Genomic DNA, 48,835 nt, shown 5'->3' on the forward strand with positions numbered 1-48,835 from the left:
CTTGATAAATTCATCTGTAATCTGGGTTTGGATCGCAGAAGCTCCTTTATCGGTGATCTTAGGAGCGATCGCATTGATTTTCTCATTCACCGTGTATTCGATTTTTGGCTTTCTGATCTCTCCACTCGTAAAACTTAACAAGTCTTCTGAGAAATCCTTCGGTAAGTAGATTCCTGCATAATATTTCCCAGAACGAACCCCTTGTTCCAGTTCTGCTTTTGAGTCAACGAATTGCCATCCGAGTTGTTTATTGTCATGAAGTGATTTGATCACTTCTTTCCCAATTGCGACTTCTTTCCCTCGAAATTCTGCCGGTTGATCTGCACTATAAACCGCGATAGGCAATTCACCGGTATTTCCGTAAGGATCCCATAACGCTTTGATGTTGAACCACGCATATAATGAAGGGATAATCATAATTGCAATGATCAAAAGTGTAGCAATTGGATTTTTAAAAATTCTTTTCCAGTCAAGTAGATATAATTTTAATGTGTTTTTGATTGACCGCATAAATATCCCCTTCTTCTTTTTTCAGCTGCATTACTTTACCATGTAAATCATGTAATTTTCAATTCCCTTTTTTCAAAAAGCTCGATAATTTAGACATAATAGTCAAACTGTCCGATTGTCTGACCATAGAATTGAAGAAATAGTTAAATTTTACATGTACCACTTTACCATTAAATAAAGCAGAAAGAAATTTTCATGCTAAAAATCAGAAGAAGAAAACGCATCCAGAAAAAGTTTGCTCCTTTTACCAACCCAGCTCTAATCATAAGTTAATACGATTTTACCTGCAGAGGGGTGTCCTTCAAGTTGATGGTGCGCCCAGATTAAATGATCAAGAGTTGCAGCTAATTCTTCTGCTACAAAAATTTGGTAATTTCCTGTTTTATACGCGGCAATTAAATGAGTCAAAGCTTCTTGATTTGAGTATTCTTTTCTAGGAACAAAAGTCTCATAAAACCCATTTTTTTTCTGACGAGATGCAAGGGAAGGCAATTCGTTCAACGCAACATAATGACCTTCTTCTTTCATAATTTTGATAGCCATGTCTCCCGCGATGCTTCCTTTCGTCGCATCGATCACAATATCTGCTTGATTACTGAATACTTCTCCAGGATTTTCTTGATCATAAGAAGAAAAATGAGTAACGCCTAAACTTCGGACTAATTCTTCATTTGTCTTTGATGCACTAGCTAACGTCCGAATCCCTTTTTGATGAAGTAATTGGATCAAACTAGTTCCTACGCCTCCTGAAGCTCCGGTCACCATTACCGTGTCAGTTGGTTGGATCGTTAGCAGATGATTAATCACATTGTAAGCAGTGATCCCCGTCGTTACCATTGCAGCCGCTTCTACCCAACTCATTTCATCTGGTATTTTAGCCACTTTACTTGCTGGTAAGACGATTTCTTCGCCGTAAGCACCTGACACAGGATGAACGACTACACGGTCCCCCACAGCAAATGAATCGACGTCACTTGCTACTTCCGTCACGATTCCAGCACCATCATTCCCTAATACGTAAGGGAATGTTAAGGTTCGGACTTCCTTCATCTTTCCTGAACGCAAAGCGACATCATAAGGATTGATACTAAACGCTTTCAATTCCACACGAAGATGATTGGGCGTGACCTCCCTTGGTGTGTCTACTATTTCTTGAAACACCTTTTCAGCTGGCCCATAACCACTAATAGCAAACCTACGCATCTCTACCCCCTCCTTTTCTTCTAGTTTACGTGTAACACCACTATTTGACAAAAAAACTGTTTTAATCGCATCGGTGGTCTTTCTCTTTCATAGAGAACAAGAGAAGGACTAAACATTTTTAGAAACAAAATAATTGTTTTATTTCTCACACTATGTTAAAGTATCTACACTAAACCGTAATTTTTACGATTTGAAAAATTAAAGAGATTATTGGAGGAAAATATGGCAAAAAAATCAAAAATTGCAAAAGCTAGAAAACAACAAGAAATGATTGCCCGCTATGCTGATTTACGACAAGAGTTAAAAGCGAATAAAGATTATGAAGCCTTACGTCAATTACCTTTAGATGCACGCCCTGAGCGTTTGAAAAACCGTGACTTGATCGATGGACGTCCTCGCGGATATATGCGAAAATTCGGCATGTCTCGTGTGAAATTTCGCGAACTAGCTCATCAAGGACTGATCCCTGGTGTCAAAAAAGCTAGTTGGTAATTATTAGTATTAGACAGACGAAAGATATTCTGGCAAAATAGCAGTCACTCTCTGAATAAGATAAACTAATCAAACACATATAAAAAAAGCCGTAAGGACTAAAGATAGGAAAACTATTTTTGGTCCTTACGGCTTTTTTATAAGTTGAACAATGCTGACTCAACTTTTTTCTTATCATTATCCAGCATTTTTTATTAAGAGTCAGAAACAACCGTATAGCGATTGACATCATTAACGCTCAGATCCAACGATTTCTCTTATAACCTTTGTTGATTGACATTCAAGATAATTAGCTTGTTCCTTTTATATGTAAAGGCATAATGTGCTTATTTAGCGACAGGGGTCAATGCTTCGATACCTACACTGATTTTAAGTGCATGATCGACTTCTGACATAATTCCTCGATCTAAATGACAAACTTTTTCTTTTAATCTTGATTTATCAATTGTTCTGATCTGTTCAAGTAAAATGACAGAGTCACGTTCGATTCCAGTACCAGTTGCTTTTATTCCAATATGCGTAGGCAATTTAGGTTTGGCCATTTTGGCAGTAATGGCCGCCACAATAATCGTTGGACTAAAATGATTCCCTAAATTATTTTGAATAACTAAGACAGGTCGTGTCCCGCCTTGTTCTGAACCCACGACTGGAGAAAGGTCAGCAAAATAAATGTCTCCTCTTTTTACCATAGGATTCTCCTTACTCTTCATATTCTCTAGGAATGCGCGTTCCTAGTACACAGGCTACCTCATAGTGGATCGTACCTAATTGATCCGCTACTGCTTGCATCGATATCTCTTTTTCCTGATTTTTACCAATCAAAGTAACCTTTGTTCCCAGTGGAACTTCCTGAGGTAAACGGATCATAATTTGATCCATACACACACGTCCGACAATTTCACATAAATTTCCATCCACTAGGACGGAAAAGCCTTGCATGTTTCGTAACCAGCCATCCGCATAGCCAATCGGGATCGTCCCGATCCACTCTGGTTGATCGGTAATATAGGTTTCCCCGTAGCCGATGCCTTCACCTTTAGCCAAACGTTTCACTTGGATCAACTCGGAAACTAACTCTAGTGCGGGTTCCAATGGATACGGTTCTGGCAGTGCATGCCCTGAAGGATTTAACCCATACATTGCTACACCAAAACGAATCATGTTACCAATTTTTTCATCATGCCATAAAGCAGTAGCACTATTACTTACATGAACATACTTAGGTAAAGCAGGCAATGCATCGATTGTCTCTATAAAACGTTGATGTTGCTGTTGCCAATACGTTTCATCCGCTTGATCAGCCGTTGAGAAATGGGTGAAAATCCCTTCCCATTCCAATACAGCACTTTCTTGAATAAATGAAACTGCCTCTACGACTTCTTCAGGTGTCAAAAAACCAATCCGTCCCATGCCGGTATCAACTTTCAAATGAAGTGCTAACGCATGTTTCAGCTTTCTTTCTTGCAGATATTCAACAGCCTGTTCTAACCATTCTTTGTTTCCTACAGTGATCGATAAATCATGGACAACCGCTAAAGTCAATGCGTCAATGGGAATCATATTCAACACTAAAATAGGTTCTGTGAATCCCGCTTCCCGCAATTCAATCCCTTCGTCTAGATTAGACACACAAAATCCAGTAGCACCTCCAGCCAGTGCAGCTTCTGCTGTCTGGACTGCTCCGTGCCCGTAACCATTTGCTTTGACTACAGCAAATAGCTCTTTTCCTTTTGGTAATCTAGCTAATTCTTTTTTGACATTTTCAGTAATAGCTTTTGTATGTATAATGACTCTTGTAGGTCGGTGCCAAGCGACAACCATGATTTTTCCTTCTTTCTAATCTTCTAAAATAATTTGTGCAAACGCTAATTCATCCGTATGCGTGATACTAACAAAACAAGTACCTGAATGAGGTGATTTTGTGACTACAGGTTGTCCTGCATCATTTTTTAAAATTTCAATTTCTTGAAACGTCACCTTACCAATACCAGTTCCCCACGCTTTTGAAAAAGCTTCTTTGCAAGCGTAACGCCCTCCGAGAAATTCTACTTGTCGGTGAAAAGGCAGGATTTGAAATTGCTCGATTTCATTTGGCGTCAACACTCGGTCGATAAAATTTTGTTTTTCTTTGATGATCTTTGCAATCCTTGGTAACTCAACTGCATCAATCCCAATTCCTTTAATCATAGACTCTACTCTTTTCAAAAATTTTAGAACACTCTCATTCTACCAAATTCTCGGTATTTTACCACCAATATGTCCATAAATAACTAAAAAGAAAGCTCCTCTTAAAAAAGAGAAGCTTATCATTTATTATTAATCGTTATTTGTACGGATCACAAATCCACGTTTTTTATCGTTTTGACGCTTACCGCCATCTTTTTGATGGTTATTATTTTTACTGTAGCCACCTTTTGATTTGTTGCCACGGTAGTTGTTATTATCGCGTCGATTACGGTTATTTCCGCCGCCACGTTTGCCATTTTTATTATAGCCTTTTTTCTGCATTGGCAATGGACGTTCTGGAGTGATTTTAACTGGTATTGCATCAGAAGGATCCTTCGCAGTCGTTTTTAGTAACAAAGCTACTAAATCTTGTGCAGAATACTCTTCAAGCAATTTATCTGCTGTTTGCAAATACTTGTCTAAGCCGTTTTCTTCAAGCTTAGCTTCAATTTGTTCCACTGCAGCACCTAGTTGTCCCTTGAATGCTTCTTTTTCAGTTGGCGGACGTAGAGTAGCCATCCGTTTTTTCGTTAAGTTCTCAATAACATGTAGGTAGCTCATTTCGTTTGGCGTAACGAATGTCACTGACATCCCGCCTTTACCCGCACGACCTGTACGTCCGATACGGTGAACATAACTTTCTGGATCTTGTGGAATGTCATAGTTGTAGACGTGAGTCACGCCTGAAATATCCAAACCACGTGCAGCTACATCCGTAGCAACTAAAATATCTAAATGACCATTTTTAAATGAACGTAAAACACTCATTCGTTTTTGTTGTGAAAGGTCCCCATGGATTCCTTCTGCACGATAACCGCGAGCTTCTAATCCACGTGCCAATTCATCAACACGTCGTTTTGTACGACCAAAAACAATCGTAAGTTCTGGTGTTTGGACATCGAACAAACGTGTCATGATATCGAATTTTTCGTATTCTTTTGCTCGAACATAATATTGATCGATTAAGTCAGCTGTCATTTCTTTCGCTTTGATCTTCACGTGTGTTGGTGATTTCATGAATTTCACGCCGATATTTTTGATTGCAGGTGGCATTGTTGCTGAGAATAATAATGTTTGGCGTTCTTCAGGTACTTTTGAAATAATACTTTCAATATCTTCCAAAAAGCCCATGTTCAACATTTCATCTGCTTCATCTAGAACTAATGTTTCCACTGTTCCTAATTTCAATGTGTGGCGGTTGATGTGATCCAGCATACGTCCAGGTGTTCCTACGACAATATGTGGACGATCTTTCAATCCACGGATTTGGCGACCGATATCAGCGCCTCCGTAAACAGCTTGTACACGTACTCTTTTATCACGACCAAGACGATAAAGCTCTTCTTGTGTTTGGATCGCTAATTCACGTGTCGGTGCAATGACTAACCCTTGCAATTCGTGGCGATTAGTGTCGATTTTTTCTAACATCGGCAAACCAAAAGCAGCCGTCTTACCAGTCCCTGTTTGTGCTTGTCCAATCACATCTTTTCCAGACAATGCTAAAGGGATTGTTTCTGACTGGATCGGTGTTGCTTCTTCAAAACCAGCACGCTCTACTGATTTCAATAATTCTGGTGATAATTCTAATTCTTTAAATTTCAAATGAATCCTCCTATATGGTTGTTAACTGAGGATGTAGCTTAATTTTTGCTACCCCGTCGATTGTTCGGTCAAAGTGTTTGGTTCTTTTTGACAGTGGCCACGTACGTTTTTACTCATTCTTAGCCCCTGTGGCACCACCGAAAAATCACTTTGCGAAGTTTAGGCATTAGAAAAGCCAAACGGGTCGCGTTCAGCTTTATCATTGTTATGACATCTGGCTCTAGCAATTTACATAAACGAAAGAACCAGTCCAATTTCTCTTCATCTTTCGGCAATAGGTTATTCTAGCATAATTTCTTATTTTCTGCAAGTTTGCAGTTTATTATTTCATTCCTTGCAATTGTTTAACGACATCAATCAATCCCATTCCATTGCTTCCTTTTAAAACGATGCTATCTTCCGGACGTATTTCTTCTTTCACTGTTGCAATGAGTTGTTCTTTATCTGTTTCAAAATATTGTACGTATAAATCTGGATACTTTTCGTTCAACTTTTCATATAATGCTTTCATTTGGGGCCCATATAAATAGACTCCCGCAAAATCAGCTGGATCAAGATGTTCAGCCATACTTGCGTGCATCTTCAAAGCATCTGGTCCTAATTCCAGCATGTCCGCAAGTACAGCAAGTCTTCTCCCTTTTGTTGGTAAGTTGGCAAAAGTATCTAAGACCAATCCCATTGCTGTAGGATTCGCATTATAGACATCACTTAGAATCCCCGCACCATTTCCAGCACTTAGCCACTCCGTACGATTTTGCGTCACTGTGACACTTGCTAAACCTAGACGGATGGCTTCCGTTGGCAGACCAAAAAATTGCCCAACAGCATAAGCAATCAACGCATTGGTGACATTATAACTTCCAGGAAGAGGAATCATGAACGATTCATCATTGACGATAAAATGTGTGGCTGTTTTCTCTTCACTCGTTACCTCCGCCTGTAGCTGCCCTGTATTTAATCCAAACGTTTCAATTTTTTGAGTCAAACTTTCAGTCAAAGGTTTCAATAATGGTTCTTCTTCTGGGATAATCAACAGCCCATCTTCTCTCAAACCATCAACAATTTCCATTTTTGCTTGCGCGATTCCTGCTCGTGAGCCAAGGTTTTCAATATGTGCTTCACCAATCATCGTAATAGCCGCTACTTTAGGTCGGGCAATCAAAGAAAGCTCAGTGATCTCTCTGGCATGATCCATCCCCATTTCTAAAACGATTTTTTCGGTATCCATCGGCATGTGCAAAATCGTATAAGGCAAGCCAATATTATTGTTGTAATTTCCTTGTGTTTTATAGGTTTTGTACTTTTGAGCTAAAACTGAAGCAGTCAAATCTTTTGTCGTTGTTTTCCCATTACTTCCCGTAATTGCCACCACTTCAGCCCCAACTTTCGCTAGGTAGTACTTCGCCAGATCTTGCATTGCTTTTAGTGGATCATCCACAAGAATCACTCGAATCCCACTAGGTGCTTTGGACGCTTCCAGACTCCAAAAAGTAGCAACCGCTCCATTATCCATGGCTTGTTGAATAAATTCGTGTCCATCTCTTGCTCCTTTTAGCGGCACGAACAACCCACCTTTTTCAATCTTGCGACTATCGAACTCCACACCTGTGATTTCCGTTAAATCATTCATTACGCTTCCTACAGCTTGAGCGATTTCTTGTACTGTTAGTTTCATAAAAAACCCGCCTTTTCGCATTTAGAAGCCGGAACAAATGTGAATGACATTCGCTCCAGCTTCTATTTTTAATTGTCTATTCGTTTGCTTCAAAAAAACCTTGTCGTTGATTAAAACGATTGATTCCTAATTGAATCAATTCTTCGATCAAATCGCCATACTTCAAGCCCATGTTTTCCCACAATAATGGATACATGCTAAATTGCGTGAATCCAGGCATTGTATTTAACTCATTTAGGAATAGTTCATTTTTATTCGTCAAGAAGAAATCACAACGGCTCAAGCCACTCCCACCTAGCATTGTATACGCAATTTTTGCATATTCCTGCGCTTTTTGATAGACCTCTTCCGGTACTTCAGCTGGGATTTGCATTTCAATCTTATTGTTGATGTATTTCGCATCATAATCATAGAATGCAACATCTTTGACTACTTCACCAGGTAACGTGGTACGCACGTCTTCATTCCCTAAAACAGCTACTTCAATTTCACGTGCTTCGATCCCTTGCTCAACGATCGCACGAGAATCATATTGATAAGCTAATGCAAGCGCATTTTGCAGTTCTTCACGGTTCTCCGCTTTAGAGATCCCTACACTTGAACCCATATTTGCTGGTTTGACAAACATTGGGTAAAGCAAAGACCCTTCACATTGACCAAAGATTTTTTTAGGATTTTCTTTCCATTGATTTTTCAAAACAGGGACATAAGGAACTTGTGGCACCCCTGCCGCTTGCAAAATGTATTTGGTCATGATCTTATCCATTGCACAAGCACTTGTTAAAACGCCAGCGCCGACATATGGCAAGTTCAATGTTTCCAAAAATCCTTGAATCGTTCCATCTTCACCATTAGGTCCGTGTAAGACAGGGAAAACAATCGTTCCTTCTTCTTTGATTTCTCCAGGATTGATCACTCTTCCCGTAAAGCCATCTGTCACTTTTCCGCTTGGGTCCCATGTTAAATGTAAGTCTTCTTTGCTCGTTGGTTTCTCTGTTAACAAAGGGCCCTTCACCCATTGACCTTCTTTGCTGATAAATATCAGTTGAACTTGATAGTACGTATAATAAATAGCATTTAAGACTGAAAACGCTGAAAGAACTGAAACATCATGTTCTGCACTGCGTCCACCATATAGTAAAGTAATCTTCAAAAGATTGTCCTCCCGTATCCAATATCTTTCACTTTTACTTCATATTTTAGCACAAAATCAAAAGAATCAAACAGCTTATTTTTCAAAAAGTCGATAAACTTATTTGTTAAATCAAGAAAAAAGGCACGGCATCGCTGCCTGCGCCTCTTTTCCGATTGTTGTTTTTCATCTATTCCATCTTTCGTTCATCAGGGACAATCCCTTGATTTAACAACCATTTATGGAAGAACCATTCTCCTATGCCAATTAATAAAGCAGGAATCAAAACTTTCATCCAGATGTTCGTCATATCATTCATAAAATAAAGATATACCCACAAAATGACTGCGGAAGAACCGGCATCTGCGATCGTCGCCGCAATATTCCCCACCTTTCGCAGAATGAGTAAATCACCTAATACATAAATCATCACAACGATAATGACCCCAACAATTGTCGAATCCATGAAGCTAACTCCGTATAATCCTGTTAATACGATCCATAAAATCGCCCAAATCATGATTGCTTTTACAATTAATGCTTTTACATGTTTCATTTTCCACTCTCTCCCCTCAGATTAGAAAAAAATTAGATAATAAAATATCTTTAATTATTTTATCATTTTAAAGACAATACAAGCAAAGATATCGTACTAATTGAGGGGAAAACAAACCTATTGTCGCTACTCATTGTTTGAAGATAACTTGACTTGTTCAAGCGCTTGAATTAATGCCTGTCTAAAGTTTTGATGATCTTGAGTGGTAAAAGGTTTAGGTCCTCTAGTTCGAAGACCTGCTTTGCGCAACCTTCCACTTTGGTAACGTTGTTCTAACAAAGAGTCAATCGTTGTTGCACTAAATTCTTTACCCGTTTGATGAAACACTCGTACCCTCTTTGGTAAAACTAAAGAAGCTAACCCATAATCTTGTGTGATTAGAATATCTCCTTTGCGAATCAAGCCCACAATGCGGTAATCTGCGCTATCTGCGCCTTGATCAACGTACACAAATTGAACATACGCTGGATATTCTTTATGGGTGTAATGAGCCACGCTCGTCACGATCATGACTTCCACTTGATACAAACCAGCAATTTCAATTACATCTTCCTTAACCGGCGAACCATCTCCGTCAATCATTATTCGCATGATGCCGCACCTCTCGTTTCCATAATAGATAAACACCCAGCACACCAAGGAGTAACCAGCTGATGTTCCCCCACTTAGCGTATTCCATTAATTGCACACTGATCGTAGGAACTCTTAACTTGTCAGTCAACTGCAACAGCACTGCAACGGGTAGCTCTAGCCAACGGGTAAGAACTAATAATAGCCCCATCAAGAGAAATTGATGGACCACACTCCCTTTGTTTTGTGTCGTAAATTTAATGATGACTCGTTGATCCATGGGAATATCCGTATCAGTGTCATAACACACACGATTTAACCAACCGCTGATCACAGCATGACAAAAACTTAAGAAAAACAATCCAATCACAAACGCAGTCGGGATCAATAAAATCAATAAAGAGAGAGATAGCCCGATCAACTGGACGATCACTGGAGGATAGGGGAAACTACGTAAGATACGATTACCAATCAGCTTAGCGACGACCATTCCAGCTATATAAGGTAGATACATATAAGTGGCTAAATGATCAAATCCATACAAAACTCCTACATAAAATGTACTAAACAAAAAGAGAAAGTTCCCCACCATTCCACTCAAAAAATTCATGAGATTGAGCCAACTTGGAAACTGCCAATTTTTTTTGCCTCGCCCTAAATAAAAAGCGGCTAAAACAAATAAAAAGAGAAAAACATAAATTGTAAGATCAAACAGTTCTGGCTCAACGAGCAAGCGTGCATTTCGAAGCAAAAACAATAAGACAAAAAACACAATAAACAGCACAAATTCTTTCGTGACAAAAATCGTTGTTTTCATCTCTTTAAAATCCAATTCATACCTAGGATAATGGCTGATGGTGTGATAAGCCATGATATAAAACAATGTATACAGCCCTAACGTCACAACGATTTGGGTCGTACCTGACAACTCGATCGAGCGAAAAAGCAAAACCAATAATAGTAGCGCAAAGATATATTTTTTGCCTGTCATATTCGTAAAACCCTGTCGCTTTTCATGGTAATTAACAGTCACATTTGCTGGAAGTAGCCAAGCTGCACTAAATCCCAATAAAATACTAGACAAATAAAACAAGGGGAAATAGAGCACACCAAAGATCCCTAATAACGAACCCGCCCCTCCCATCAAAAGAGCAATCATCAGTAATGTATAACTATCTAGACCTAAACGAATACTGCGGATCAAAAACAATCCCGTCATACGGAAAGTATAAAATAAGGTAAACGGTAAAATCGAAGCCCAGTTAGCCCCATCGCTCAAATTCAGAAATAAAAGATAAGGAATAAATATAACCGTATTAGCTAAAATAAAAGGTGTTGATTGCGTAAAATTACGACCAAATTGTTTGATTTTCTCGAACATAAAAAAACTCCTTAGCGAGTAATTACAAAACTTATTTTTCATTCATTCTAGCATTAATCATAAGTAGAAACCAATTTTAGCCGATACTCTCAACTAAGAATTTCGACTTATAACGAGCGATAACCTATTGCGACACGTCTTCTTGTCAGTAATAGTAACACTCAAGCCAAAACAAACCACGAAAGATTGCCCATAAAAAATAGGACATTACCCAGAATCTCTTCTGACTAATGTCCTATCTTACTGGTACTTGAGTTTTTGTGAACTCAAGCAGACAAGCCCTTCTCCACAAAAGTCTTGCCCGACACCCTTGCATTCCGGCAAGTGATCACATCATGATCTTGTGTCTCCAAAATCAATTAGGCGCATCTGTAAACCAGAGGCCTTCTCGACCCGTCGCATGTCGTTACTTTAACACATATCCCAAAGTTATGCGAGTCTTTTTTTCATTTGATAATCGACCATTTGAAATCCTTGACCAATATCCGAGATCAGTTCACCAGCCATTTCAAAACCTTGATGAAGGTAAACGGCGATGGCTTGAGCATTGCCTTGATTGACACGTAGAAAAATCTCTTTGATTCCTTGTTCTCTAGCGATAGTTTCGTACCACTGAAAAAGAGCCGACGTCAATCCCTTCCCTCTGAATTGATTCATTAAGTATAACTTACTCAAATATATTTTGGATGCTATTACCTCATAGGCGGTATATCCGACCGTTTGCCCTTGCTCTTTTAAGAGAAAATACTGCACACCTTCCGCCACTTCTTTTTCAATCTGTTGTTTTGATTGATAGGTAGCCAACATATAGTCCACTTGTGCTTGCCCAATGATCGGAACAAATGCTTCTGGCCAAACTTCCTTGATCACTGATACCAACTCGTCAATTTCAGTTGAGGTTACCTTGACTTTTTCTAACATTCTTTTTCTTTCCTCTCTTACTGCTAAAAATTTCCTTGTGCTTTCTGGAACAGATACAACATAATCAAACTATACGCACCGACAGACCAAGGTTTCAATAATAGGACAATTTGGATATATTCCTTAAAAGATATTTTAGTTAACCCTGCGACCAGACAAACCAAGTCATCAGGCGCAAAAGGAATCAACATGGTCAAACACAGTACTTTTTTGATATCCTTCGTTTTCTGTGTCAGTAATTGGTCGAATTTTTGGTACTTTTTGGGCGATAAAATAAGTTGTACAAAACTAACGCCATAATAACGAACCAATAAAAAACCAATGGCTTCACCGATAATCAATCCAATACAGCTATAAAGTAATCCCCAGCCATTCCCAAACATCAACAAGCCTGCCACTGAAGAAATTCCTCCAGGTAGTATTGGGATGATCACTTGAATAATCTGCAGGAGAATAAAAATCACTACTGCATACTCCCCAAATTGTTGGATGAAGCGTTGCAAAGAAGTGGTTGATCGAAAGATCCCATGTTGATAAGCATAAATGATTAACACCAAAAAGAACAATAAGCCAATAATCGGGATTATTCGGATATATTTATGTAAATGATTGTGATCGTTCATTTTCAGTCTCTCCACCTTTTAGCGCTACTTTTCATTAAGAATCGTTGCAAAAGTAAACGTTTCACTTGATAAATAAGTCGAAGAATCGAAAATAGCTTCTCCTATTTTCATGATTCTTCGACTTATCCTATTGGTTTCTTTGTTTTATTTATGATCCAAAAAACTAGCAACTTTCGTCGTAATCAAATCGATCGCTACGTGATTTTCGCCACCTTCTGGCACGATGATATCGGCGTAACGCTTAGTTGGTTCAATGAATTGATGATACATCGGTTTAACCACGGTCAAATATTGTTCGATCACGGAATCCAACGTTCTGCCACGTTCTTCCATATCTCGTTTGATTCTGCGGATGATACGGATATCATCGTCTGTATCTACATATACTTTGATATCCATCAAGTCACGTAGATTTTCATCTTCTAGAATCAAAATGCCTTCTAATATAATTACTTCTTTAGGCTCTTGGATGATTGTTGCTTGACTTCTTGTATGTGCAACATAATCATAAACTGGTTTTTCAATGGCGTTATAGTTCAGTAGTTCTTTCACGTGCTGAATCAGCAGATCATTATCAAAGGCAAAGGGATGATCATAATTCGTATTCAATCGTTCTTCAAAGCTCAAATGGCTTTGATCTTTATAATAAGAATCTTGTTCAAGCATCATGATGGAATGGTCTGGGAAATTATTGAAAATGGCACGACTTACGCTTGTTTTACCGCTTCCTGATCCACCCGTCACACCAATGATAATTGGCTTGCTTTTTGTCATTGACTAAAACCTCTTTCATATCCGTTTTTACATTCTTATCTATTATAGCGAAAATACACGAAAATGCTATATTTTTCTGAAAATTAATGCTTCTCGATTTCCAAAAGAGGATAAAGTTCTGCTAACGAATCAATCCGATAAGTCGGTACGATTTCTGGAATTTCCGGCAACCGATTTTTGTTAAACCAAATCGTATCAATTCCTGCCAAGTTCCCTCCTTTAATATCTGAGGTCAATGAATCGCCAATAATAACTGTTTTTTCTTTTTCAAATTGAGGAATCTGTGAAAAGACATGATCAAAAAATTCTTTCATTGGTTTTTGGGCGCCCACATCTTCTGAAACAAAAATTTTTTTGAAATAGCCCAACATTTTCGCATCAGTCAAACGTTGATATTGCGTTTTCGATACCCCGTTTGTCACAATATAAAGATCCGCTTGTGAAGATAACGTCTGAAGCAGTTCATGACTTCCCTCAATCAAATCATGCCCCTGATTCAAGTAATGTCTGTATCTTTTCTCCATAGCTAAACTATCAACTGTTTTACCAAATTGTTGAAATAGTAGTCCAAAACGACTCCCGGTAACCTCTTCTCTCGTCATATTCCCTTTTTCAAATTCACGCCATAAGTGATGATTTAATGCCTTATAACTTGTTTTCACTTCTGGTGTCAATTCAATTCCTTGCTCTGCAAATAATTCATTTAATGCTTTTGCTTCTGTCATCTGAAAATCAAGTAACGTATCGTCTACATCGAATAATAAAGTATGATAATTCATTTTTTTCTCTCCTATTTAAAATATATTTTCAATTGCTTTAATTCGGTTAATGTCAGTGAACGATAGGCACCTTCAGCAAGTTGGTCATCTAACTGCAAAGGTCCCATCATTAGTCGCTTTAGCTTTGTCACTTTTTTACCACGTGCAAGGAACATCTTTTTTACCTGATGAAATTTTCCTTCTTGTATCGTTACTCGTACTCGACTGCTGTTTTTGGATGTTTCCATGATTGTTAATTGTGCAGGTAAACAACGATAGCCACCCTCAAAAACAATTCCTGCTTGAAAAGCTTCGATATCTGAAGCTGTCACTTGTTCATTGATCTGCGCCTCATAAGTTTTGAAGACTTTTTTATCAGGCAGCAACATTTCATATCCCAACTGACCATTTGATGTCAGTAATAGTAGTCCTGTGGTATCACGATCCAAGCGTCCGACAGGATAGAGCGGCTTCGCTCGATCCGCTGAAGCAATCAAGTCTAACACGGTCATTTTTGTTTGGTCTTTAACTGCAGTCACAGCACCACTCGGTTTATTCAATAAGTAATAGACTTCGTTTGTCGTTAAACGCTTACCTGAGACTTCGATCTCATGAATCAAACTATCCACATTTCGGTTTTGGCAAAATTCGACACAACCATCAATTTTCACTTGTTTTGATGCAAATAAACGCTTCATCTCTTTTCGAGTCGTTTGTAAAGTTTCTTCAATTAATTTATCTAAACGCATGGTGCTTTCCTTTCTTAGCCTAACAAGCATTATAACCCGAAAGAGAGTAGATGCAAATAAGAAAGCCATTGTTATTCCTTGACTTAAATTCAGATTCGCGCTACGGTTAAAGAGTAAAGTGAATTGGATTTCTCATACACAGCGTAATGACCTGGTGGAGAAAAGTTGAATCCTGACTTTCTAAAGGTAGATGCGCGCATCTACCTTTTTGCGTTTTTTAAGCGCCCTAGCCAATAATGTGCACGAGAATAGCCGTCGAAAGTTCACTTAAATAAAATCTGTTGGTCTACGTTGCCGACAGTCACATTTTAAGGAGGAATTTTGGTTATGTCAGTATCATTAGAAGTAAGTAAGAGAGAAGTACGTCCCCGTTCATTGAGAAATAAATTGCGTCATGAAGGTAAAGTTCCAGCTATTGTTTATGGGTACAATGTTGAAAGTACTCCGATTGCTATTGATGGACAAATATTCAGTAAATTATTACGTGAAAATGGCGCAAATACAGTAATCACAATGACGATTGATGGAAAAAAAGTCAACACGTTGGTTCATAAAGTCCAAACGAATACCTTTACCAACCATTTTGAACATGTGGAATTTCTATCTGTGAACATGTCAGAAGAAACTGAAGTCGAAACTGAAATCGTTCTTGTTGGCGAAGCTGCAGGTGTGAAAGCTGGTGGTGTCTTAGCACAAAACCTTTACACTGTGATCGTCTCTGCTACACCAAGCAACTTACCAGAACGTATCGAAGTTGATGTAACAAACCTAAATCTAGGCGATGCAATCACAGTAGCCGATCTACCTGAAAACAACGATTATAAAGTCGTTTCTGATGGTGAAGAACAAATTGCTGCAGTAGCAGCTCCAACTGAGGAAGCTGAAACTACTGATGAAGAAAGCGAACCAGAAGTTATTGGTTCAACGGAAGAATAACAAGTGACTTGTTCGTGTCAAAAGCGTTGGTAACCTCCGCTTTTGGCACGTTTTTTTCTCTCCTTAAAAAAAATTTATACTTTGAAAAAAAGTACACGATTTTTGTTGCATTTTTAAAAAAAGTCTATTAGAATGAACCATCGTTACAGTAAATCGTTTATCCTAAATGAAGAAATAAAACATGTCTATTCGATAAAACGAAGGAGGTTAAACAGATGTTTGAAAGTTTTGACAGTAGTCGTAACCGGTATGCCTCTGTAGGTGTTGTATCAAGTTTACCAGATGAACTGATTGATAGTATCTGGTTTATTATTGACCTAGACCTTAAGGGAGTCATCCCCTTAGATAATATGTTAGCCTTTGATTTAATCGACAATAATGGAAAAGTAACTATGCATTTTTCGCAAGCTGGTAGTGATGTTGAGATGGGAATCGATTTACCGTTTCACTATTCATCAAGTTTTCCAAGCCAAGTATATGCTTATGATGATGGTACTAGAGAAACCATTCTTTTACCCAGCGAGATAAGACAGTATTAAGGTTCACAACCATTCGTTGTCCCTTTTGATTTGTACGCCCAGGCCAAGTAGTTGATCCTTTGAATTTATTCTTTGCGTTTCATTCTTTGAATTTATTCAGCGATTCAATTCTTGGCTTGTTTTATGATGCACATCATTGAAAATATCTTTGAAAATGGATCTGCAATACATTGAAAGTTATCAAAATTATTTCATTTTTACCTAGTAATCTCAGGATAAACACTATATACTACTAACTAAATTTTATAGACAATAAGGAGTTTAAAAAATGCGCGATTTAACAAAAGGAAGTCCAGCTAAACTAATCTTAATGTTCACCGTTCCTTTACTTATTGGTAATGTCTTTCAGCAATTTTACAACATGGTCGACATGATCATCGTTGGTCAAACATTAGGGAAAAATGCGCTGGCTGCTGTTGGTGCAACCGGAAGCTTGACCTTTTTAATCCTTGGCTTCGCTCAAGGTCTTACTGCTGGATTAGCGATCATCACAGCTCAGCGTTATGGTGCAAAAGATTATCGTGGTCTTAAGAAAAGTTTTGCTGCAAGTGTTGTTATCAGTTTGGTTGTCACTATTGCATTAACCGTCCTTAGTTTAGTATTTATTCGTCCGATGCTGCAATTGATGCAAACGCCCGTTGAGATTATTGACCAAGCACAAACGTTCATTTCAATCATCTTACTAGGGATTTTCGCATCTATGAGTTTTAACTTACTTTCAAATGTTATTCGCGCGCTTGGAGATAGCCGGACACCACTTTTCTTTTTGATTATTGCAGTGGTTGTCAACGTTGTGCTTGATTTGATTTTCATCATTTCTTTTGGAATGGGTGTCGAAGGCGCAGCAATTGCAACGGTTATTGCCCAAGTTTGCTCAAGCCTACTATGTTTAGTTTATATCAAGAAAAAAATTCCTTTGTTGCAATTACGTAAAAAAGATTTTCACTTTGATAAAGAAGAGATTCGTGTTCATTTAAACGCTGCTCTTCCAATGGCTTTTCAATCATCCATCATCGCCATTGGCGCCATCGTCCTTCAAGCTGCGTTGAACAGTTTAGGAACAGATGTCGTAGCCGCTCAAGCAGCAGCCAGCAGAATTGACCAATTTGCTAACCAACCAATGATGTCCTTTGGGATTGCTATTGCAACATTTACTGCTCAAAATTATGGTGCAAAAGAATATGGTCGAATTTTAAAAGGTGTTAAGCAAACACTTATGATGAGTATTGGCTTTAGTGTTGTTGCAGGTGCGATCGTGATTTTCTTCGGTCATTCACTTATGCAGTTGTTTGTTTCACCGACAGAGACTCGTGTCTTTGAATTAGCTCAAACTTACTTCAATATCAATGGTTCCTTATATTGGATCTTAGCGATTTTATTTATCTTACGTTACACACTACAAGGACTTGGTCAAAGTAAGATTCCAACACTCGCAGGAATGATGGAATTAGTCATGCGTTCATTTGCAGCAATCATTTTAACTGGTTTACTTGGTTATACGGGTGCTGCAGCTGCTTCACCACTTGCTTGGGCAGGATCTGTCGCTGTTCTACTATACTCTTACTTGCGTTCAATGAAACAACTTAAATCTTTCGAGAATGAACAACAATACGCTATGGATGATCCTGAAATCCAGTACAATAGTATCCAATAAAAGAAAAAAAGACATTTCTCTCATCGATCAGATAAGCAGAAATGTCTTTTTTATTAGCAATTTACATGATGTTCCGTTCAAAAAACGAAGGAGTCTGGTTAGATGATTTTAGCGATCAATTATTATATATGATCATTTTTACGAGTATTTTCATCCGTATCTTCTACTCGAACGTCTCCTTTTGTATCAATATCCAACTCTTCACGACTTACTTCTTCCGTCACTTGTTTCATATCTTCATGCTCTTTTTTGTGAATACCTACCTCTTCACGTACTACTGTATGTTTATTGACATCAATTTGTTCTTCTTTAAGAGGAATTGTAATCGTTTCGTCTTCCAAAGAATCATCTGAAATATTATCGCTTGCTTCAGCATTTACTGGTTTTCTTTCGATAACGATTTCTTCACGCTTCACAGGGACTTCCACTGTTTTAGTATCATTAACAACGTGTTTATGGATATCAACTTCCCCAGTTGTCACGTCATGGGTATTGACATCTAACTGTTCTTCTTTGAGTTGAATATTTTCATTATTTGTATTTAGTGTATCCGTTGGATCGGGCATATTTTGAGTCCGATCGTTTTCAACAACTGCTTCATTTGGCGCTTTGTAATCTTTAACCGTAATCACTATTTTCCCAGCGGCAATATCCTCTTTGTATGAATACAATGGATCATCGTTAACAGAATCATCCGCTTTTTCTGTATACGAATCTTCCTCATAGGTGTTAGAAGTGAACGTATCTTTGATCCGTTCCCATAGCGAGCGTTCTTCATGCGTGCCTTCAACCTCATCCACATTCGTTTCTACATCAATTCCTGATAAACCAGAAAAACCAAAATTTTGAGCAGCATCTTTTGTCGTATAGATAATGATATCGTCTCGATCGTATCCTTCATCACGCAATTGTTCGATCACTGATAAAGCTTCTTCCCTCGTACTGTAACTACCAATAACTGTTAGATTTCTTTCATTCATGTGAATCCCTCCTGTTAATAGTATGTCTGTATTTAGTGATTCCGCTTACAGATCTATTCTATCGGATATTTTTTTTTAGAACAAATATATGGTTTACAAAGTAAAAAAGATGCCAATCCATTCAGCTAAGTCGAATGGATTGGCATCAGTTCTATCGTTTAAAATCTTATGATCAAGAGATCCGTCCACCAAAATGAGTAGGAAGCTTCCGACTAAGGGACAAAAAGAAAGTATAAACATCGGTTTATTCGTTTTTGGTAGTGGTTAGAATGTTTTGTCTTACTTCTCTCATTTTTTTTGATCGTGAAATGTAGGATTTTGTTTATCCCAGATTCTTCATTCTGTTTTATTCGAATCGATACTGTTTTCTGCTATTTCTTGTTTTTTGATTTTAAAATAGTCCACATGTGTATGGTTATATTCTAACACCGTAAATTGAAAAGAATCAATTTGGATCACTGTACCTGTCTTGATGTTTTTTTCATGGTTCGACATAAATCCAGATAGTGTGATAAAAGTAGACTCTTCAAATTCAGGGATCGTAACGTGGAAATAACGACCAAAATCATCTAACGTCAATTTTCCTGAAACAATATAGCTCCCATCTGCTTGTTTCGCTATCAATGCTTCATCCAAATCCGTTTCATCCCGAATTTCCCCCACGATTTCTTCTAAAATATCTTCAATCGTCACTAAACCACTCGTTCCTCCGTACTCATCTTTTAAAATAGCAATATGCTTTCCTTTTTTACGCATGATCGTCAATAATTTTTTGATGGGGATCGTTTCTGAAGTAACGATTGGTTCTTCCACCAACTCATCCACTGTTAATTGATCGTCTTTAAACGACTGCTTAATCAAATCTGGTAAAGTAACATAACCAAGGACGTGATCCTTTGACCCAGAAATAACTGGATAGCGGGTATGACCTCTTTGAATAGAAGCTTGAATTGCATCTTTCACTGTCTCACCAGCTTCAAAAACCTGCATAGAGGTTCGATCCACTTGGATATCTTTTGCCAACGTATCATCAAATTCAAAGACATTTTCTAAATAATAGTACTCTTCTTTCGTCAACTCTCCTTTTTCATAAGAATTCATAGCCACTAACGTCAATTCTTCTTGAGATAATGTCTCTTCTCCTTCTGAAACTAATTTCACACCTAATACTTTTCCTAAAGCCGCAGCAGAATGATTCAACACCCAAATAAAAGGAAACATTGCTTTATAAAAATAATGCAACGGACGTACAACAAATAAGACCACTTGCTCTGTATTCACGATACTATAACTTTTAGGTAAAAGTTCTCCGATCACCACATCGATATATGTCACTAAGATAAACCCTAACGCGACAGAAATCGTTCCGCTCAATGCTGAGCTAAACGGCAATCGACCGATCCAAGGCTCTAGTAACGCCGCCACTGAGCCTTCGCCAACCCAACCAATGATCAACCCAGTCAAGGTAATTCCTAATTGACTAGCCGACAAGTAGTTATCCAAATGATGCGTGACATGTAATGCTAATTTGGCATTCTTTACATTTTCTCTTTCTAATTGTTCTAAGCGTGAACGTCTGATTTTAACTAATGCAAATTCACTAGCTACAAAAAAAGAAGTCACCGCAATCATCAAAAATAATATGGCAAAATTAAGTACCATAACTTCCCACCTCTCTTCTCTCCCCTATTGTACCTCTTTTCGAAAAATAATTTAAATCAACGATCCACGATTGCATTGAGTTTCTTTAGAAAGTATCTTGACCCACAAAACTCTTTTAACTTAGCAAGCTTTGTCAAGCTTTTATCCAAAACTAAAATTTCATATAGCCGAAAAAAGAAGACTCTTTGCCTGATCGATTCCTTTACAATAGTTCTAGTAAAAAAATCAAAAGGAGATTATCTTATGCCCCTTAGTCAAGTTCTGAAAGAACACAAATTAATGAAAGTATCAGAAAATAGTATTCACTTGTGGAATCGAATGTTGAAAATTCACGGCTTAAGCCAAACCTTAGCCTATTTAACTACATTTAATTATGAAACTGAAAGTATCAAAAATATTATAAACAACCTTCATTTGCCAGCAGGAACAGATAAAGAACAGATTGAAACCTTGTTAAATGTTCTGGGCAAAACGGTGGTGGAATCAGGTTTTTCATCTGATCAGGAGTTACTAACCACAATTGACCAGTGGAACGCAATGCTTAAACTAAACGGTGCTGATGAAACCTTCGCTTTTCTAGCTACCTGTAACTATAATGATTCAATGATCAAATTTATCATAGCAAATCTTTACTTACCAGAAACGATAAATCCAGTCATTGAATCAGATAAAATCATTACGGCAGAGCGATCAACTATCACTTCAGATTTTCAATCCAACCAAGAACTACTAAATACGATTGACCAGTGGAACACGAGGTGTAAAGAACGTGGCCCAAACGAATGCTTAGCATCTTTGTCTAAATTAAACTATAAAGCCAGAAGTATTAAATTTATTATGGCTAACCTCCAGTTACCAAAAACAATGGACCGATTAGCCAACACACAAAAAATAGTTGAAGCAAACAAAATGAATATAATATCGAATTTCAATCAAAAAATAAAAATAATCGCAAAAAAAAAAAAAAACGTTACACAGCCTAAACCACATCATTAATAACCTTGAATTACCAAAGTTGGATGCTGAAATACTAAGAAAAAAAATCATTCTAAAAACTCAAAAAGTAATCGAAATTGGTGTTAAAAAACACCTTGCTAAGATGAATTTCGCATATAAAAAGACGCAAACCCAAGTTTACATAAAGCAAATGCAACAAGAACCAAATGAAATTGACATCTACCTAGGAAAATCTCACCTAAAAGATTTAAAAAGAAAAGCAATCAATAGTATTTCAAATAAACATCTAAGCGAGCCTAAAAAAGCTAAACTCTCTTTGCAACGCTAAATAGCCCAAAAACAATGGGAGAAACATTCCAAGAAATGTCTCTCCCATTGAATACTTTATTCGCTAAAGTTTAACTTTTCCGTTCTTTTAACCACGTTTTTCTTGTTACACCAATTAGTAAAGGTACTGTTTCATGCTTTACTTCACTATACTCCAAGCCAAACCAAGTTTCTGGCGTGGTCGCAATTTTTTTAATTGCAAGTTTTGCTTGCATGATTTGTCGTTCCCATTTGCTGAGAGTCGTCACATTTGAGATCACTTCATCAATCAAGATAAATTGGAAATCACCGACTTCTCTTCCCGGAGTTAACGAGTAAGTCTGCGGTTGTTTTGGTAATCTTCCTTGTTTCATCAAATCATGAATGATTTGACGAACATAGACATTGATTTCTTGTTGTACTCTGAATCCTAAGAAGAGATTCACTTGTACGACAAAATCAGTATCCATCATATCGATTTGGTATTCTTTCGTATAAGGTTCATCCGTCACTTCCACATGTACGAACCAATATACACGTGCTCTTTTTGGTCGTTTGTCCAAAATCGAGTAGACAAATTGTCTACCAACTTTTCCTTCGGCCATATCTGGTACTAAGAACACCACATTAGTTTGATAAAGTGGCAATGAGTGATCATCTCTTAATTCCGCTAATTGTGGAATGTAATCTTTTAATGCCACATCTTCCGCAGCAGACTCACGGATGATATTTCCTTGTTCCCAAATGAACATGACAGCTAAAATAATGATCGCCATCAACACCGCAACAAACCCTCCGTGGAAAAACTTCACGATACTTGAGATGAAAAAGATGATCTCGATCGCACCAAAAAAGAAAGACACAATCCAGGCGAACCATTTGGAATAGTTGCTTTGGATCAAATAGAAATAAAGAAGTACCGTCGTCATCAACATCGTGACAGTAATTGAAAGTCCATAGGCTGCTTCCATATGATGTGATGTTCGGAAAGTAACCACGATCAACGAACAAGCCAACCATAAAATCAAATTAACCGCGGGAATATACATCTGACCGATACTGTTTCCTGGATACATGATTTTCAAGCGTGGTAAGAGTTTTAACTTAATCGCCTCTGATACCAATGTAAATGATCCAGTAATCAAAGCCTGTGAAGCAATGACCGCAGCGATCGTAGCAAACCCAACGCCAATAATCAACCAACCTTTAGGTAACATTTGGAAAAATGGATTGAGATTATTGATTTGTTGCACCTCTTGATTTTGATAAATATTCAGTAACCAAGCCGCTTGTCCGAAGTAATTCAATACTAAGCAAAGTTTAACGTAAGGCCAACTTAAACGGATATTTAATTTCCCCACATGCCCCAAGTCAGAATACAATGCTTCCGCCCCTGTCGTAGCCAGAAAGATGTTTCCTAAAATAAAGAGACCTAATCGATTGTCTGGACTAAAAAGTAGGCGAATCGCGTAGTAGGGGTTCAACGCTCGGATCACCGTCCAGTCTTGGCTGAAATTTATTAAACCCATCACACCTAAAAAAGTAAACCATAAAAACATGATCGGACCAAACGCTTTTCCTACTATCTCGGTACCGAATCGTTGAACCATAAATAATACGAAAATGATGACTAATGTAATAATGACAATAATATTTTGATTGTTACCGAATCGATCAAAAAATTGTGGGATACCTCTTAACCCCTCGATTGCTGTCGTGACAGTCACCGCTGGGGTCAATACTCCATCAGCAAGTAGAGCAGCTCCACCGATCATTGCTGGTACGATCAAGTATTTACTCCCTTTCCTGACTAGTGTATATAAAGAAAAAATCCCACCCTCACCGTGGTTATCGGCATTTAACGCAATCACCACATACTTGATTGTGGTAAGTAATGTTAGTGTCCAAAAAATCAATGACACCGAACCAAGGACAAATTCAGGATTGATACCTCGTAGTCCTCCGTTATCTTCTACGATGGCCTTCATTACATATAGTGGACTCGTTCCAATATCTCCGTAAACTACGCCCATCGCAACTAATAGACCAGCCATTGAAATTTTTTTAGTGTTGTGTTTTGTTGTCAATTGTCCCCCTCTTTTCTACTTTCGTTCACTATCGTATTTTCTTCACAAATCATTGATCTTTTATTTCATGTGATTTACTTAACTAGAGACCCCTACGAAGTGTCAAATCATTATACAAGATTTCATTTAGTAATGTCGACGGATATAGTCTGCTAAAAAGGAATACACACCGAGACAAAAAAGAGCTCCTAGCAATGAAGGGATGAGGTAGAATCCTTTGATCGAGGGACCTAATTCACCAAGAACAAATTCTCCTAACCAGCTTCCTAAAAAACCGATCACTACATTTCCAGTGACACCGCCAGGTACATCCTCATTTAAGATCAATCCAGCGAACAGACCTAAAACGCCACCAACGATCAAAGTCAGAAAAAAATAAAGCATCTCGTTCCCTCCTTAAAAAATACACCTTTATTTTACGTTATTTTGAAAATTAGACCAAAGATTATGAATAGCTTTTATCCAAGTAAACTTTCCAGAGGGATTTTAGCTATAAAAAGAAGGAGTAAGACATTGTCTCACTCCTTCTTTTTCAATGTAGCAAAAACAAGTATTTTTCACTGGCGTAGGCATTTCACCCTTCAGATTACTCTTTTTGCTATTTTATCGTTTGAACGATTATTTTGTTTCTTTTTCAGAACCATCTTCTGTTAACATCGCTTTTCTAGAAAGATTTACGCGACCTTGTTTGTCAATCTCAGTTACTTTGACAAGGACTTCATCACCCAATTTGACTACATCTTCTACTTTATTGACACGGTCATTTGAAAGTTGAGAGATGTGAACCAATCCGTCTTTTCCTTTAATCAAGTTAACGAAAGCACCAAATTTTTCAATACGAACTACTTTTCCTAGATAAACCTCACCGACTTTTACTTCTTTGGTTAAGTCTTCAATGATCTTGATTGCTTTTTGGATCATTTCTTTATCAGATGAAGCAATACTTACTTTACCATCTTGATCGATATCGATTTTCACACCAGTTTCTTCAATGATACCATTGATTGTGTCGCCACCTTTACCGATCACATCTTTGATCTTCGCAGGGTCGATTTGGATCATTTCGATTTTCGGTGCATATGGGCTTAATTCTTCACGAGGTGCTGCAATCGTTGAAGTCAATTCTTCTAAGATTTCCATACGTGCTTGTTTTGCTTGGGCTAGCGCTTCTTTTAGGATTTGTTCTGTAATCCCTTGGATCTTAATATCCATTTGTAGAGCAGTTATCCCATCTTTAGTTCCAGCCACTTTAAAGTCCATATCTCCCAGATGATCTTCTAATCCTTGGATATCTGTTAAAATCGTATAGTTTTCGCCATCTGAAACAAGTCCCATTGCAATCCCTGCAACTGGTGCTTTGATTGGTACACCGGCATCCATCAATGCTAATGTCCCAGCACAGATACTTGCTTGTGAAGAAGAACCATTCGATTCTAAAACTTCTGCCACTAAACGGATTGTATAAGGGAAATCTTCTTCTGAAGGAATCACTTGTGCTAGCGCACGTTCACCTAAAGCACCATGTCCGATTTCACGACGACCAGGTGATCCCGCACGCCCTGTTGAACCAACAGAAAATTGTGGGAAGTTGTAATGGTGGATGAATCGTTTGCTAACTTCTACTCCCAGTCCATCAATAATTTGGTGTTCACCTAGTGGCGCAAGCGTACAAGCAGATAATGCTTGAGTTTGTCCTCGAGTAAACAAACCTGAACCATGCACCCGTGGCAACAAGCTTACTTCTGAAGCTAGTGGACGGATTTCGTCCAATTTACGCCCATCAGGACGGATCTTGTCGATCGTGATCAATTCACGAACTACATCTTTTTCTAAGTCCTCAGTAATTTGTTTTACTTCTTTTAGTAATTGATCTTCCTCTTCATGCCCGATAAATTTTTCGGCATAAGCTTCACGAATATCGATTTTTACTTGTTCGATATTGTCTTCACGAGCTAGTTTTTCTTCTGTCATAACAGCCGTTTTCATCGTTGCATAAGAAGCATCAAAGATTTCTTTTTTCAAATCTGCATCTACTTGTAACAAAGAAACTTCCATTTTCTCTTTGCCGACAGCTTGGACGATTTCTTCTTGGAAAGCAACTAATTCTTTGATTGCATCAAAACCAAATAGTAATGCTCCAAGCATATCTTCTTCAGAAACTTCTTTCGCACCACTTTCAACCATGTTGATTGCTTGTTTTGTACCTGCAACACTTAGTTCAATATCTGTTTGTTCCGCTTGTTCAACTGTTGGATTCAAGACATATTCGCCATTCACACGGCCGACTTCGACACCAGCAATTGGTCCATCAAATGGAATATCTGAAATTGATAATGCTAAAGAAGAACCTAGCATTGCAGCCATCGCAGGTGAACAATCTGTTTCAACACTCATCACGATGTTGGTTACTTGAACTTCGTTACGGAAGCCATCCGCAAACATTGGGCGGATCGGACGGTCGATCAAGCGAGCCGTTAAAGTTGCTTCTGTACTTGGACGACCTTCACGCTTGATAAATCCTCCAGGAATTTTACCGGCAGCATACATCTTTTCTTCATAGTTGATCGTCAACGGGAAGAAGTCAGTATCTTTTGCTTCTTTTGAAGCAACTGCCGCACTTAAAACTACAGTATCTCCATAGCGAACTAAAACTGCTCCGTTCGCTTGTTTTGCTAATTGACCGACTTCGATTTGTAAGGGACGGCCTCCCCATGTCGTTTTGAATATTTGTTTTTCTGACATAATTACTCCTTTTCTTTCTCGTGAAAGCAAGACGCTACTAAACAAATGAAAACCGCCAAACGTCGCTTATCCAGCTTTCATTTGGTTAGTAGGAGTCTATCATGCTTTTTTCGAGAATGGTTGTATTAGGTATTACAGTAAAAAAAGTGAGATTCATTTGAACCCCACTCTTTTTGTCAAAATTAACGGCGTAGACCTAAGCGTTTGATCAATTCGCGGTAACGTTGTACATCAGTCTTACGTAGGTAAGCTAACAAGTTACGACGGTGACCAACTTTTTTCATTAGGCCACGGTATGAATGATGATCTTTTTTATGCATACGTGCATGTTCATTCAAGTGGTTGATTTCTTCCGTTAATACAGCGATTTGTACTTCTGGAGAACCAGTATCCCCTTCATGGCGTGCATAGTCTTTGATGATTTCATTTTTACGTTCTTTTGAAATTGCCATTTCTTTCACCTCTTTCGATTATTCCCCTGTGACTGAGTAAAACGTTGGTGATTCGCTTAACCAAGTAACAGGCGATATGCCTTACGCATACAGCTATACTTTACCTGAATCTACGGGAGAAATCAAGTGAAGAATCATTAAGAAAATTTAGTTTTTAAACAAACTTTCTCCTACTTTTTAAATTTTATGTTAAACTATAATGCGAAAATAGACGTATAACTGTCTAAAAAGAAAGGGGTACATATTCCATGATCACAATGGATAATATCATCCGTGAAGGAAATCCTACTTTGCGGGAAGTAGCTGAAGAAGTTGCTCTCCCATTAAGCAAAGAAAATATCGACCTAGGAAAAGAGATGCTCGAATTCCTGAAAAATAGCCAAGATCCAATCAAAGCGGAAGAATTAAACTTACGTGGAGGGGTTGGTTTAGCTGCTCCTCAATTAGATATTTCTAAACGCATCATTGCTGTACACGTGCCAAGCCCTGATCCAGAAGTAACAGAACCCACGCTAAGTACGGTAATGTATAATCCAAAAATCCTTAGTCACTCAGTTCAAGATGCTTGCCTTGGCGAAGGAGAAGGCTGTTTATCTGTTGACCGAGAAGTACCTGGCTACGTAGTCCGCCACGCTAAGATCACGGTTTCTTATACAGATATGAATGGCGAGAAACATAAAATCCGCTTGAAAAATTATGAGGCAATCGTTGTCCAACACGAAATTGATCATATCAACGGCGTGATGTTCTACGACCATATCAACGAAAAGAATCCATTTGCCCTTAAAGAAGGCGTATTGGTGATTGAATAAAAATGATTGAAAGTTGTATTTCAATCTAAATGATTCGTAAGAAATTGAACTAAAAAGCAATATCTTCGGAAATCGCTACTCATTTTTTCGAAGATGTTGCTTTTTGACGTGGGGAGCCCCACTCCTTTTTTATATTACTAAGAATCAGCGATGTGTTCGTTGTCCATTAAACTGGTTTCTGTCTTTACTATGTCTATTTTCTCCCAACTTTTCTTCTTGTCGTTCAAGTTTACCTCCCGCTCTAGTTGTGCCTTCTACTATCTTTTTCTGCCCTAGATTCTCTGGAGATGGGCTTAACGTCAGATTCTTTTCCAACTCCAATAGGTCTATCTTGTTTGTTTTTGCCCAACGTTTTATTTCACCAATCATTTCCATCCATTTGTCTAACTGTTGTTCTCCGTTCTGTTGCGCATAGCATTGATTCTCTCGCTGAGCACGAAGTTGCTGAGTCAAGATTTTTAATTGATCTTTGCGTTCTCCTATTAGCTCATCTTTTTGCATTAATTGATTTTTAGTAATTTCTGTCTCTAATTCAGAATTTGATACTTTTAATTTATTGATCCCAACTTTAATTTTTTCAATTTGACCTTCTATTTTTTTTAATACATGTACTATTTCTGGAGTAGTTTTGCATTTTATATTTTCAATTATTGTTTCTGCTTCAGATCGTAACGCAAGATCTTTCTCGCATCTTTTTCTAGCCATCAAATTAAAGAGCGTGGCATTATTACTCGGCAATTGTTTTATTTTATCCTCAACTGTATTTTTATCATATAGATCAGGTTGTATCAGAACAGCCTGCGACTTGTATATTTCCACCACGAAACTTTTCCACTTCTCTAATTCTTTTTTTGCAGAATATGGGGGCCGCCAGTCAAATTCAGAAGAGTTTAATTCGATTTCTTGTAGTTTTGTTTGTATTTTAACTATTCGTTCTGCCACTGCTCTTAAAAATGCATTTATTTCTGAAACAGGTCGCTTATTCACCTCATCTTGTAATTTATCTGCTTGTGCTCTAAATTCTAGATCCTCTTGGCAAATGGTAAGGTTCTTTGTTAAGAGAGCCTTTGTACGCCCACTTCTATCGAAATCCGATCCCCAGTTTTCATCGAACCAACTGATCGTTTTTTCAACGGTGCTTTGTTCGTATAAAAAGGGGAATTCTATTATATTTCTTTTCCGCTTTTCCAACATTTCAATACTCTTTAATTCAGATAGCAACTTTATTGTACCCCTTCCAAAAACTAGTTTGTTGTTCCAGTACTTTATCTCCAAAATTTTTTGTCTTTAATTCATTGATACGCTGTTCTGCTATATTTGCATATTCAGCAAGCTTTTCTTTCGATAGATAACTAAGATCTTTCTGTACATAATTTTTCATAGACAAGCGTTGAGATTGTTCTTTTATTAGCTTAGATTGAGCATCCTCCCCTTTATTTAGGAGGCTTATTTCAGTCTGATTTTTATTTGAACATGCATTGAATGTTGCTATTCGTAAGTTAGCTTGCTTTAAATTTACGCTAATTTCATCATCCAAAAAGCGAATCACATCTTCAAACTGACAGATCCATCCTATCATGCGCTTCAACTCCTATATTTTATTTATGTCACGAATGCTTCTGTAAGAAGTAGTATCAAAAAACAAATTCAGCTACAAAACTTCCTATTGTCCCATTTTACTTAGAAAATGAAACTAGTTTCTTCCTTCTTTTTCCCAAAAAATAAAATAACTGGTACGATTCGTAAATGGATAAATCATACCAGTTATTTATTATTTAATGTTCTTATATATTCAGCCCAGGCAACTCTGCTCTTCATTAGCCTTCATAGAGAATTCCTGCTTTTATCAACTGTTGCTTAATCGTTCTCAACACGTTGGGATCTGGATAACAGATGGTATGCAAATGAATCTCATCGGTGAGTTCAGATAACAAAGAGGCATTACTTTTTTATAGCGTTTCATAAATAAATCAATTTCTTGAGCTGTTTGGATGTGAAGCATGCCTGTCAACACATCATATAAGGGATGTTCTACAATATTATTCTCTTAGCGTAACGATCTTACCTTGACCCTTTCAGATATGATGACCAATTTTGATCCGTTTGGCATACTCGCTGCATTACTCTCTTTGACTTCCTGGATTTGATTCTGCTTTTTGTGGTAAAGGATATGCTCTTGGAGATGAAGGATTCTGTCTTGTGTTTTTTACCTGTCGTACCTCTTCCATACTTCTTAATGTCTTTTTTTGTTGTTCTAATTCGTTGAATTTTCCACTAACTTCCTTAATTAATTGATCCATAAGCTTATCCTTCGAATTATCTAAGTTTTCAATCATTGATTCCTTTGACTTCCTATCTATTTCTGCTCTGCCTTCAATTTCCAGAATACGCTCATTCAATAGGAAAAGTTCTTCTAACTTTTGTTTGATTAAAGACGGAATTGGATTGACAATTCCACTTGTTTTGTTTAACTCGTTGAATTTGTTACTAATTTCCTCAATATCCTGATTCTTAATTCTTTTTAAGGATTTAATGAGTTTTTCTCTTGCGTAAGTTCTTACTTCTCCTCTTTCTAATTCTTGAATTCCTCCTTGAGATATGAAAATTCCTTCTATTTTTTGATAGATAAAAGGCATATTTGGATTTACTGTTCCACTTGTTTCTAGTGTATTATTTTGTGGATTTACTTCTTTTTGGTCTCTCTCTGCTATGTTTTCTTGGGTGTCTGCGGTGGCTTCAGTCTTTTCCCCATTACCTTGAACTGTTTTGCTAGTGAATTTATCCATTTGGTTTAACTCCTTTACTTTAGTATGTATTAAAAACATCTATTGCTAAACTTGGTTCCCACTATTTTTTTATTATGTAGAAGAATAGTGCTTGAATTATTCATATTCCGTATTATTGTAATTTATAAATAAAATAGTCGAACGCTTATTTTTTCAAAAAAATAAAATAACTGGTACGATTCATAAATGGACAAATCATACCAGTTATTCACTATTTAATGTTCTTATATATTCATCCCAGACTACTCTGCTCTTCATTAGCCTTCATAGAGAATTCCTGCTTTTATCAACTGTTGCTTAATCGTTCTCAACACATTAGTATCTGGATAACGGATGGTATGCAGATGAATCCCATCGGTCAGCTCAGATAACAACGTAGCATTACTTTTTTTATAGCGTTTCATAAACAATTCAATTTCTTGAGTTGTTTGGATATGAAGCATGCCTGTCAACTCACCATATAAGGGATGTTCTACAATGACATCTAAAACTTCGCCACCAGCTTCAACGATCAAGCGCAACTCTTCTTCTGTTTGCTCACGACCATGTTGGACAGCAATCTTGCTCACTAAGCCGTTCTGTGTTTCATTGGTTTCAAGTACGTAGCCTCTTGCCGTTGCAATAATAGTCGCACCTGATGCTCTCAACAACGCAATATCTCCGACAATAATTTGACGGCTCACTTGAAACCGTGAAGCGAATTTGCTGGCACTGACCGGTTTTTCTTCATTTGCCAGGGTATGCAGAATCTCTTTGCGCCGTGCTTCTCCATCAATCATCCACTTTCTCCCCATTCAATTCATTTTGATAATCACGAGAATGTTTCATCAGATCGATATATGTCGCTGTGATCGTTTCTTTATATTTCGTATTTTCTAACCGACTAGCGATTTTTTCTAATACTTCTTGCTCCCTTTTTTCGTCATAGACTGCTTTTTTCGATGCTTGTTTGGTTTCGCCAATTTTCGTTACCGTGTCCATACGTTTTTCTAGTAATTTGACGATTTGTTGATCAATCTGATCGATTGTTTGACGTAAGTCTTCAAGTTTTTCTGGTTGTTGATCTTCTAATATTTTTTTGATTACTCGAGCAGGATTACCTGCAATCACTACATTATCAGGAAAAGATTTAGTTACAACAGAACCCGCTCCAACTACGACATTGTTTCCTAACGTAACACCTGGCGTAATGATCACACCACCACCAAGCCAGACATTATGACCAATTTTGATTGGTTTCGCATATTCTAAGCCACTATTTCTTTTCACTGGATGAAGTGGATGGGTGGCTGTATAAAGTTGAACATTTGGAGCAAACATGCAATTGTCGCCGATTTCGATCGTACTTACATCTAAAAATGTACAGTTGTAGTTCGCATAGAAGTTTTCACCTACACGAATATTGTAACCATAATCAAAATTGATCGTTGGCTCCATGTAGATTTTTTCTCCCGTTTTTCCAAAGGTTTCTTTTAGTAATTGAGAACGTAGCTCTGCTGTTTCTGCTTGGTTGATGATCGTACTTTGGCTTCTTGCGTATTGACGATCCGCTACTAATTCCGGATCATTAGCAAAATATAATTCGCCAGCAATCATTTTTTCTTTTTCTGTTCTAATGGTCATAATTTGCTCCTTTTGATAATTTTTCAAATACTATAGCACCGTCCGTTTGCAGAAAATCATATTCTTGGTCTAACTGGATTGGCTCTTGGTTGATTACTAAGATTTGAGACTTCGTATTACGAAATTGGATTAAGTCACAAAACGGGTGTACTTGAAAACTCGTTCCGACGATGACGATCAACTCTGCTTGTTGAACAGCCGATGTTGCTCGCTCTATGACTTCATCATTAAATCCCTCCCCATACAACACGATATCTGGTCGAATTTGTCCCCCACATGTTGCATGTTGATCTGTTTGTAAATAGGTTTCCCAAGAAACGGTGTTCCCACATTTCCTACAATAGCAATGATAAAGATTTCCGTGAAAATTCACAAGTTTTGGACTTCCCGCTTTTTCATGTAATCCATCGATATTTTGGGAAACTACCCAAACTTGCTTTTTTGAGGCTAACTTTGCCATTTCTAAGTGAATAATATTTGGTCTTGCTGTTGGATGATAGATTTTTTTCACAAATGAATAAAATTTTTGTGGCTCATTGTTCATTGCTTCATGACTTAGAAGGTATTCGGGTTGTTCCAATCCATGATAGATTCCTTTTAATGATCGATAGTCGGGAATACCAGAAGGCGTTGATACCCCAGCGCCAGTTAGGAAAGTGATTTTTGAACTAGTGGCTATTGTTGCTACCGCTTCTTCAACGGTTACTTTTTTCATTTCCTTTCACCTCTCTCTTATTATACATCTATCTTTCGTTTATTGATTGATCGTACTTTTTATTCAAACGATTTCATTTTTTGAGAAACATCTCACAATATAGACTGACAAACCAATGAAAACGTGCTACAATACTGCTAGATTCTTCGGTATGATCATCACTATTGCTATCTAATAGTACGATAAACCAAGCATATAGAACAAAAGTGAGGTGAGTTGGTATGGTACCATCCATTATTTACTGGGGCGTGATTTTAGCTTGTATCGCCTGGTTAGCATTAAGTATTTATTTTTCAATTTTTTACCTTGCTCGTAAAGAAAATGGAAATCTTTGGGCATTTGCATTTTTCAATGTACTTGCTGCGATCGTTTTAGCGATTACCTTAGTTATTTTCCGAACATGGGGTTGGGGAATCACTCAATATTCAAGTCTGATTTATCTAATATTGGCTATTTATGGCGTAACGATTATTCTTCAAGCAATCTTAGGTCGTGAAAAAAAAGTAGTTAGTAAAACAGCATAATATACAGAAAGTCAGGATCGAAAATGATTGATTGGGTCAGCTATTGCTAAGCAGCTCATCTTTTCGACTGCTTTATTTTATATAATAAGTAGGAATTAGGACACTTAAATAGATTCGTGTCCTAATTTTTATTTATTTAATGAATAATTATTCTTTTACAACTCTCGCTCTTTTTGAATATCATTTTTCTTATTTTTTGTATAATTATAGAAATTTTCTATAGCTATCAATACTTCACAAGAAAACTTCTGTTATAGATTGACAAAGTGCTTTGTCTATCGTAAACTATTTTTTGTATAAATAACTGAATACGAGATACCTCAATCAATGAGGTAGAGGTCGCGAGAATCATTAACCCTGTGGAGTGAAGCAAACACCGTGAAGCAGGACTAGGGAAGATCGCCGAAATGTACTCTTCTTTGCTTGAAGTTTACGTTGGGACACAAGTTAAGAGCTTGTGGACTGTCTTAGCAGTGATGCTAAGTTGCGCTATGTTTTGTGAGAGGTTTATCACTTTTGTGAAATGTTAGCGACCCTTTTATATTCTTGAAGCGGTCGTTTTTTATTTCTCCTGATAAGCTACTGCAACGCATTTGTTTAACCGCTCGTAAAAAAATTATGCGTAAACAGTTAATTTGATAAGTACGTCTATCTGACAGTAAAATCAAGTTAGCTGAAGCGGAACTTCGCCCGTTTCATTCCTGATGAAATCGTCGAGCCGTATGTGTAAAAAGAAAAGGAGAAAGATTATGAAAAAAAGTTCAGTTACACTTACCCTATTGATGGCATTTATTTTTTCATTCTTCCCTGTAGGAAGTTTCGTGAATGCCGATGAGAAAACACCAACAGATGAGTTCCGTGTAGGTATGGAAGCGGGGTATGCCCCTTTCAACTGGTCACAGCAAACAGATGCCAACAACGCTGTACCGATCCAAGGTCAAAAAAGCTATGCTGGTGGTTATGACGTCCAAATTGCCAAAAAAGTTGCGGATGGATTAGGGAAAAAATTAGTCATCATGCAAACCAAATGGGATGGATTAGCCCCTGCGTTACAATCTGGCAAAATCGATGCGATCATTGCTGGGATGAGCCCCACAGCAGAACGTAAAAAAGAAATTGATTTTACCGATCCTTATTATGAATCACAACTTGTTGTAGTCGTCAAAAAAGATAGTAAATATGCCAATGCAAAAAGTTTGGCGGATCTATCAAATGCTAAGATTACTGCTCAATTGAATACTTTCCATTATAATGTCATCGATCAAATTCCTGATGTGCAAAAGCAACAAGCAATGGATAACTTCTCTGCGATGCGTACCGCTCTTGCTTCAGGTATGATTGATGGTTACGTCAGCGAACGACCTGAAGGGGTAACAGCAACTAGCGTCAATAAAGATTTAAAAATGTTAGAATTTACTGGTCAGAATGGTTTTCAAACAAATCCTGAAGATGTCCAAATCGCTATTGGAATGCGTAAAGGTGACCCAGATATCCAAAAAGTTAACCAAATTCTTAGCGGTATCTCTCAAAAAGAACGTACAGAAATTATGGATCAAGCAATCAAAGATCAACCCGCTTCAACAAATACAGAGGGAGAAAAAGCTGGTTTGTTCACTGATTTCAAAACGATTTGGGATCAATATGGGAATATGTTCCTTCGTGGTGCAGGACTTACGTTATTTATTGCATTGATTGGGACAGTTATTGGAACTACCTTAGGCTTGTTGATCGGTGTTTTCCGTTCTATTCCTGAGTCTGACAATGCCGTGACACGTTTCTTCCAAAAGTTAGCAAATTTACTACTATCGATTTATATTGAAATATTCCGTGGAACACCAATGATGGTTCAAGCTATGGTCGTCTTTTACGGATTAGCATTAGCCTTTGGAATCTCCCTTGATCGTACGATTGCTGCCTTATTCATCGTATCGATCAATACTGGTGCTTATATGACTGAAATCGTCCGTGGTGGTATTTTCGCTGTCGATGAAGGACAATTTGAAGCAGCGCAAGCAATTGGTATGACACATGGACAAACAATGCGAAAAGTAGTTGTTCCTCAGGTCTTACGTAACATCTTACCTGCGACCGGGAATGAATTTGTTATCAATATCAAAGATACAGCAGTCTTAAGTGTTATTGGTGTAGCTGATCTATTCTTCCAAGGGAACTCTGCTGCAGGAGCAAACTTCCAATTCTTCCAAACATTTACAATCGTAGGTATCATCTACTTGGTTATGACCTTTACGATTACCAGAATCTTGCGTGTAGTGGAGAAAAAAATCGATGGTCCTTCAGCCTATACAAAAATTGAAGAAGTTGACAACGCCAACTTGCAGGAATAAGGAGGAAGAATCATGAGTGAAGAAATCATTAAAATCAATCATTTAAGAAAAAGCTTTGGTGAAAATGAAGTATTAAAAGACATCAGCATGGATATCCATAAAGGTGAAGTTGTAACCATCATTGGTTCTTCTGGCTCTGGTAAATCAACTTTCTTACGCTGCATCAACCTTTTAGAAAAACCTACTGGTGGCGAAATTATGTATAATGGCGAAAATATTCTTGCGCCAAAATATAACTTGCCTAAATATCGAACAAATGTCGGAATGGTATTCCAATCGTTCAATCTTTTCAATAACATGAATGTCTTAGAAAACTGTATGTCTGGTCAGACGACTGTCTTAAAAAGAAACAAAGACGAAGCTCGTAAAGTCGCTCTTGAAAATCTAGAAAAAGTTGGAATGGAACGTTATATTGAAGCCAAACCTTCTCAATTATCAGGTGGTCAAAAACAACGTGTGGCAATCGCTAGAGCCCTCTCAATGGACCCAGATGTAATGTTATTTGATGAACCAACCTCAGCACTTGATCCTGAGATGGTCGGAGAAGTATTGAATACCATTCAAGACCTAGCTCACACTGGTTTAACGATGATTATCGTGACACATGAAATGGAATTTGCAAAAGATGTTTCTGATCGTGTCATCTTCATGGATAAAGGTGTTGTTGCTGAAGAAGGAACCTCTGATGATATTTTTGTTCATCCAAAAGAAGAACGTACCAAAGAGTTTTTATCACGTATCTTAAAAAAATAGAAGAAAGCCTTTATCCGAAACGACAGGTTCGTTTTGATAAAGGCTTTTCCTTTTTTGGGAAATGATTCACTATTTTCTCATATTTATCTGCAATCTATTTGAACACCATTCATTAATTCATCAGTCAATCAGTCCTCTCTTCTTAGATTGATTGGTCTGATTGCATTTGTTTGAAAATGAATTTTTGAATATTTTCTGAATTAAGTTGTAATTTTTAGAAAATTCTATTAATATAGAAATTATCAAATTTTTTAGTTAGGATGATTAAACAATGGTTGAAGAGCAACAAGAACTACAGCGTGGACTTAAGAATAGACACGTTCAATTGATTTCGATTGGTGGTGCGATCGGAACAGGTCTTTTCTTAGGAGCAGGAAAAACGATTCAATTAGCTGGTCCCTCTATTTTACTGGCTTATCTTATTACCGGGTGCGTTTGTTTCTTTATTATGCGTGCCTTAGGTGAACTTTTATTATCTAATACAAATAATCATTCATTTCTTGATTTTGTTGCAGAATATCTTGGAAAAAAAGTTGCTTTCGTAACAGGTTGGACTTATTGGTTTTGTTGGGTTGCGATCGCCATGGCGGATTTGACAGCGATCGGGATGTATGTCCGTTACTGGGTTCCAGGAGTCCCACAATGGCTTCCTGAATTGATCGCTCTGATTTTACTGCTTGGTTTAAACATGGTGGCTGTTTCACTATTTGGTGAATTAGAATTTTGGTTTGCTTTGATCAAAGTCGTTTCCATTATTGCATTTATTATCGTTGGTATTTACATGATTCTTACCCATTACAAAACAAGTGCTGGACCTGCTAGTATCACCAATCTCTGGTCACATGGCGGCTTTTTCCCAACTGGTACGAAAGGATTCATTCTTTCCTTTCAGATGGTCACATTTGCCTTTACAGGAATCGAATTAGTCGGTTTGGTTGCTGGTGAGACCAAAAACCCTGAAAAAGTCTTACCCGAAGCTATCAATAATATTCCTATTCGAATCATTCTTTTTTACCTTGGTTCTTTGTTCGTTATCATGTCTATCTATCCTTGGAATAGCTTAGATGCGAACAACAGCCCATTTGTCGAAGTGTTTTCAGAAATTGGGATCACCGTAGCCGCTTCTTTGATTAATTTAGTCGTATTGAGTGCTGCGGCTTCTGCTTGTAACAGCGCGATCTACAGTACAGGACGTATGTTACGCTCTCTTTCACAAGAAGGTAGCGCGCCTAAAAAATTCCGTCAGTTGACTTCTCACCGTGTACCAGGAAATGCGTTAGTTTTTTCAACTATTGTGATTTTTATTTCCGTTATCCTAAATTATGTGATGCCTAGTGAAGTATTTACACTCGTCAGCAGTATTGCGACTACTTGCTTTTTATTTATCTGGGGAATACTCGTTTACACTCACTTAAAATATCGTAAAAGTATGTTAGGTAAAAAAGAGCATACGTTCAAAATGCCTTTTTATCCTTATAGTAATTTTCTTGTTTTTGCCTACATGATTTTCATTTGTCTAGTTTTATTTCTTGGCAAAGACACACGTATTGCCTTACTCTTAACTCCTGTTTGGTTTATTGGGTTATTGATCATTTATCGAATGAAATACGAGAAACAATCACTTTGAAATACAGACAACAATCCATACTAAAAAAAAATAGATTGATAAAAGTATGTTAGGACTCTCTTTTTTATAAGCCGCAAAAAATCTTTAGAATATGAGATTGAGACAAAAGTGTTTCGCATCAAGAATAAGAAGGAATTTCCGAAGATGCCACTTTTGTCTCACCATTTATTCGGTTTTAGAGCTTCTAGAAGCGACTGAGGCAAGTTTTGGCTCAGCCTCCAGATTTTTTACATCTCCCCTTCAATTACTCTCTCACAGAACCACTCAGGATATAATGATTATTTCAACTCAAGATCAATACTTTATACTCATTATTTGATTAGAAAAACATTGCTAAACTACGTTATTTTTGTTACTTTAAAAAAAGTATAAATAAGTAAAGGAGAAATCTATGACAAAAAAATTGACGTTCAAAGAAAGTATGTTTATCGGTTCAATGTTATTCGGTTTATTTTTTGGTGCTGGTAATTTGATTTTTCCCGTTCACATGGGACAAGAATCTGGCTCTGCCGTTTTCTGGGCCAATCTTGGCTTCTTAGTAACTGGGATCGGACTACCTTTTTTAGGTGTAATTGCCATCGGTGTTTCAAAAACATCAGGGGTTTATGAATTAGCAGAACGGATCGGCAAAAAATATGCTTTGGTTTTTACTGTTTTGCTTTACCTCGTCATCGGACCGTTTTTCGCCTTACCAAGATTAGCAACTACCTCTTTTGAAATTGGTTTAGCTCCATTTATCCAAGCCAAGCAACAACATGTATTTTTAGTTATTTTTAGTATTTTATTTTTCTTCACTGCTTGGTGGTTATCCAGACGGCCTACTAAAATCCTTGATTATGTAGGAAAATTCCTTAATCCTGCCTTTTTGATTTTACTAGGAATCTTGTTGGTACTTGCTTTTATTCATCCATTGGGTGCAATCGATCAAGCTACTGTCCAACCTAGTTATCAAGAACATGCTTTCTTTACTGGTTTTACTCAAGGATATAATACGTTAGATGCACTTGCTGCCTTAGCATTTGGTATCCTTATTGTTACTACGATTCGCAATATGGGCGTAACAAAGCCTTCTGAGATTGCTAAGGATACGATCAAATCTGGTGCAATCAGTATCGTTTTGATGGGAATCATCTACACATTACTTGCTTATGTGGGAACAATGAGTCTCGGTGGATTTGCTTTAAGTTCAAATGGCGGGATCGCACTAGCGCAAATCGCAGATCATTATTTAGGAACTTATGGCAGTATCTTGCTCGCTCTTATTGTGATCCTTGCTTGCTTAAAAACAGGGATTGGACTAATCACTGCTTTCGCAGAAACCTTTACCGATCTGTTTCCTAAAAGAAATTACATTGTATTTGTGACACTAGCTAGTGCACTTGCTTGTTTGGTCGCTACTGTGGGATTGACAAATATCATCCAAATTTCATTACCTGTCTTGATGTTTATTTATCCTTTGGCAATGACCTTGATCTTACTCGTTCTTGTGGGTCCATTGTTTAAACAACGTCCTGCTGTTTACCGCATGACCACTTATTTTACACTAATTGCTTCAATTTTAGACGGTTTAAATGCTTGCCCAGACGGAATCAAGCAAACCAGCTTTGTCAAAACGTTGTTAGACTTCGCAACGAATTATCTGCCATTCTTTAAATTAGGAATGGGTTGGATCGTCCCAGCATTGATTGGTTTAGTAATTGGCTTGATTTGGAGTATGGTTAAAAAAGAAACACCTGTTGTAGAGTAACGGCATCTAGAACGATCCTTCTTTTAAAAGAAGGATCGGTGTGCTAACCTCACTTCTGTGAAATGAACAGAGCATATTTGAAGTGACTTTCCATTATTAGATTGCATCTAACAGTAGAAAAGTGCTTCAAATATGCTCTATTTATATATACAAGAAGGAACCTGTGTATTTTTACTTCTATTTTCGGCTCTGGATTTTTTACTAAGTCATTAGAATCAACAGATAACTGACAAAATTACTTTTTGAATGAATCCATTGGATGTATTTAACTATTTAGTCAAATGGCTAGCAGAAATATATTTTCCTAAAAAAATTACCAACTTCCAAAAACTTTCGTCACAAAAAATTCACAACTCCTGAGTAATATATAAGCATACCAACAAACAACCCTAACAACACTTTTTCATTTTTAACTCCTTATCCTGCTAGCTCCCCGGCTAGCAGGACTTTTTTATTGAACTAGAAATGGCTGAGACAAACCTGAAAAATAGTTTTGTCTCAACCATTTTGTGTTTTAGTTTATCTATCACCAACCAGCTAGCTTTTGTCATTCCTAGTAGTCTTGCCAAATTTTCAAAGTATCATTCTTGTTTTTCGTTTTATCTTATCAAAAAAACTGCCAATTCATCCAAGTAGAACTATGAAAACCTGTAAAGTAATAGAGGCATAGATAAATTACCCAAATACTACCAATTAAGACATCGATTCGTTTTCCAACTTTAGATTTTACTGATTCTCCCAAGCCAACAAACACCATCATCAGATCAATCAAAAATAAATTTAATGCGTTTGTATAATAGTTATCCAAATCTGGAAATAGGACGAACACTATATTTAAAGAAACAACGATTGCAGCTGCAGAAAGGAATAAAGAATCAAATATATTCCATCCGGCTATCTTCCAATTTTTGGTCATATAATTAATCAAACGATTCTTTGGCACCCATAACACCTCTCTATTGATTGATACATCTATCCTCATGACTTAATTATGTACTGCTCTAATATTGATTTTAAGTTTTCTCTTCGCCAACATCATATGAAAAAAAGCAAAAAGCGACGGAAAATGAAGAATCTATTCCATCGCTTTTTTTGCTTCTATTTAGATAACCGCTCTTGATCTCCTGCTGGAGAAAGACTGGTGATTTTTTCGATTTGATCAATTGGAACCATTCGTATTTGTTGTTCCTTGTTTTGTAGGCGAATCATGACTACTTCTTTTTCAACATTTTTTGTAGCTACCCAGCCTGAAATCGTTTCGTACTTATTACTTTTTCGATTGGCTCTTACTTGTAAAATCACTAAACTATGTTGAGTAGCTGCTTTTTGCAGCTCTAAAACAAACTTTCCTTGCAAACGTACATTCTCTGCTATTTTTTCAGTGTCATTTACAAAAGAATCAAAAAGCTGATACGACGTATGCGTGACTAACTTGGTCAATTTCTTCATTGGTGATACTGTTTCTTCGTTCATTGAATGCACTCCTCCTTTAGCTAAGAAAGTGTTACTTAATTAACTATATTCTACCTAAGATTTAACGAAATAACAAGAATATTATCTATACTGAGCAACAAAAAGAAAGCGTTACCTATATAGATATATCGTTATTTTATTTATCTTTTTTCCATTCTTGCATCCAATACTTGAGCCCTTCAGTCAATAATTGGTAAGTTTCATCAAAGTTATCGGTATAGTATGGATCAGGAACATTTTGTGTTTCTTTTCCAGGAACCCGACTTAAAAATAAATGGATCTTATGTTGTGCGTCGGTCGGTGCCATCCGTTGTAAATCCTCTACGTTAGATTGATCCATGCCAATGATCCAATCAAATCGTTGAAAATCTTCTTCTGTGATTTGGCGTGCAATCATTTGACTCGTATCCACGTTCTCAATTTCTAAAATTTTCTTTGTTCCTTTATGAGGTGAACGCCCCACTTCATAAGTGCTTGTCGCTGCAGAATCAATCAAAAATCGATCAGATTGTCCGTCTTCAGCTACCATTTTCTTCAACAAACCTTCTGCCATTGGTGAACGGCAAATATTTCCTAGACATACAAATAAAACTTTCGTCATGTTTGCTCTCCTTCTAATCATTTGTTTCCAGCTCTTCTTTTGCATACAACCGATAGGAATATAATTCTGTATCTTTGGCTAAGCGGAACAATTGGACAGCGATTTCTAGAGGCGTCTCTTCGTAATCATGTGTAATCCAATTGATTAGAACCCCACTACATCCATAAGAAAAAAAACGAGCATAAAACAATTTGTCCGCTTTTGATAACTGCTTTTCTTCATCCATTTGATCAAAAATCTTAATAAATGATTGCTGGATAACAGCAGTAAACTCTTTTTGTAGTATTTCTTGGTCAGATGTAACAGTGTTCGCATAAAATTCTTTTTGTGCAGCAATTGCCTTCAACATTTTTAATGCTTGCTCTTCCCAGTTGTCTAAAGAAAGAGAATGAGGATCTAAATAGCATAAACAATCTTCGTAATACACCCATCGCAACAAATCGTATTTATCTGTAAAATGGTAGTAAAATGTTTGGCGATTGATGCCTGCCTCATGGGCGATTTTCTGTACACTGATCTTTTGAAAAGACTGCTTTTGACATAAATCAATCAATACGTTTTTAATCAATTGCTTAGTATGCGGTGTATCGCCCATCTCATCATCTCCTATCTTCTTTACAAAGACTTCTAGTTCTACGATTTTCTTGAAAAAGTATTTATATGGACAGTCGATTCAAGTATCCTTTTTTATACTTGATAATCATATCCAAAATGTTCATAGGCATATGGTGTGGCGATCCTTCCACGAGGTGTCCGTTTCAAGAAACCTTTTTGGATCAAAAAAGGTTCATACATATCTTCAACAGTTTCTCTTTCTTCACCAATATTGACAGATAACGTACTCAATCCAACCGGTCCGCCACCATATAATTCAATCATCGTACGTAATAGTTTCTGATCGACATAATCCAAACCTGCCTGATCGACTTGTAACAACGTTAATGCTTGATCGGCAATGGTTTGATTGATCTTGCCATCTCCCTGTACTTGTGCAAAATCACGTACCCTTTTTAACAAGCGGTTAGCAATCCGTGGTGTTCCTCTTGAACGTCTAGCAATTTCCAGTGCACCTTCTTCAATGATCTCTGTTTGAAAAATATCAGCAGAACGAATCACGATTTCTCTTAAATCAGCTTCTTCATAATATTCCATATGAGAAATGATCCCAAATCGATCACGAAGTGGCGCTGAAAGCATACCTGCACGAGTTGTTGCGCCAATTAATGTAAAAGGTGGTAAAGGAAAATGAACAGGATGAGCAGTTGGTCCTTGTCCAACCATGATGTCCACGTAAAAATCTTCCATGGCAGAATAAAGCATCTCTTCTGCTACTCGAGGTAATCGATGAATTTCATCAATAAATAAAACATCGCCAGCTTCTAACTCATTTAAAATAGCGACTAGATCTCCAGGTCGCTCGATTGCGGGACCACTAGTTGTTCGTATATTGACTGCCATTTCATTCGCAATCACCATTGCCATTGTCGTTTTCCCTAATCCAGGCGGACCATATAACAAAACGTGATCCAATGGTTCTTCCCTGTGACGGGCAGCTTCAATATATATTTTGAGTTCCTGTTTCACTTTCTTTTGACCAATATATTGGGAAAGTAACCGTGGACGGAGGGTCTTTTCTAAACTTAATTCATTCTCGCCCGTTTCAGGGGATAATAACTGTTCATCGGTCATCGTTTTCCCTCCTTATTTTTTCATCATTAATTTTAAAGCTTGGCGTAAATATTCATCTGTTGTGAGATTTTCTACTTCTTTTAGTTGTTTCTCGACCCGTTTGACCTCTTTATCACTATATCCAAGTGCCGATAAAGCTTCCATTGCTTCTGATAATGCCGTCGCATCTTGTGCTGTACTTTCATCAAATAAATTGAAGGGCGTATCGATACTTAATTCGCCAAATTTTCCTTTTAAATCTAAAATCATTTGTTGAGCTGTTTTTTTACCCACACCAGGGAATTTGGTCAGATAAGTCACATCCCCTGTTTCAACCGCTTGAATCAATCCTGAATGATCATCACTAGCCATAATCGCTAAGGCACTTTTTGGTCCAATTCCTGAAACACTAACTAACCTTAAAAATAATTGTTTTTCTTCTAAAGAATCAAATCCGTACAGAAGATGTGCATCTTCTCGAATGACCTGATGGACGTAAAGTTTGATTTCTTTGTTTAGCTTACTACTATAACGATAGGGATTGCCTAATGCAATTTGATAACCGATCCCATTTGTTTCGATTACTAAATAATAAGGATTGATAAAGGTTACTACACCTGTAAGATATTCATACATCTGTTATCCTCTTTCTTTCACACACATATGTTCGCATATTTTCTTCCATTGTAGCATACTTTTTCTTTTGAAAAAAGAGAACAGAAGATCGAGCTACGCTTCTCCTTTTTAACATAAGTTTATCAAGGTTTTTAGGATAAACATTTTTTGCAAGAGATTTTAATTTGAACGATCAGAGTTTCAGCACTTTCCTCAAAACAAAGGATCAATATTCAGGAAACAACGCTTCAATAAAGATAAATAAGAAAAAACCTTGAAACAATCAAAAATTGTCTCAAGATTTTTTACCCAAAAATAAAGCTCTTCCTTATTCAACTTGTGATAGATATTCTCCATATCCTTGTTCTTCCATTTCTTCATATGGAATAAACTTTAAAGCCGCAGAATTGATGCAATAACGTAGTCCGCCTTTTTCAGCAGGACCATCATTGAATACATGCCCTAAATGAGAATCTGCTTGACTGCTTCGCACTTCCACTCGGTGCATACCATGAGAAAAGTCGGCCTTTTCTTTAATATCTTTTCTAGTGATTGGTTTACTGAACGCCGGCCAGCCACATCCCGCATCGTATTTTTCGGCTGAGCTAAACAATGGCTCCCCACTGACAATATCGACATAGATCCCTTTTTCATAGAAATCATCATATTTCCCACTAAATGGTCTTTCTGTTGCGTTTTCTTGCGTCACAGCATATGAAATTGGAGATAATTCCTCTTTTAAATCACGCTCATTTTTCTTGAAATCGCCCACTAAAAACGCCTCCTTTTTCTTTTAATCATAACGACAAAAGTATCAGAAGCAAACATTCTGCTCATAGTAATAATTGCTTAGACTTTACGACGTCTAGCAAACTCGACGAAACGAAATTTATCTAAACGGTGAATTGATTCTGTATACTCGAAACACCTTGTATCTTCGAGGTGAACCAGTCCTCTTACTACCACGACATAGCGATCTCCATGTAGATCCATCATCTCTTCGATTTCAGGAGTTACTTCTTCAACGGTAATTTCTTTCTGGGCGTAAGCAATCGTTAGTTGCAATTCATTTTCAAAGTATTCGTAGATCGAGCCAGCAGCTTGTGTTGCTGTTAAAGTTGGTACCACATTTTTTAATAAATAATCACGATCTAATATGACCACTTCTCCATTGATTTTCCTTTGACGAATCAAATGCCAAACCGGCGTTTTTTTCTTCCAGCCTGTTATTTCACTCAATGATTGGTCCACTTCTGTTTCTTCGATTAATTGAACGATGGTTTCACTTGGGATTCGTTGTGTTTCCTGTAATTCTTTGTAGCTTGTTAATCCTGCAATTGGAAAATCAAATCGATTGCGGTCTAAAACAATCGAACCCTTTCCTTGTTTCTTTTGGATATAACCTTCAGTCGTTAACAGGTTAAGCGCTTTTCGAATTGTTTCTCGTGAAACACCATAAATTTGAATCAGCTGATTTTCACTAGGGAGCAAAGTATGCGGAGGGTATTGTTGATCCAAAATTTTTTGCTCTAAATCTAAAAAAATTTCATTAAATTTATTCATTACATTTCCTCCACTTAATATTCAATTTCTTTTATTCGCATATAAACTATACTACAGCTTTTTTGTTATTTCAATCGCCCCCTCTTTTCACATATCCCTACACTAAGCCAAGTGTAACGATTACATTTTTTCATTTTTCGCTTGTAAAACGCTTGCAATAGCAGGAAGAAACAAGTATAGTATGGATAAGATAACTTGTGTATACAAGTTTAAAAAGAAAGGGGTTTATTCCTATGGCAAAGTACCAAGCAGATGCTGAGAAACTGTTAAAGGAAATTGGTGGAAAGGAAAATATTGCTGCAGTTAGTCATTGTGCCACTCGGATGCGCTTTGTCTTAAATGATCCAAAAAAAGCCAATGAAGAAGCAATCGAAGATATTCCTAGTGTGAAAGGGATGTTTACCAATGCTGGGCAATTCCAAGTCATTATTGGTAACGATGTTTCAACCTTTTACAACGACTTCGTTGCTGTATCAGGTGTTGAAGGCGTATCCAAGGAGCAAAGTAAAGTTGCTGCTAAACAAAATCTCCACCCTGTCCAACGAGCAATCGCTGTTTTGGCAGAAATTTTTACACCATTGATTCCAGCCATTATCGTAGGGGGACTGATTTTAGGTTTCCGGAACGTATTAGAAGGAATCCAATTTGAAAGTCTTGGTGGAACAATTGTTGAACACTCTCAATTTTGGAACGGCGTAAACGGCTTTTTATGGCTACCTGGCGAAGCAATTTTCCATTTCTTACCAGTTGGTATCACTTGGAGTATTGCGAAAAAAATGGGCACTACACAAATATTAGGAATTGTTTTAGGGATTACGTTAGTTTCACCGCAATTATTAAATGCCTATAGTGTCGCATCAACAGCTGCGGCTGATATTCCATTTTGGGATTTTGGTTTTGCTCAAGTTGATATGATTGGTTATCAGGCACAGGTCATTCCAGCGATGCTTGCTGGATTTATGTTAGCTTATCTTGAAATTTTCTTCCGTAAATATATTCCACAGTCGATTTCTATGATATTTGTTCCATTGTTCTCTCTACTCCCAACAGTCTTAGCTGCCCATGTCATCTTAGGGCCTGTGGGTTGGACAATCGGTAGTTGGATCTCAAATATTGTTAATACTGGCTTGACTTCTTCAATCAGTTGGTTATTTAGTGCCGTCTTTGGTTTCTTATATGCACCTTTAGTAATCACCGGCTTACACCATATGACGAATGCCATTGATATGCAATTGATTGCCGATTTCGGCTCTACGAATCTTTGGCCAATGATTGCTTTATCAAATATCGCACAAGGTTCGGCAGTTCTTGCGATCATCTTCTTACATCGCGGAAATAAAAAAGAAGAACAAATCTCGATTCCAGCAATGATTTCTTGTTATCTAGGGGTAACTGAACCTGCAATGTTTGGGATCAATCTAAAATATGTTTACCCATTTGTTGCCGCAATGGTTGGTTCAGGTTTAGCTGGAATGTTTGCCAACTTGATGAATGTACGTGCTAATGCAATTGGTGTTGGTGGACTACCTGGTATTCTAGCTATCCAAGCAGAAACTTGGGTTCCGTTCATCATTTCTATGATCATTGCAGTTATTGTTCCATTTGGTTTAACCGTAATCTTCAGACGTCAAGGGATCTTAAATAAAATCGATCCTGCTGTACCCGTAGAAGACACAACTGGCTTACAACTACAAACAGCTGATGGAAACAACGTTTCACCACAAAAATTTGAAGCTGCCAATGCAACAGCAGTTTCTGCTCCGACAGAAGAGTTATTCGCTGTAGCAGATGGACAAATCAAGGAAATCACCGAAGTAGCAGATCCTGTTTTTGCTCAAAAAATGATGGGTGAAGGTTATGCTGTACTACCTTCCAACGAAAAAGTTTATGCTCCAGTCGCTGGTAAAGTAACAAATATTTTTGATACACAACATGCGATTGGTCTTTTAACTAATGAAGGTCTGGAAGTTCTCGTTCATATGGGTCTAGATACTGTCGAATTGAATGGGCTACCTTTTACGATCCATGTAAAAGAAGGCGATTCAGTCACGCCAAAAACACAACTAGCCGACATGGACCTCACAGCAATTGAGCAGGCTGGGAAGAAAACGGACATCTTAGTTGTATTAACAAATAATGAAAAAGTTGCTGCCTTAACATTAGATCAAACAGGTCTCGTTCGTCATAGCGAAAAAATTGGAAAAGCGCAACTAAAATAAAAAATACTACTGTATAAAAATAACCTGAAAAAATTCTTTTAGTGAATTTTTTCAGGTTATTTTTCACTCTTTAAGCGTTGGTACTTTCATCAACACTTTAGTCAGTTTGATCGTCACTATGCTTAAAAACGACAAAAAGAAATAGCCGTCACTTTAGCAGAGTATGGCTATTTCTAAACCAAAATAAAACTTTGCCACCGTCTTTCGCGGTGCTGTCTAGAGGAGTTGTTAGCGCAACTCCTCTTTCATTTTCATTATACCAATTCCTTCAGGTATC

49 protein-coding genes, 1 pseudogene and 1 riboswitch (1 of these 51 only partly in view) are annotated in these 48,835 nt (G+C 37.4%); of the genes and pseudogenes, 13 read left to right on the plus strand and 37 right to left on the minus strand.

What is annotated here, in order from left to right; genetic code table 11:
- Positions 1-510, minus strand: partial view of a YhgE/Pip family protein gene (locus AB3H93_RS10970; protein WP_368020571.1) — the start only. It extends 2,196 nt beyond the left edge of the window; the window shows 510 of its 2,706 coding nt (coding positions 1-510); its start codon is at positions 508-510; its stop codon lies off the left edge, out of view.
- Between the two features lie 258 nt (positions 511-768).
- The gene (locus AB3H93_RS10975) at positions 769-1,713 is read right to left on the minus strand and encodes an NADP-dependent oxidoreductase (protein ID WP_368020572.1); all 945 of its coding nucleotides are present in this window, start codon (positions 1,711-1,713) and stop codon (positions 769-771) included.
- A gap of 222 nt (positions 1,714-1,935) precedes the next feature.
- Between AB3H93_RS10975 and rpsN the strand changes: the two genes are divergently transcribed.
- Entirely contained in the window at positions 1,936-2,205 is a 270-nt protein-coding gene (gene rpsN, locus AB3H93_RS10980) for a 30S ribosomal protein S14 (protein ID WP_010736862.1), read from the plus strand.
- Between the two features lie 326 nt (positions 2,206-2,531).
- Here rpsN and AB3H93_RS10985 read toward each other — a convergent pair whose 3' ends face one another.
- The 14 genes from AB3H93_RS10985 to AB3H93_RS11050 form a co-directional block, all read right to left on the minus strand.
- Complete coding sequence (locus tag AB3H93_RS10985; RefSeq protein WP_010720330.1) at positions 2,532-2,894, minus strand: type II toxin-antitoxin system PemK/MazF family toxin; 363 nt, start codon at positions 2,892-2,894, stop codon at positions 2,532-2,534.
- A 10-nt stretch (positions 2,895-2,904) separates the two neighbouring features.
- Positions 2,905-4,026 carry an alanine racemase gene (gene alr / locus AB3H93_RS10990; RefSeq protein WP_368020573.1) on the minus strand — a complete coding sequence of 374 codons (1,122 nt, stop codon included), beginning with the start codon at positions 4,024-4,026 and terminating at the stop codon, positions 2,905-2,907.
- Between the two features lie 15 nt (positions 4,027-4,041).
- Entirely contained in the window at positions 4,042-4,392 is a 351-nt protein-coding gene (gene acpS, locus AB3H93_RS10995) for a holo-ACP synthase (RefSeq protein ID WP_010720332.1), read from the minus strand.
- Positions 4,393-4,521: 129 nt separating this feature from the next.
- Complete coding sequence (locus tag AB3H93_RS11000) at positions 4,522-6,033, minus strand: DEAD/DEAH box helicase (RefSeq protein ID WP_010720333.1); 1,512 nt, start codon at positions 6,031-6,033, stop codon at positions 4,522-4,524.
- Positions 6,034-6,355: 322 nt separating this feature from the next.
- A complete protein-coding gene (murF, locus tag AB3H93_RS11005) occupies positions 6,356-7,708 on the minus strand; it encodes a UDP-N-acetylmuramoyl-tripeptide--D-alanyl-D-alanine ligase (RefSeq protein WP_094940635.1) in 1,353 nt (450 codons plus the stop codon).
- 76 nt (positions 7,709-7,784) lie between these two features.
- Complete coding sequence (locus AB3H93_RS11010) at positions 7,785-8,861, minus strand: D-alanine--D-alanine ligase (RefSeq protein WP_368020574.1); 1,077 nt, start codon at positions 8,859-8,861, stop codon at positions 7,785-7,787.
- A gap of 169 nt (positions 8,862-9,030) precedes the next feature.
- Complete coding sequence (locus AB3H93_RS11015; RefSeq protein ID WP_034698720.1) at positions 9,031-9,396, minus strand: DUF2512 family protein; 366 nt, start codon at positions 9,394-9,396, stop codon at positions 9,031-9,033.
- 126 nt (positions 9,397-9,522) lie between these two features.
- Positions 9,523-9,987 carry a YaiI/YqxD family protein gene (locus tag AB3H93_RS11020; protein WP_368020575.1) on the minus strand — a complete coding sequence of 155 codons (465 nt, stop codon included), beginning with the start codon at positions 9,985-9,987 and terminating at the stop codon, positions 9,523-9,525.
- Positions 9,971-11,347 carry a hypothetical protein gene (locus tag AB3H93_RS11025; RefSeq protein WP_034698717.1) on the minus strand — a complete coding sequence of 459 codons (1,377 nt, stop codon included), beginning with the start codon at positions 11,345-11,347 and terminating at the stop codon, positions 9,971-9,973. Before AB3H93_RS11025 ends, AB3H93_RS11020 begins: the two co-directional genes overlap by 17 nt.
- 429 nt (positions 11,348-11,776) lie before the next feature.
- Positions 11,777-12,268, minus strand: a complete 492-nt coding sequence (locus AB3H93_RS11030) for a GNAT family N-acetyltransferase (RefSeq protein ID WP_010736856.1) — start codon at positions 12,266-12,268, stop codon at positions 11,777-11,779.
- A 23-nt stretch (positions 12,269-12,291) separates the two neighbouring features.
- Positions 12,292-12,891, minus strand: coding sequence for a TVP38/TMEM64 family protein (locus AB3H93_RS11035; protein ID WP_034698710.1), 600 nt, complete (start codon positions 12,889-12,891; stop codon positions 12,292-12,294).
- 144 nt (positions 12,892-13,035) lie between these two features.
- Positions 13,036-13,665, minus strand: a complete 630-nt coding sequence (gene udk, locus AB3H93_RS11040; protein WP_010720341.1) for a uridine kinase — start codon at positions 13,663-13,665, stop codon at positions 13,036-13,038.
- Between the two features lie 83 nt (positions 13,666-13,748).
- Positions 13,749-14,444 carry a YjjG family noncanonical pyrimidine nucleotidase gene (locus AB3H93_RS11045; protein WP_010720342.1) on the minus strand — a complete coding sequence of 232 codons (696 nt, stop codon included), beginning with the start codon at positions 14,442-14,444 and terminating at the stop codon, positions 13,749-13,751.
- An 11-nt stretch (positions 14,445-14,455) separates the two neighbouring features.
- Complete coding sequence (locus AB3H93_RS11050; RefSeq protein WP_081128316.1) at positions 14,456-15,172, minus strand: 16S rRNA pseudouridine(516) synthase; 717 nt, start codon at positions 15,170-15,172, stop codon at positions 14,456-14,458.
- A gap of 327 nt (positions 15,173-15,499) precedes the next feature.
- Here AB3H93_RS11050 and AB3H93_RS11055 point away from each other — a divergent pair, with 327 nt between their 5' ends.
- The 3 genes from AB3H93_RS11055 (at position 15,500) to AB3H93_RS11065 (ending at position 18,301) form a co-directional block, all read left to right on the plus strand.
- Complete coding sequence (locus AB3H93_RS11055) at positions 15,500-16,108, plus strand: 50S ribosomal protein L25/general stress protein Ctc (RefSeq protein ID WP_010736853.1); 609 nt, start codon at positions 15,500-15,502, stop codon at positions 16,106-16,108.
- Positions 16,109-16,323: 215 nt separating this feature from the next.
- Positions 16,324-16,647, plus strand: coding sequence for a DUF960 domain-containing protein (locus AB3H93_RS11060; RefSeq protein ID WP_010720345.1), 324 nt, complete (start codon positions 16,324-16,326; stop codon positions 16,645-16,647).
- Positions 16,648-16,915: 268 nt separating this feature from the next.
- Positions 16,916-18,301 carry an MATE family efflux transporter gene (locus AB3H93_RS11065; protein WP_063626437.1) on the plus strand — a complete coding sequence of 462 codons (1,386 nt, stop codon included), beginning with the start codon at positions 16,916-16,918 and terminating at the stop codon, positions 18,299-18,301.
- A gap of 122 nt (positions 18,302-18,423) precedes the next feature.
- Here the strand turns inward: AB3H93_RS11065 and AB3H93_RS11070 are convergent, their stop codons facing one another.
- Positions 18,424-19,281 (minus strand): DUF2382 domain-containing protein, encoded by an 858-nt coding sequence (locus AB3H93_RS11070; protein ID WP_063626436.1) that lies wholly within the window; start codon positions 19,279-19,281, stop codon positions 18,424-18,426.
- 336 nt (positions 19,282-19,617) lie between these two features.
- The gene (locus AB3H93_RS11075) at positions 19,618-20,943 is read right to left on the minus strand and encodes a hemolysin family protein (protein WP_010736850.1); all 1,326 of its coding nucleotides are present in this window, start codon (positions 20,941-20,943) and stop codon (positions 19,618-19,620) included.
- A 279-nt stretch (positions 20,944-21,222) separates the two neighbouring features.
- On the opposite strand from AB3H93_RS11075, the gene AB3H93_RS11080 reads away from it, so the two are divergent.
- Together AB3H93_RS11080 and AB3H93_RS11085 are read left to right on the plus strand one after the other, a co-directional pair.
- Positions 21,223-21,939, plus strand: a complete 717-nt coding sequence (locus AB3H93_RS11080; protein ID WP_368020576.1) for a hypothetical protein — start codon at positions 21,223-21,225, stop codon at positions 21,937-21,939.
- Between the two features lie 19 nt (positions 21,940-21,958).
- Complete coding sequence (locus AB3H93_RS11085) at positions 21,959-22,228, plus strand: hypothetical protein (protein ID WP_051641764.1); 270 nt, start codon at positions 21,959-21,961, stop codon at positions 22,226-22,228.
- A 70-nt stretch (positions 22,229-22,298) separates the two neighbouring features.
- On the opposite strand, the gene AB3H93_RS11090 is transcribed toward AB3H93_RS11085, so the two are convergent.
- From AB3H93_RS11090 to rpsO, 4 genes are all read right to left on the minus strand, one after another.
- Entirely contained in the window at positions 22,299-24,293 is a 1,995-nt protein-coding gene (locus AB3H93_RS11090) for a KUP/HAK/KT family potassium transporter (RefSeq protein ID WP_034698703.1), read from the minus strand.
- A 126-nt stretch (positions 24,294-24,419) separates the two neighbouring features.
- The gene (locus AB3H93_RS11095; RefSeq protein WP_010720351.1) at positions 24,420-24,677 is read right to left on the minus strand and encodes a GlsB/YeaQ/YmgE family stress response membrane protein; all 258 of its coding nucleotides are present in this window, start codon (positions 24,675-24,677) and stop codon (positions 24,420-24,422) included.
- Between the two features lie 234 nt (positions 24,678-24,911).
- The gene (gene pnp / locus AB3H93_RS11100) at positions 24,912-27,035 is read right to left on the minus strand and encodes a polyribonucleotide nucleotidyltransferase (RefSeq protein ID WP_063626433.1); all 2,124 of its coding nucleotides are present in this window, start codon (positions 27,033-27,035) and stop codon (positions 24,912-24,914) included.
- A 182-nt stretch (positions 27,036-27,217) separates the two neighbouring features.
- Positions 27,218-27,487: a 30S ribosomal protein S15 gene (gene rpsO, locus AB3H93_RS11105; protein ID WP_010720353.1), complete on the minus strand. Its 270-nt coding sequence runs from the start codon at positions 27,485-27,487 to the stop codon at positions 27,218-27,220.
- A gap of 248 nt (positions 27,488-27,735) precedes the next feature.
- Here rpsO and def point away from each other — a divergent pair, with 248 nt between their 5' ends.
- Positions 27,736-28,299 (plus strand): peptide deformylase, encoded by a 564-nt coding sequence (gene def, locus AB3H93_RS11110; protein WP_010720354.1) that lies wholly within the window; start codon positions 27,736-27,738, stop codon positions 28,297-28,299.
- 144 nt (positions 28,300-28,443) lie between these two features.
- Here the strand turns inward: def and AB3H93_RS11115 are convergent, their stop codons facing one another.
- The 7 genes and pseudogenes from AB3H93_RS11115 to AB3H93_RS11145 all read right to left on the minus strand — a co-directional run bounded on the left by AB3H93_RS11115 (position 28,444) and on the right by AB3H93_RS11145 (position 33,423).
- Positions 28,444-29,520 (minus strand): hypothetical protein, encoded by a 1,077-nt coding sequence (locus AB3H93_RS11115; protein WP_368020577.1) that lies wholly within the window; start codon positions 29,518-29,520, stop codon positions 28,444-28,446.
- Positions 29,510-29,878 carry a hypothetical protein gene (locus tag AB3H93_RS11120; protein ID WP_257007352.1) on the minus strand — a complete coding sequence of 123 codons (369 nt, stop codon included), beginning with the start codon at positions 29,876-29,878 and terminating at the stop codon, positions 29,510-29,512. The genes AB3H93_RS11115 and AB3H93_RS11120 overlap by 11 nt, the downstream gene beginning before the upstream one ends.
- A 238-nt stretch (positions 29,879-30,116) precedes the next feature.
- Positions 30,117-30,337: pseudogene (locus tag AB3H93_RS11125) on the minus strand (3H domain-containing protein); the annotation flags it as partial.
- An 82-nt stretch (positions 30,338-30,419) separates the two neighbouring features.
- Positions 30,420-31,085 carry a hypothetical protein gene (locus tag AB3H93_RS11130; RefSeq protein WP_096708582.1) on the minus strand — a complete coding sequence of 222 codons (666 nt, stop codon included), beginning with the start codon at positions 31,083-31,085 and terminating at the stop codon, positions 30,420-30,422.
- A gap of 257 nt (positions 31,086-31,342) precedes the next feature.
- Positions 31,343-31,864 (minus strand): transcription repressor NadR, encoded by a 522-nt coding sequence (locus AB3H93_RS11135; protein ID WP_034698694.1) that lies wholly within the window; start codon positions 31,862-31,864, stop codon positions 31,343-31,345.
- Positions 31,857-32,711 carry a chorismate mutase gene (locus AB3H93_RS11140; protein ID WP_223603318.1) on the minus strand — a complete coding sequence of 285 codons (855 nt, stop codon included), beginning with the start codon at positions 32,709-32,711 and terminating at the stop codon, positions 31,857-31,859. Before AB3H93_RS11140 ends, AB3H93_RS11135 begins: the two co-directional genes overlap by 8 nt.
- Positions 32,698-33,423, minus strand: coding sequence for an NAD-dependent protein deacylase (locus tag AB3H93_RS11145; protein ID WP_010736844.1), 726 nt, complete (start codon positions 33,421-33,423; stop codon positions 32,698-32,700). Before AB3H93_RS11145 ends, AB3H93_RS11140 begins: the two co-directional genes overlap by 14 nt.
- A gap of 221 nt (positions 33,424-33,644) precedes the next feature.
- On the opposite strand from AB3H93_RS11145, the gene AB3H93_RS11150 reads away from it, so the two are divergent.
- The 5 genes from AB3H93_RS11150 (at position 33,645) to brnQ (ending at position 40,419) form a co-directional block, all read left to right on the plus strand.
- Positions 33,645-33,947, plus strand: coding sequence for a hypothetical protein (locus AB3H93_RS11150; protein ID WP_010736843.1), 303 nt, complete (start codon positions 33,645-33,647; stop codon positions 33,945-33,947).
- A gap of 325 nt (positions 33,948-34,272) precedes the next feature.
- A riboswitch (Lysine riboswitch) is annotated at positions 34,273-34,447 on the plus strand.
- Between the two features lie 249 nt (positions 34,448-34,696).
- Positions 34,697-36,292, plus strand: coding sequence for an ABC transporter permease subunit (locus tag AB3H93_RS11155; protein ID WP_081128330.1), 1,596 nt, complete (start codon positions 34,697-34,699; stop codon positions 36,290-36,292).
- A gap of 12 nt (positions 36,293-36,304) precedes the next feature.
- Positions 36,305-37,045, plus strand: a complete 741-nt coding sequence (locus AB3H93_RS11160; RefSeq protein WP_010720365.1) for an amino acid ABC transporter ATP-binding protein — start codon at positions 36,305-36,307, stop codon at positions 37,043-37,045.
- Between the two features lie 271 nt (positions 37,046-37,316).
- Complete coding sequence (locus AB3H93_RS11165) at positions 37,317-38,672, plus strand: amino acid permease (RefSeq protein WP_010736842.1); 1,356 nt, start codon at positions 37,317-37,319, stop codon at positions 38,670-38,672.
- A gap of 391 nt (positions 38,673-39,063) precedes the next feature.
- Entirely contained in the window at positions 39,064-40,419 is a 1,356-nt protein-coding gene (brnQ, locus tag AB3H93_RS11170) for a branched-chain amino acid transport system II carrier protein (RefSeq protein ID WP_010736841.1), read from the plus strand.
- A gap of 607 nt (positions 40,420-41,026) precedes the next feature.
- On the opposite strand, the gene AB3H93_RS11175 is transcribed toward brnQ, so the two are convergent.
- The 8 genes from AB3H93_RS11175 to treR form a co-directional block, all read right to left on the minus strand.
- A complete protein-coding gene (locus AB3H93_RS11175) occupies positions 41,027-41,362 on the minus strand; it encodes a hypothetical protein (protein WP_096708586.1) in 336 nt (111 codons plus the stop codon).
- 155 nt (positions 41,363-41,517) lie between these two features.
- Complete coding sequence (locus AB3H93_RS11180) at positions 41,518-41,892, minus strand: hypothetical protein (RefSeq protein ID WP_010720369.1); 375 nt, start codon at positions 41,890-41,892, stop codon at positions 41,518-41,520.
- Between the two features lie 136 nt (positions 41,893-42,028).
- Entirely contained in the window at positions 42,029-42,493 is a 465-nt protein-coding gene (locus AB3H93_RS11185; protein ID WP_081128334.1) for a low molecular weight protein-tyrosine-phosphatase, read from the minus strand.
- Positions 42,494-42,506: 13 nt separating this feature from the next.
- A complete protein-coding gene (locus AB3H93_RS11190) occupies positions 42,507-43,088 on the minus strand; it encodes a TetR/AcrR family transcriptional regulator (protein WP_010720371.1) in 582 nt (193 codons plus the stop codon).
- 92 nt (positions 43,089-43,180) lie between these two features.
- Positions 43,181-44,182 carry a Holliday junction branch migration DNA helicase RuvB gene (ruvB, locus tag AB3H93_RS11195; RefSeq protein WP_010720372.1) on the minus strand — a complete coding sequence of 334 codons (1,002 nt, stop codon included), beginning with the start codon at positions 44,180-44,182 and terminating at the stop codon, positions 43,181-43,183.
- 12 nt (positions 44,183-44,194) lie between these two features.
- Positions 44,195-44,797: a Holliday junction branch migration protein RuvA gene (ruvA, locus tag AB3H93_RS11200; protein WP_010720373.1), complete on the minus strand. Its 603-nt coding sequence runs from the start codon at positions 44,795-44,797 to the stop codon at positions 44,195-44,197.
- Positions 44,798-45,104: 307 nt separating this feature from the next.
- Positions 45,105-45,548 (minus strand): peptide-methionine (R)-S-oxide reductase MsrB, encoded by a 444-nt coding sequence (gene msrB, locus AB3H93_RS11205; RefSeq protein WP_034698687.1) that lies wholly within the window; start codon positions 45,546-45,548, stop codon positions 45,105-45,107.
- A gap of 77 nt (positions 45,549-45,625) precedes the next feature.
- Complete coding sequence (gene treR, locus AB3H93_RS11210) at positions 45,626-46,339, minus strand: trehalose operon repressor (protein WP_010720375.1); 714 nt, start codon at positions 46,337-46,339, stop codon at positions 45,626-45,628.
- A gap of 233 nt (positions 46,340-46,572) precedes the next feature.
- Here treR and treP point away from each other — a divergent pair, with 233 nt between their 5' ends.
- The gene (gene treP / locus AB3H93_RS11215) at positions 46,573-48,558 is read left to right on the plus strand and encodes a PTS system trehalose-specific EIIBC component (RefSeq protein WP_181914755.1); all 1,986 of its coding nucleotides are present in this window, start codon (positions 46,573-46,575) and stop codon (positions 48,556-48,558) included.
- Positions 48,559-48,835 lie beyond the last annotated feature (277 nt).

Origin of the sequence: Enterococcus sp. C74 (assembly GCF_040887125.1) — a bacterium.
GTDB lineage: Bacteria > Bacillota > Bacilli > Lactobacillales > Enterococcaceae > Enterococcus_B > Enterococcus_B hirae.

Coding starts and splice junctions, on each gene's coding strand:
- AB3H93_RS11130 (WP_096708582.1), bottom strand. CDS start 31,085: ATGGATAAATTCACTAGCAAAACAGTTCAAGGTAATGGGGAAAAGACT.
- AB3H93_RS11185 (WP_081128334.1), bottom strand. CDS start 42,493: ATGACGAAAGTTTTATTTGTATGTCTAGGAAATATTTGCCGTTCACCA.
- ruvA (WP_010720373.1), bottom strand. CDS start 44,797: ATGTATGAATATCTTACAGGTGTAGTAACCTTTATCAATCCTTATTAT.
- AB3H93_RS11030 (WP_010736856.1), bottom strand. CDS start 12,268: ATGTTAGAAAAAGTCAAGGTAACCTCAACTGAAATTGACGAGTTGGTA.
- AB3H93_RS11155 (WP_081128330.1), top strand. CDS start 34,697: ATGAAAAAAAGTTCAGTTACACTTACCCTATTGATGGCATTTATTTTT.
- udk (WP_010720341.1), bottom strand. CDS start 13,665: ATGACAAAAAGCAAGCCAATTATCATTGGTGTGACGGGTGGATCAGGA.
- AB3H93_RS11025 (WP_034698717.1), bottom strand. CDS start 11,347: ATGTTCGAGAAAATCAAACAATTTGGTCGTAATTTTACGCAATCAACA.
- AB3H93_RS11190 (WP_010720371.1), bottom strand. CDS start 43,088: ATGGGCGATACACCGCATACTAAGCAATTGATTAAAAACGTATTGATT.
- AB3H93_RS11075 (WP_010736850.1), bottom strand. CDS start 20,943: ATGGTACTTAATTTTGCCATATTATTTTTGATGATTGCGGTGACTTCT.
- AB3H93_RS11095 (WP_010720351.1), bottom strand. CDS start 24,677: ATGCTTTATTTTTTTCTGACTTTGATCGTTGGTGGCGTTTTAGGTCTG.
- AB3H93_RS11055 (WP_010736853.1), top strand. CDS start 15,500: ATGTCAGTATCATTAGAAGTAAGTAAGAGAGAAGTACGTCCCCGTTCA.
- acpS (WP_010720332.1), bottom strand. CDS start 4,392: ATGATTAAAGGAATTGGGATTGATGCAGTTGAGTTACCAAGGATTGCA.
- AB3H93_RS11020 (WP_368020575.1), bottom strand. CDS start 9,987: ATGCGAATAATGATTGACGGAGATGGTTCGCCGGTTAAGGAAGATGTA.
- AB3H93_RS11050 (WP_081128316.1), bottom strand. CDS start 15,172: ATGCGTTTAGATAAATTAATTGAAGAAACTTTACAAACGACTCGAAAA.
- AB3H93_RS11145 (WP_010736844.1), bottom strand. CDS start 33,423: ATGAAAAAAGTAACCGTTGAAGAAGCGGTAGCAACAATAGCCACTAGT.
- alr (WP_368020573.1), bottom strand. CDS start 4,026: ATGGTTGTCGCTTGGCACCGACCTACAAGAGTCATTATACATACAAAA.
- treP (WP_181914755.1), top strand. CDS start 46,573: ATGGCAAAGTACCAAGCAGATGCTGAGAAACTGTTAAAGGAAATTGGT.
- brnQ (WP_010736841.1), top strand. CDS start 39,064: ATGACAAAAAAATTGACGTTCAAAGAAAGTATGTTTATCGGTTCAATG.
- AB3H93_RS11070 (WP_063626436.1), bottom strand. CDS start 19,281: ATGAATGAAAGAAATCTAACAGTTATTGGTAGTTACAGTACGAGGGAA.
- AB3H93_RS11035 (WP_034698710.1), bottom strand. CDS start 12,891: ATGAACGATCACAATCATTTACATAAATATATCCGAATAATCCCGATT.
- AB3H93_RS11180 (WP_010720369.1), bottom strand. CDS start 41,892: ATGAACGAAGAAACAGTATCACCAATGAAGAAATTGACCAAGTTAGTC.
- AB3H93_RS11080 (WP_368020576.1), top strand. CDS start 21,223: ATGAAAGTATCAGAAAATAGTATTCACTTGTGGAATCGAATGTTGAAA.
- AB3H93_RS11135 (WP_034698694.1), bottom strand. CDS start 31,864: ATGATTGATGGAGAAGCACGGCGCAAAGAGATTCTGCATACCCTGGCA.
- rpsN (WP_010736862.1), top strand. CDS start 1,936: ATGGCAAAAAAATCAAAAATTGCAAAAGCTAGAAAACAACAAGAAATG.
- rpsO (WP_010720353.1), bottom strand. CDS start 27,487: ATGGCAATTTCAAAAGAACGTAAAAATGAAATCATCAAAGACTATGCA.
- AB3H93_RS11165 (WP_010736842.1), top strand. CDS start 37,317: ATGGTTGAAGAGCAACAAGAACTACAGCGTGGACTTAAGAATAGACAC.
- ruvB (WP_010720372.1), bottom strand. CDS start 44,182: ATGACCGATGAACAGTTATTATCCCCTGAAACGGGCGAGAATGAATTA.
- pnp (WP_063626433.1), bottom strand. CDS start 27,035: ATGTCAGAAAAACAAATATTCAAAACGACATGGGGAGGCCGTCCCTTA.
- AB3H93_RS11065 (WP_063626437.1), top strand. CDS start 16,916: ATGCGCGATTTAACAAAAGGAAGTCCAGCTAAACTAATCTTAATGTTC.
- AB3H93_RS11045 (WP_010720342.1), bottom strand. CDS start 14,444: ATGAATTATCATACTTTATTATTCGATGTAGACGATACGTTACTTGAT.
- treR (WP_010720375.1), bottom strand. CDS start 46,339: ATGAATAAATTTAATGAAATTTTTTTAGATTTAGAGCAAAAAATTTTG.
- AB3H93_RS11120 (WP_257007352.1), bottom strand. CDS start 29,878: ATGATAGGATGGATCTGTCAGTTTGAAGATGTGATTCGCTTTTTGGAT.
- AB3H93_RS11150 (WP_010736843.1), top strand. CDS start 33,645: ATGGTACCATCCATTATTTACTGGGGCGTGATTTTAGCTTGTATCGCC.
- def (WP_010720354.1), top strand. CDS start 27,736: ATGATCACAATGGATAATATCATCCGTGAAGGAAATCCTACTTTGCGG.
- AB3H93_RS10985 (WP_010720330.1), bottom strand. CDS start 2,894: ATGGTAAAAAGAGGAGACATTTATTTTGCTGACCTTTCTCCAGTCGTG.
- AB3H93_RS11160 (WP_010720365.1), top strand. CDS start 36,305: ATGAGTGAAGAAATCATTAAAATCAATCATTTAAGAAAAAGCTTTGGT.
- AB3H93_RS11015 (WP_034698720.1), bottom strand. CDS start 9,396: ATGAAACATGTAAAAGCATTAATTGTAAAAGCAATCATGATTTGGGCG.
- AB3H93_RS10975 (WP_368020572.1), bottom strand. CDS start 1,713: ATGCGTAGGTTTGCTATTAGTGGTTATGGGCCAGCTGAAAAGGTGTTT.
- murF (WP_094940635.1), bottom strand. CDS start 7,708: ATGAAACTAACAGTACAAGAAATCGCTCAAGCTGTAGGAAGCGTAATG.
- AB3H93_RS11060 (WP_010720345.1), top strand. CDS start 16,324: ATGTTTGAAAGTTTTGACAGTAGTCGTAACCGGTATGCCTCTGTAGGT.